This window comes from Actinoplanes sp. NPDC019969, assembly GCF_055562375.1.
Genome location: NZ_JBVHFK010000013.1, coordinates 1 through 54,518, shown reverse-complemented (window position 1 = coordinate 54,518; position 54,518 = coordinate 1). Strand labels below are relative to the sequence as shown.

At 71.3% G+C, this 54,518-nt stretch carries 59 protein-coding genes and 1 pseudogene (1 of these 60 running past the window's edge); 39 read left to right on the top strand and 21 right to left on the bottom strand.

Features of this window, described 5'->3' with window-relative positions; all coding sequences use genetic code 11:
• From ACZ3II_RS33180 to ACZ3II_RS33155, 6 genes are all read left to right on the top strand, one after another.
• Positions 1-240, top strand: partial view of an ABC transporter ATP-binding protein gene (locus tag ACZ3II_RS33180; RefSeq protein WP_465522755.1) — the 3' end only. 675 nt of this gene lie to the left of the window's left edge; 240 of the gene's 915 nt are visible here — the last part of the coding sequence; the start codon falls outside the window, past its left edge; the stop codon is at positions 238-240.
• On the top strand, positions 237-1,076 hold the full coding sequence (locus ACZ3II_RS33175) for an ABC transporter permease (RefSeq protein ID WP_465522753.1): 840 nt from the start codon (positions 237-239) through the stop codon (positions 1,074-1,076). Before ACZ3II_RS33180 ends, ACZ3II_RS33175 begins: the two co-directional genes overlap by 4 nt.
• 64 nt (positions 1,077-1,140) lie before the next feature.
• Complete coding sequence (locus ACZ3II_RS33170; protein WP_465522751.1) at positions 1,141-1,896, top strand: hypothetical protein; 756 nt, start codon at positions 1,141-1,143, stop codon at positions 1,894-1,896.
• A gap of 273 nt (positions 1,897-2,169) precedes the next feature.
• On the top strand, positions 2,170-3,009 hold the full coding sequence (locus ACZ3II_RS33165; RefSeq protein ID WP_465522749.1) for a VOC family protein: 840 nt from the start codon (positions 2,170-2,172) through the stop codon (positions 3,007-3,009).
• Between the two features lie 222 nt (positions 3,010-3,231).
• Positions 3,232-4,317 (top strand): multiple monosaccharide ABC transporter substrate-binding protein, encoded by a 1,086-nt coding sequence (chvE, locus tag ACZ3II_RS33160; RefSeq protein WP_465522747.1) that lies wholly within the window; start codon positions 3,232-3,234, stop codon positions 4,315-4,317.
• A 32-nt stretch (positions 4,318-4,349) separates the two neighbouring features.
• Positions 4,350-5,927 carry a methyl-accepting chemotaxis protein gene (locus ACZ3II_RS33155; protein WP_465522745.1) on the top strand — a complete coding sequence of 526 codons (1,578 nt, stop codon included), beginning with the start codon at positions 4,350-4,352 and terminating at the stop codon, positions 5,925-5,927.
• A gap of 5 nt (positions 5,928-5,932) precedes the next feature.
• Here the strand turns inward: ACZ3II_RS33155 and ACZ3II_RS33150 are convergent, their stop codons facing one another.
• On the bottom strand, positions 5,933-7,795 hold the full coding sequence (locus ACZ3II_RS33150; protein ID WP_465522743.1) for a glycoside hydrolase family 15 protein: 1,863 nt from the start codon (positions 7,793-7,795) through the stop codon (positions 5,933-5,935).
• Between the two features lie 109 nt (positions 7,796-7,904).
• Between ACZ3II_RS33150 and ACZ3II_RS33145 the strand changes: the two genes are divergently transcribed.
• The 4 genes from ACZ3II_RS33145 to ACZ3II_RS33130 are packed head-to-tail and all read left to right on the top strand — an operon-like array spanning position 7,905 to position 12,154.
• On the top strand, positions 7,905-9,197 hold the full coding sequence (locus ACZ3II_RS33145) for an extracellular solute-binding protein (RefSeq protein WP_465522741.1): 1,293 nt from the start codon (positions 7,905-7,907) through the stop codon (positions 9,195-9,197).
• Entirely contained in the window at positions 9,194-10,108 is a 915-nt protein-coding gene (locus tag ACZ3II_RS33140) for a carbohydrate ABC transporter permease (protein ID WP_465522739.1), read from the top strand. Before ACZ3II_RS33145 ends, ACZ3II_RS33140 begins: the two co-directional genes overlap by 4 nt.
• Entirely contained in the window at positions 10,108-10,941 is an 834-nt protein-coding gene (locus tag ACZ3II_RS33135) for a carbohydrate ABC transporter permease (RefSeq protein WP_465522737.1), read from the top strand. The genes ACZ3II_RS33140 and ACZ3II_RS33135 overlap by 1 nt, the downstream gene beginning before the upstream one ends.
• Before the next feature lie 19 nt (positions 10,942-10,960).
• On the top strand, positions 10,961-12,154 hold the full coding sequence (locus tag ACZ3II_RS33130; protein ID WP_465522735.1) for an ABC transporter ATP-binding protein: 1,194 nt from the start codon (positions 10,961-10,963) through the stop codon (positions 12,152-12,154).
• Here ACZ3II_RS33130 and ACZ3II_RS33125 read toward each other — a convergent pair.
• From ACZ3II_RS33125 to ACZ3II_RS33115, 3 genes are read right to left on the bottom strand one after another with little or no spacing between them, the layout of a single operon-like run.
• On the bottom strand, positions 12,142-13,044 hold the full coding sequence (locus tag ACZ3II_RS33125; RefSeq protein WP_465522733.1) for a hypothetical protein: 903 nt from the start codon (positions 13,042-13,044) through the stop codon (positions 12,142-12,144). The two genes, ACZ3II_RS33130 and ACZ3II_RS33125, sit on opposite strands and share 13 nt — an antisense overlap.
• Before the next feature lie 17 nt (positions 13,045-13,061).
• Positions 13,062-14,183, bottom strand: a complete 1,122-nt coding sequence (locus ACZ3II_RS33120) for an aminopeptidase P family protein (RefSeq protein WP_465522731.1) — start codon at positions 14,181-14,183, stop codon at positions 13,062-13,064.
• A complete protein-coding gene (locus tag ACZ3II_RS33115; protein ID WP_465522729.1) occupies positions 14,180-15,688 on the bottom strand; it encodes an MFS transporter in 1,509 nt (502 codons plus the stop codon). Before ACZ3II_RS33115 ends, ACZ3II_RS33120 begins: the two co-directional genes overlap by 4 nt.
• A gap of 117 nt (positions 15,689-15,805) precedes the next feature.
• On the opposite strand from ACZ3II_RS33115, the gene ACZ3II_RS33110 reads away from it, so the two are divergent.
• From ACZ3II_RS33110 to ACZ3II_RS33090, 5 genes are all read left to right on the top strand, one after another.
• Positions 15,806-17,062, top strand: a complete 1,257-nt coding sequence (locus ACZ3II_RS33110; protein WP_465522727.1) for a threonine/serine exporter family protein — start codon at positions 15,806-15,808, stop codon at positions 17,060-17,062.
• Positions 17,063-17,153: 91 nt separating this feature from the next.
• Entirely contained in the window at positions 17,154-18,578 is a 1,425-nt protein-coding gene (locus ACZ3II_RS33105) for an APC family permease (protein ID WP_465522725.1), read from the top strand.
• Positions 18,575-18,991, top strand: a complete 417-nt coding sequence (locus ACZ3II_RS33100; protein WP_465522723.1) for a hypothetical protein — start codon at positions 18,575-18,577, stop codon at positions 18,989-18,991. The genes ACZ3II_RS33105 and ACZ3II_RS33100 overlap by 4 nt, the downstream gene beginning before the upstream one ends.
• Positions 18,988-20,322 (top strand): M20/M25/M40 family metallo-hydrolase, encoded by a 1,335-nt coding sequence (locus ACZ3II_RS33095; protein WP_465522721.1) that lies wholly within the window; start codon positions 18,988-18,990, stop codon positions 20,320-20,322. Before ACZ3II_RS33100 ends, ACZ3II_RS33095 begins: the two co-directional genes overlap by 4 nt.
• Positions 20,323-20,336: 14 nt before the next feature.
• Entirely contained in the window at positions 20,337-20,543 is a 207-nt protein-coding gene (locus ACZ3II_RS33090; protein WP_465522719.1) for a hypothetical protein, read from the top strand.
• Positions 20,544-20,558: 15 nt separating this feature from the next.
• Here ACZ3II_RS33090 and ACZ3II_RS33085 read toward each other — a convergent pair whose 3' ends face one another.
• A complete protein-coding gene (locus ACZ3II_RS33085; RefSeq protein ID WP_465522717.1) occupies positions 20,559-22,265 on the bottom strand; it encodes a SulP family inorganic anion transporter in 1,707 nt (568 codons plus the stop codon).
• Positions 22,266-22,400: 135 nt separating this feature from the next.
• On the opposite strand from ACZ3II_RS33085, the gene ppk2 (ACZ3II_RS33080) reads away from it, so the two are divergent.
• Positions 22,401-23,237, top strand: a complete 837-nt coding sequence (gene ppk2, locus ACZ3II_RS33080) for a polyphosphate kinase 2 (RefSeq protein WP_465522715.1) — start codon at positions 22,401-22,403, stop codon at positions 23,235-23,237.
• Here the strand turns inward: ppk2 (ACZ3II_RS33080) and ACZ3II_RS33075 are convergent.
• Positions 23,227-24,393, bottom strand: coding sequence for a cation:proton antiporter domain-containing protein (locus tag ACZ3II_RS33075; RefSeq protein WP_465522713.1), 1,167 nt, complete (start codon positions 24,391-24,393; stop codon positions 23,227-23,229). The two genes, ppk2 (ACZ3II_RS33080) and ACZ3II_RS33075, sit on opposite strands and share 11 nt — an antisense overlap.
• A gap of 127 nt (positions 24,394-24,520) precedes the next feature.
• On the opposite strand from ACZ3II_RS33075, the gene ppk2 (ACZ3II_RS33070) reads away from it, so the two are divergent.
• The 3 genes from ppk2 (ACZ3II_RS33070) to ACZ3II_RS33060 all read left to right on the top strand — a co-directional run bounded on the left by ppk2 (ACZ3II_RS33070) (position 24,521) and on the right by ACZ3II_RS33060 (position 27,365).
• Positions 24,521-25,345 carry a polyphosphate kinase 2 gene (gene ppk2, locus ACZ3II_RS33070; RefSeq protein ID WP_465522711.1) on the top strand — a complete coding sequence of 275 codons (825 nt, stop codon included), beginning with the start codon at positions 24,521-24,523 and terminating at the stop codon, positions 25,343-25,345.
• A 20-nt stretch (positions 25,346-25,365) separates the two neighbouring features.
• Entirely contained in the window at positions 25,366-26,577 is a 1,212-nt protein-coding gene (locus ACZ3II_RS33065; RefSeq protein ID WP_465522709.1) for an MFS transporter, read from the top strand.
• 203 nt (positions 26,578-26,780) lie between these two features.
• Positions 26,781-27,365, top strand: coding sequence for a DoxX family membrane protein (locus ACZ3II_RS33060; RefSeq protein ID WP_465522707.1), 585 nt, complete (start codon positions 26,781-26,783; stop codon positions 27,363-27,365).
• 64 nt (positions 27,366-27,429) lie between these two features.
• On the opposite strand, the gene ACZ3II_RS33055 is transcribed toward ACZ3II_RS33060, so the two are convergent.
• Both ACZ3II_RS33055 and ACZ3II_RS33050 read right to left on the bottom strand, forming a co-directional pair.
• Positions 27,430-28,287, bottom strand: a complete 858-nt coding sequence (locus ACZ3II_RS33055) for a response regulator (RefSeq protein ID WP_465522705.1) — start codon at positions 28,285-28,287, stop codon at positions 27,430-27,432.
• Entirely contained in the window at positions 28,287-29,423 is a 1,137-nt protein-coding gene (locus ACZ3II_RS33050; RefSeq protein ID WP_465522703.1) for a sensor histidine kinase, read from the bottom strand. The genes ACZ3II_RS33055 and ACZ3II_RS33050 overlap by 1 nt, the downstream gene beginning before the upstream one ends.
• Positions 29,424-29,548: 125 nt before the next feature.
• Here ACZ3II_RS33050 and ACZ3II_RS33045 point away from each other — a divergent pair, with 125 nt between their 5' ends.
• Positions 29,549-30,652 (top strand): alpha/beta hydrolase, encoded by a 1,104-nt coding sequence (locus ACZ3II_RS33045; protein WP_465522701.1) that lies wholly within the window; start codon positions 29,549-29,551, stop codon positions 30,650-30,652.
• A complete protein-coding gene (locus ACZ3II_RS33040) occupies positions 30,649-31,752 on the top strand; it encodes an acyltransferase family protein (RefSeq protein WP_465522699.1) in 1,104 nt (367 codons plus the stop codon). The genes ACZ3II_RS33045 and ACZ3II_RS33040 overlap by 4 nt, the downstream gene beginning before the upstream one ends.
• Before the next feature lie 199 nt (positions 31,753-31,951).
• On the opposite strand, the gene ACZ3II_RS33035 is transcribed toward ACZ3II_RS33040, so the two are convergent.
• The gene (locus ACZ3II_RS33035; protein ID WP_465522697.1) at positions 31,952-32,836 is read right to left on the bottom strand and encodes an alpha/beta fold hydrolase; all 885 of its coding nucleotides are present in this window, start codon (positions 32,834-32,836) and stop codon (positions 31,952-31,954) included.
• Positions 32,837-32,857: 21 nt separating this feature from the next.
• Between ACZ3II_RS33035 and ACZ3II_RS33030 the strand changes: the two genes are divergently transcribed.
• From ACZ3II_RS33030 to ACZ3II_RS33015, 4 genes and pseudogenes are all read left to right on the top strand, one after another.
• A complete protein-coding gene (locus ACZ3II_RS33030; RefSeq protein WP_465522695.1) occupies positions 32,858-33,253 on the top strand; it encodes a hypothetical protein in 396 nt (131 codons plus the stop codon).
• 102 nt (positions 33,254-33,355) lie between these two features.
• Positions 33,356-33,856 (top strand): DUF6624 domain-containing protein, encoded by a 501-nt coding sequence (locus ACZ3II_RS33025; RefSeq protein WP_465522693.1) that lies wholly within the window; start codon positions 33,356-33,358, stop codon positions 33,854-33,856.
• A gap of 81 nt (positions 33,857-33,937) precedes the next feature.
• Positions 33,938-34,819, top strand: coding sequence for a ferritin-like domain-containing protein (locus ACZ3II_RS33020; protein WP_465522691.1), 882 nt, complete (start codon positions 33,938-33,940; stop codon positions 34,817-34,819).
• Positions 34,791-34,982 (top strand): annotated as a pseudogene (locus tag ACZ3II_RS33015) (GNAT family N-acetyltransferase); the annotation flags it as partial. The gene ACZ3II_RS33020 and the pseudogene ACZ3II_RS33015, both read left to right, overlap by 29 nt.
• Positions 34,983-35,060: 78 nt before the next feature.
• Here ACZ3II_RS33015 and ACZ3II_RS33010 read toward each other — a convergent pair.
• From ACZ3II_RS33010 to ACZ3II_RS32985, 6 genes are all read right to left on the bottom strand, one after another.
• Entirely contained in the window at positions 35,061-35,192 is a 132-nt protein-coding gene (locus tag ACZ3II_RS33010; protein ID WP_465523382.1) for a hypothetical protein, read from the bottom strand.
• Entirely contained in the window at positions 35,189-35,458 is a 270-nt protein-coding gene (locus tag ACZ3II_RS33005) for a hypothetical protein (RefSeq protein ID WP_465523380.1), read from the bottom strand. The genes ACZ3II_RS33010 and ACZ3II_RS33005 overlap by 4 nt, the downstream gene beginning before the upstream one ends.
• 91 nt (positions 35,459-35,549) lie before the next feature.
• A complete protein-coding gene (locus ACZ3II_RS33000) occupies positions 35,550-35,990 on the bottom strand; it encodes a phosphotransferase family protein (protein ID WP_465522689.1) in 441 nt (146 codons plus the stop codon).
• Between the two features lie 123 nt (positions 35,991-36,113).
• The gene (locus tag ACZ3II_RS32995) at positions 36,114-36,596 is read right to left on the bottom strand and encodes a DUF6114 domain-containing protein (RefSeq protein ID WP_465522687.1); all 483 of its coding nucleotides are present in this window, start codon (positions 36,594-36,596) and stop codon (positions 36,114-36,116) included.
• A gap of 1 nt (position 36,597) precedes the next feature.
• On the bottom strand, positions 36,598-37,200 hold the full coding sequence (locus tag ACZ3II_RS32990; RefSeq protein WP_465522685.1) for a DUF6230 family protein: 603 nt from the start codon (positions 37,198-37,200) through the stop codon (positions 36,598-36,600).
• 155 nt (positions 37,201-37,355) lie between these two features.
• A complete protein-coding gene (locus ACZ3II_RS32985; RefSeq protein WP_465522683.1) occupies positions 37,356-38,087 on the bottom strand; it encodes a TetR/AcrR family transcriptional regulator in 732 nt (243 codons plus the stop codon).
• A 150-nt stretch (positions 38,088-38,237) separates the two neighbouring features.
• Here ACZ3II_RS32985 and ACZ3II_RS32980 point away from each other — a divergent pair, with 150 nt between their 5' ends.
• Together ACZ3II_RS32980 and ACZ3II_RS32975 are read left to right on the top strand one after the other, a co-directional pair.
• Entirely contained in the window at positions 38,238-39,134 is an 897-nt protein-coding gene (locus ACZ3II_RS32980; protein WP_465522681.1) for a hypothetical protein, read from the top strand.
• Positions 39,135-39,151: 17 nt separating this feature from the next.
• Positions 39,152-39,808, top strand: a complete 657-nt coding sequence (locus tag ACZ3II_RS32975) for a Tat pathway signal sequence domain protein (protein WP_465522679.1) — start codon at positions 39,152-39,154, stop codon at positions 39,806-39,808.
• A 163-nt stretch (positions 39,809-39,971) separates the two neighbouring features.
• Here the strand turns inward: ACZ3II_RS32975 and ACZ3II_RS32970 are convergent, their stop codons facing one another.
• The gene (locus tag ACZ3II_RS32970) at positions 39,972-40,748 is read right to left on the bottom strand and encodes a hypothetical protein (protein WP_465522677.1); all 777 of its coding nucleotides are present in this window, start codon (positions 40,746-40,748) and stop codon (positions 39,972-39,974) included.
• On the bottom strand, positions 40,748-41,092 hold the full coding sequence (locus ACZ3II_RS32965) for a PadR family transcriptional regulator (RefSeq protein ID WP_465522675.1): 345 nt from the start codon (positions 41,090-41,092) through the stop codon (positions 40,748-40,750). The genes ACZ3II_RS32970 and ACZ3II_RS32965 overlap by 1 nt, the downstream gene beginning before the upstream one ends.
• 56 nt (positions 41,093-41,148) lie before the next feature.
• On the opposite strand from ACZ3II_RS32965, the gene ACZ3II_RS32960 reads away from it, so the two are divergent.
• A complete protein-coding gene (locus tag ACZ3II_RS32960; protein ID WP_465522673.1) occupies positions 41,149-42,003 on the top strand; it encodes a hypothetical protein in 855 nt (284 codons plus the stop codon).
• 201 nt (positions 42,004-42,204) lie between these two features.
• Positions 42,205-43,812 carry a methyl-accepting chemotaxis protein gene (locus ACZ3II_RS32955; protein WP_465522671.1) on the top strand — a complete coding sequence of 536 codons (1,608 nt, stop codon included), beginning with the start codon at positions 42,205-42,207 and terminating at the stop codon, positions 43,810-43,812.
• 4 nt (positions 43,813-43,816) lie between these two features.
• Here the strand turns inward: ACZ3II_RS32955 and ACZ3II_RS32950 are convergent, their stop codons facing one another.
• Positions 43,817-44,200 carry a tyrosinase family oxidase copper chaperone gene (locus tag ACZ3II_RS32950; protein ID WP_465522669.1) on the bottom strand — a complete coding sequence of 128 codons (384 nt, stop codon included), beginning with the start codon at positions 44,198-44,200 and terminating at the stop codon, positions 43,817-43,819.
• A 186-nt stretch (positions 44,201-44,386) separates the two neighbouring features.
• On the opposite strand from ACZ3II_RS32950, the gene ACZ3II_RS32945 reads away from it, so the two are divergent.
• The 5 genes from ACZ3II_RS32945 to ACZ3II_RS32925 all read left to right on the top strand — a co-directional run bounded on the left by ACZ3II_RS32945 (position 44,387) and on the right by ACZ3II_RS32925 (position 48,464).
• Complete coding sequence (locus tag ACZ3II_RS32945; RefSeq protein WP_465522667.1) at positions 44,387-44,818, top strand: tyrosinase family oxidase copper chaperone; 432 nt, start codon at positions 44,387-44,389, stop codon at positions 44,816-44,818.
• 29 nt (positions 44,819-44,847) lie between these two features.
• Positions 44,848-45,654, top strand: a complete 807-nt coding sequence (locus tag ACZ3II_RS32940) for a tyrosinase family protein (RefSeq protein ID WP_465522665.1) — start codon at positions 44,848-44,850, stop codon at positions 45,652-45,654.
• A gap of 283 nt (positions 45,655-45,937) precedes the next feature.
• Positions 45,938-46,246: a TraR/DksA family transcriptional regulator gene (locus tag ACZ3II_RS32935; RefSeq protein WP_465522663.1), complete on the top strand. Its 309-nt coding sequence runs from the start codon at positions 45,938-45,940 to the stop codon at positions 46,244-46,246.
• A 244-nt stretch (positions 46,247-46,490) separates the two neighbouring features.
• Entirely contained in the window at positions 46,491-47,249 is a 759-nt protein-coding gene (locus ACZ3II_RS32930) for an SIMPL domain-containing protein (RefSeq protein WP_465522661.1), read from the top strand.
• Between the two features lie 132 nt (positions 47,250-47,381).
• Complete coding sequence (locus ACZ3II_RS32925) at positions 47,382-48,464, top strand: peptidoglycan-binding domain-containing protein (RefSeq protein ID WP_465522659.1); 1,083 nt, start codon at positions 47,382-47,384, stop codon at positions 48,462-48,464.
• Here ACZ3II_RS32925 and ACZ3II_RS32920 read toward each other — a convergent pair.
• Both ACZ3II_RS32920 and ACZ3II_RS32915 read right to left on the bottom strand, forming a co-directional pair.
• Positions 48,456-48,956: a gamma carbonic anhydrase family protein gene (locus ACZ3II_RS32920; protein ID WP_465522657.1), complete on the bottom strand. Its 501-nt coding sequence runs from the start codon at positions 48,954-48,956 to the stop codon at positions 48,456-48,458. The genes ACZ3II_RS32925 and ACZ3II_RS32920 overlap by 9 nt on opposite strands.
• A gap of 82 nt (positions 48,957-49,038) precedes the next feature.
• Complete coding sequence (locus ACZ3II_RS32915; protein ID WP_465522655.1) at positions 49,039-49,956, bottom strand: manganese catalase; 918 nt, start codon at positions 49,954-49,956, stop codon at positions 49,039-49,041.
• Here ACZ3II_RS32915 and ACZ3II_RS32910 point away from each other — a divergent pair.
• Positions 49,945-51,312, top strand: a complete 1,368-nt coding sequence (locus tag ACZ3II_RS32910; RefSeq protein WP_465522653.1) for an Nramp family divalent metal transporter — start codon at positions 49,945-49,947, stop codon at positions 51,310-51,312. The genes ACZ3II_RS32915 and ACZ3II_RS32910 overlap by 12 nt on opposite strands.
• Positions 51,313-51,349: 37 nt before the next feature.
• On the opposite strand, the gene ACZ3II_RS32905 is transcribed toward ACZ3II_RS32910, so the two are convergent.
• Positions 51,350-51,994, bottom strand: coding sequence for a response regulator (locus tag ACZ3II_RS32905; RefSeq protein WP_465522651.1), 645 nt, complete (start codon positions 51,992-51,994; stop codon positions 51,350-51,352).
• Between the two features lie 30 nt (positions 51,995-52,024).
• Here ACZ3II_RS32905 and ACZ3II_RS32900 point away from each other — a divergent pair, with 30 nt between their 5' ends.
• The 4 genes from ACZ3II_RS32900 to ACZ3II_RS32885 form a co-directional block, all read left to right on the top strand.
• Positions 52,025-52,672 (top strand): sensor histidine kinase, encoded by a 648-nt coding sequence (locus tag ACZ3II_RS32900; protein ID WP_465522649.1) that lies wholly within the window; start codon positions 52,025-52,027, stop codon positions 52,670-52,672.
• 56 nt (positions 52,673-52,728) lie between these two features.
• Positions 52,729-52,911, top strand: a complete 183-nt coding sequence (locus tag ACZ3II_RS32895) for a hypothetical protein (RefSeq protein ID WP_465522647.1) — start codon at positions 52,729-52,731, stop codon at positions 52,909-52,911.
• Between the two features lie 10 nt (positions 52,912-52,921).
• Positions 52,922-53,659: an STAS domain-containing protein gene (locus tag ACZ3II_RS32890; RefSeq protein ID WP_465522645.1), complete on the top strand. Its 738-nt coding sequence runs from the start codon at positions 52,922-52,924 to the stop codon at positions 53,657-53,659.
• A 53-nt stretch (positions 53,660-53,712) separates the two neighbouring features.
• On the top strand, positions 53,713-54,518 hold an 806-nt coding region (locus ACZ3II_RS32885), incomplete at its 3' end, for an alpha-amylase family glycosyl hydrolase (RefSeq protein WP_465523350.1).

Below are 54,518 nucleotides of genomic sequence, written 5' to 3'. Positions count from 1 at the left end.
ACCCCACGCCCTGCCGAGCTGGTCGCGGTGCTGACCAGGATCGGCGCCACCGTCACCACCACCGCGGACGGGGACCTGGTGGCGGTCGGGATGGACGCCCCCGCCATCGGTGACGCCGCCGCAGCCGCCGGGATCCCGGTTCATGGGCTGACCCCACGCAGCGCCACCCTCGAAGACGTCTACCTGCAGATGACCGACGAAGCCGCCGAGTACCGCGCCACCGAAGGGACCTCCCGATGACCATCATGCAGACCCGCCCGGCCCCGGCACCCGCGGCGAAGAAGACACCGGCCCGGGGCAGCGCGTTCGGGGACGCGGTCGCCGCCGAGTTCCTCAAGGTCCGCACCCTCCGCTCGACCTGGGCGTTCCTGGGTGGCGGGGTGGCCGCGAGCCTGCTCGGCGCGTTCATCCTGTACATGCTGGTGCAGTCCTACGATGCGGCCGGCCCGGCCGACAAACTGAAGTTCGAGACCGCTGACCCGACCGTGGTCACCATGCCGTTCGTGATGTTCTTCATCGGCGCGATCGGCGCCATGCTGATCACCAGCGAGTTCGGCACCCGCTCGATCGGGCCCGCCCTGCTCGCCGTGCCGCAGCGCCGCACCCTGATCGGTGCCAAAGCCACCGTCGCCGGACTGATCGGGCTGGCCTGTGGCGCCGCGTTCGCGCTGCTCGCCTTCGCCGACGCCCGCCTCATGCTGGGCGACCGGCCCGCACCCATCAATCCTTGGCCGCAGTGGACCGACGCCATCCCCACCGTCCTCTGCGCAACTCTGATCGTCGCCGTCACCACGCTGGTCGCGTTGGGTCTGGGCGCCCTGCTGCGCTCCACCGCCGGCACCCTGACCACCCTCGGCTCCCTGGTTCTGGTCGCCCCGATCTTCGCCCACTTCCTGCCGACGGTCTGGCAACTGCGGCTCGCCTCGGTCCTGCTGCCCAACCTCACCCCGCAGCTCGCCGGCAGCAACCACCCATATCTGCTGTCCCAGACCGGCGCCGCCGCCGTCACCGCCGGGTACGTGCTGCTCGCCCTCGGCGCCGGCGCACTCGCCTTCCGCCGCCGCGACACCGCCTGATCGGATTGAGGCCCGCTGTTACGCTCGGGCCACACCGGAGCATCGAGAGAACGCGGGGTCGACGATGACCGGCTGGCTGATTCTCGCCGTGATCGTCTTCCTGGCCGCCGACCTGGTCCTGGTGGCGGTGTGGGCCGGCGCGCACCGGGCCGCGGGGCGGCTCGAGGACGACATGACGACCGATGACGAGTTCCACCTGGCGCTCCTGCTGACACATCAGAAGCCGGGCCGGGATCCGGATCGGCTTCTGGCTCTGGCCGCGGCGCACCGCCGGAGCCCGGACGGCCCGCTGGACGACGACGTCCCGGTGGATCCGGTGGAGTCCCGCCTCACCTCCTGGCTCCAGCAGCGGATCCCCGGTTGGAGCCGCCGGACCGGCATCCGGGCCTGGAAGCTCACGGTGATGGCCTCGTTCGCCGTCTCCGCCGCGGCCTTCTACGGCGGCGCCTGGGTCGTCCTCCTTCAGACGCGCGGCCCGCGCCCCGAGTGGGGCACTCCGGAGGACCCCACCGCCAGCCGTTACGTGATCTACCTTCTCTTCGTCCAGATTCTGACTCACGGCCTGTACTGGCTCCTCCACAACGGCATCGAGAGGCAGTGGAGTCACCGCGTGCTCCGGCGGTGCAGCGACATCGTGCGCGCCGGGCTCGGCGACTCCTATCCGGCCTTCGTCGAGGACCTGAGCAGCGACCGCACCATCCGGCGAACCGCAGACCAGCCGCGGACCGGCGAGCAGCCGATCCTGCTGGACACGAAACAGCGCGGCCGAGCCCGGCAGACCGAGAGCCGAACCCGAGGCGATGAGCAGCCGGTCGGGTGAAGCGGTGACCGGCGAGCAGCTGACCAGGCAGGAAGAGGACGCACGGTACAGCAAGCGGCAGGCCGGGCGGGGCGAGGACCGGGCGCGATGCGACGAGCGGACAGGGTAGGGCGAGCGGGCGCGGTAGGGCGAGCGGGCGCGGTACGGCGAACGGGCGCGGTACGACGAACGGGCGCGGTACGACGAACGGGCGCGGTACGACGAACGGGCGCGGTACGACGAATGGGCGATCAGGTAGAAGAGTGGGAGAGGCGGGAGAGCAGAAGGAAACGTATGGGCTTGCGGTTGGCGCAGTTGAATTTGAAGGCGCGGGATCAGGCCGTGGTCGGCCGGTTCTGGGCGGAGGCGCTCGGGTGGACGGTTTTCGCGGAGAGTGCGGTGGCGACGGCGGTCGGGCCGGCCGGGTTCGTGTGGCCGGATCCGGGGTGTGCCTGTCTCGATGTCATCGGCGTTCCGGATGCGGAGCGGGTCGAGGGGCGGGTGCATCTCGATCTGGCGAGTTCGTCGGTGGCGCATCAGGCGGAATTGGTTTCGCAGTTGCGGGATCTCGGGGCGACGCCCGCCGATGTGGGTCAGGGAGATGTGCCGTGGACGGTTCTGGCCGATCCGGCGGGCAATCTGTTCTGTGTGCTGGAGCCTCGCGAGGTCTACCGGGACACCGGCCCGATCGCGGCGATCGTGGTCGACTGTGCGGATCCCGGTGTGATGGCCCGGTTCTGGGGCGCGGCGATCGGCTGGACGGCGCACGAGGTGACCGGCGATTTCGCGCGGCTTCGGTCGGCCGCGGGCACCGGACCCTACCTGGAGTTCCTCCGAACGTCCGGGGAGCCGGTTGCGGGGAAGCGTCTGCACTTGGACCTGTTGCCGGACACCCGAGCGGCGGAGGACCAACAGACGATGGATCAGCAGACGCAGGATCGGCAGGCGGCCGGCCAAGAGGTGGAGAGACGGCAGGAGGCAGAGAGACGGCAGGAGGTGGAGAGACGGCAGGAGGTGGAGGTAGCGCGGCTGCGAGGGCTCGGGGCCGGCGACCCCGGACGGGGACCGTTTCCGTGGAAGGTGCTGACGGATCCGGAGGGGAATGAATTCTGCGTGCTTCAGCCGTACCACTGAAAGGGTCTTCGGTGTTTCGCACGCGTGGAGAGGAGCCCGACGGGTTGTTTCCGGAGCAGGTGGCGGCGCTGGCGGAGGAGCGCCGGCGGGTGGCGGGAGTAGCCGGGGGGATGCAGTTCGGGAGCGGGTCGGTTCCCGTTCCTCATGATCGGGGGTTCGGCACCGATCTACCGGTCGAGGCCCGGGATGTCCGGACCTCGACCGGGACAGGGGGAACGATCGGTGGCGGCACGATGGTTGGCGTGGGCGACGGCTGCGACCGTACTAGCCGTTTCGGCCGGTTGCAGCGGTGACGAGCCGGAGGCGGCGGCCGCTGCCGGGCAGTCCGTGATCGGGCTGGCCATGCCGACGAAGGCCTCCTCGCGGTGGATCGCCGACGGCGATAACATGGTCAAGCAGTTCCAGCTGCTCGGGTACGGCACCGACATGCAGTACGCCGACGACGACGTGCAGCGGCAGGTCGGCCAGATCGACGACATGGTCGACGCGAAGGTCAGCGCCCTGGTGGTCGGCGCGATCGACGGCACGGCGCTGAAGGGTGTGCTGGCGAAGGCGGCGAAGGCCGGGATCCCGGTGATCGCCTACGACCGGCTGATCCGGGACAGCGGGGACATCGCCTACTACGCGACGTTCGACAACTTCAAGGTCGGCGTCGAGCAGGCCGGTGCGATCGTGGACGCGCTGAAGCTGAAGACCGCGAAGAAGACGTACACCGTCGAGCTGTTCGCGGGGTCGGCGGACGACAACAACGCCACGTTCTTCTTCAACGGGGCGATGAGCGTGCTGAAGCCGTACATCGCCTCCGGCAAGCTGGTGGTGCGCAGTGGCGAGACGAAGTTCGCCCAGGTCGCGACCATGCGCTGGGACGGCGCGGTGGCGCAGAAGCGGATGGCGAAGCTGCTCGCCGGGCCGTACCGGTCGGTTCGGGTGGACGCGGTGCTGTCGCCGTACGACGGCATCACCCGCGGCATCCTCGCCGCCCTGGAGTCCGCCGGGTACGGCGCGAAGAGCCGCCCGCTGCCGGTGCTGACCGGTCAGGACGCCGAGCTGGAGTCGGTGAAGCTGATCGCGGCCGGCAAGCAGACCGAGACGGTGTACAAGGACACCCGGGAGCTGGCCAAGGTCGCGGTGCAGATGACCGACGCGGTGCTGAGCGACGAGGATCCGATGGTCAACGACACGAAGCAGTACCACAACGGGGTCGAGTTCGTGCCGACCTTCCTGTTGCAGCCGGTGAACGTGGACCGGTCGAACTATGAACGCGTCCTCGTCGACGGCGGCTACTACACCGCCGACCAGCTCGCCTGATGGCCGCCCCCACCACCGAAAGGACTCCCGCGGTGTCTGACCGCAACCCGCTCCGGGACGCCCCGGTCTGGGCGAAGCTCACCGGCCTGGTCGGCGCCGGCCTGCTCGCCGTCGGCACCTGTGTCGGTGTCACGCTCTACAACAACCATGTCGCCGACGACACCGCCGAGCGGCTCACCCGCCTCAACACCGCGAGCACGCTGGTGCTGCGGCTGGACCGGGTGGCCAGCGAGCTGAAGGTGAACGGTCTGCAGGCGATCACCCGGGACGACGCGTCCGAGCAGACGGCGCTGCTGAAGGGCCGCCTCGACGAGGCGGAGAAGCTGCTCGACGAACTCGACACGATCGAGCTGAACGGGGACCTGACCGCGGCGGTCGGCCGGATCCGGGCTGTCTACGCCGACTACACCCAGGTGATCGAGAGCTTCGTCGACGGGGCGGTGGCCGACCAGTCGCAGGCGCGCCTGGCGTGGGAGCAGATCGACGTCGACAACTATCTGACGAGCGCGGTGCTGGAGAACGAACGGTCGCTGTTCGCCGCCACGGTCGCCGAGGCGAGCGCGGACGCGGGCGCGAGCCGGGACCGGGCGCAGCTCGTCCTGATCGCCACGGCGCTGGCCGCCGCGCTGGTGCTGTGCCTGCTGGCCCGGGTCATCGTCACCTCGATCACCCGGCCGCTGCTGCGGGTGCGGACGGCGCTGAAGGCGATGGCCGACGGCGACCTGACGGTGACCGCGGACGTCACGGCAGGCGACGAGGTCGGTCAGATGGCGCGGGCTCTGGACGAGGCGCAGGGCAACATGCGTACGGTCGTCGCCCAGGCCGCCTCGTCGGCGCGGGCGCTGGCCACCGCCGCCGAGGAGATGACCTCGACCGCCGGGAACATCGCGGACACCGCGCTGGGCTCGTCGTCGCAGACCCGGGAGGTGTCCGGCACCGCCGCGTCGGTGTCGTCGAACGTGGGCGCGGTCGCCGCCGGCGCGCAGGAGATGGCCGAGTCGATCCGCGAGATCGCGGTGAACACGTCGAAGGCGGCCGAGGTCGCCGGTCAGGCCGTGCACGTGGCCCGGTCCACCAGCGAGCACATCGACAAGCTGGGCGCGTCGTCGGCGGAGATCGCCAGCGTGGTCCAGGCGATCACCGCGATCGCCGAGCAGACGAACCTGCTCGCGCTGAACGCCACCATCGAGGCGGCCCGGGCCGGTGAGATGGGCAAGGGTTTCGCGGTGGTGGCCAGCGAGGTCAAGGACCTGGCGCAGGAGACGGCCCGGGCGACCGAGGACATCACCCGCCGGGTGACGGCGATCCAGTCGGACACGGCGGGCGCGGTCGAGGCGATCAGCCAGATCACCTCGGTGATCGAGCAGATCAACACGTTCCAGGCGACGATCGCCGCGGCCGTGGAGGAGCAGACCGCCACGACCGCGGAGATGAACCGCAGCATCACCGCGGTCGCGGACGGCGCGGAGACGATCGCGAACGGTGTGGAGGGCCTGGCGTCGGCGGCCGAACGGACCACCGAGGGCGCTGCCCAGTCCCGTCAGGCGATCACCGAGCTGAGCTCGATGGCCAACGAGTTGCAGACCCTGGTGGCCCGTTTCCGGACGTGACGCCGTTATGAGATGCGCCGGGCGGTGGACCGGGGGTGCAGGTCGAGCTCCCGGTCCAGGCTGATCGCCGCGTCGATCAGGGCCAGGTGGGTGAAGGCCTGCGGGAAGTTCCCGAGCTGCTCACCGGTCAGGCCGATCTCCTCGGAGTAGAGGCCGACATGGTTCGCGTACGTCAGCATCTTCTCGAAGGTCACCCGGGCCTTGTCGACCTGGCCGGCCCGGGCGAGGGCGTTGACGTACGCGAACGAGCACAGCGAGAACGTGCCCTCGGCGCCCTGCAGCCCGTCCGGGGACGCGGCCGGGTCGTACCGGTAGACGAGGCTGTCGGTGACCAGCTCGGCGTCCATCGCCCGCATCGTGGACAGCCACATCGGGTCGTTCGGGGTGATGAACCCGACGACCGGCATCCGCAGCAGTGACGAGTCGAGCACGTCGGTCTCGTAGTGCTGGCGGAACGCGCGCCGTTCCGGGCTCCAGCCGCGGTCCATGATCTGGTGGTAGACGGCGTCGCGTTCGTGCCGCCAGCGGTCGATCGGGGCGGGCCTGCCGTGTTCGGTGGCGAGCCGGATGCCGCGGTCGAGGGCGACCCAGCACATCAGCCTGCCGTACGTGAAGTCCTGCCGGCCGCCGCGGGTCTCCCAGATGCCCTCCTCCGGCTGGTCCCAGTTCTCGGTGACCCAGTCGAGCAGTTCGCGGATGCGGGTCCAGCCCTGGTGGCCGGCGGCGAGGCCGTGCCGGTCGGCGAACCAGATGCTGTCCATCGCCTCGCCGTAGATGTCGAGCTGGAGCTGCCCGGCCGCGCCGTTGCCGATGTGCACCGGCGCCGAGCCGCGGTAGCCCTCCCAGTGGTCCAGGATCTCCTCGCTGAGGTCGCTGGACCCGTCCACCCGGTACATGATCTTCAGCGGGCCGCCGCCGTTCTTGTCGGCCTGCTCGTCGACCCGGTCGCGCAGCCAGCGGCCGAGCGCCGCGGCCTCCTCGGTGAAGCCCATGCCGAGCAGGGAGTACACCGAGAACGAGGCGTCCCGTACCCAGGTGTAGCGGTAGTCCCAGTTGCGGCCGCCGCCGATCTGTTCCGGCAGGGCGGCGGTGGGCGCGGCGACCAGGGCGCCGGTCGGGGCGTACGTCATCAGTTTGAGCGTGATCGCGGACCGGTTGAGGGTCTCGCGCCAGCGGCCCCGGTAGGTGGACTGCCCGAGCCAGGCCTCCCAGAAGTCCACCGTCTCGTCGAACAGCCGCCACACCTCGGCGATCCGGACCTGCCGGAGTGGGCCGGCGGCGCCGGTGCGCAGCACCACGCCGCGCATCTGCCCGGCGCTGAGGGTGATCTCGGCATGGACGTCGCCGTTCCCGTCGACCCGGGCCTGGGCCAGCCGTTCGTCGTCCGGTTCCCGGATCAGGCAGATCGTCAGCGCGGTCCGGGCGCCCTCGAAGACCACGCCGTCCTCGCTGAGGTGGGTCTGGAAGGGCTCCCGCCCGTAGTCGAAGCGCGGCGCGATGTCGACCGCGAACGTCATCTCGCCGCGCACGCAGCGCACCATCCGGACCAGGCGGTGGTCGGCGGCGGCCGCCGGCCCCTCGGTGACCGGCATGAAGTCGATCACCTCGCCCACGCCGGCCTCGGTCATGAAGCGGGTGACCAGCACCGCGGTGTCCGGGAAGTACAGCTGCCGGCTGGTGACCGCGCCGGCCGCCGGGTGGATCCGGAAGTGGCCGCCGCGTTCGTGGTCGAGCAGCGCCCCGAAGATGCTGGGCGAGTCGAACCGGGGGGCGCAGAACCAGTCGATGGAGCCGTCGGTGGTGACCAGCGCGGCGGTCTGCAGGTCCCCGATGAGGCCGTGGTCGGCGATGGGTGGGTAGTCGGGCATGTGCCCACGATCAGGCGCGGACGGGCCGCGCACATCACTCGCACAGGATGATGTGCGCGCTCCGCGAGCGGTCGAGCGTGAAGGGTCCGACGGACCCTTGGAGGCGGGTGTGCGTTCAGTTCATCGCGGCCCGGCGGCTCTGGCGGCGCTCACGCTGTCGGCGTCGATGCTCGCGGCTTGTGGCGGTGACGGTGGACCGCCGACCATCACGTGGTACATCAATCCGGACAACGGCGGTCAGGGCCGGCTCGCCGCGTCCTGTGCCGCCGCGTCACAGAATACCTATCAGGTCGACGTGCAGGTGCTGCCGACCGACGCGTCCCAGCAGCGCGAACAGCTCGTCCGGCGGCTCGCCGCGCAGGACAGCTCGATCGACGTGATGAGCCTGGACCCGCCGTTCGTGGCCGAGTTCGCCAACGCCGGCTTCCTGCGCCCGTTCGAGGGCGCCGACGCGACGGCGCTCACCGACGGCGTGCTGCGCGGGCCGCTGGCCACCACGACCTGGAAGGACCAGCTGGTCGCGGCGCCGTTCTGGGCCAACACGCAGCTGCTCTGGTACCGCAGGTCGGTCGCCCAGGCGGCCGGGATCGACCCGGCGAAGCAGGGCTTCACCTGGGACGACATGGTCACGACGGCGCAGGGGCAGAACAAGATCATCGGAGTGCAGGGCAAGCGGTACGAGGGCTACATGGTCTGGATCAACGCCCTCGTCATGTCCGCCGGCGGCGAGATCGTCACCAACGTCGAGGCCGGTCAGGACGCCGATCCCACGATCGACGAAGCGGCCGGTGACGAGGCCGCCCGGATCATCGGCGACCTCGCCCGATCGACCGCTGCCCTGCCGGCCATGTCCACCGCCGACGAGGAGGCGGCCCGCTCGGCGTTCCAGGGCCCGAACGGCGGCTTCATGGTCAACTGGCCGTACGTGTACAACGCCGCCAAGGAGGACGTCGCCGGCGGCGGCATCGACCAGTCGGTCCTCGACGACATCGCCTGGGCCCGTTACCCGGCGGTGTCCGCGGACACGCCGAGCCGTCCCCCGCTGGGCGGCATCAACCTGGCGATCGGCAACTTCACGAGGTATCCCGAGCACGCGCTCGACCTGGTCCGTTGCGTGACCTCGCTGGAGAACAACATCGGCTACATGCTGGACTCCGGCAACCCGGCCGCCCGCGGCGCCGCCTACGACGACGCGAAGGTGCGCGAGGCGTTCCCGATGGCCGACGTGATCCGCCAGTCGATCAACGACGCCGGGCCGCGGCCGATCACCCCGTACTACAACGACGTCTCGACGTCCGTCCAGATCACCTGGCATCCGCCCGCGGATGTCCGGGTCCCCGAGAGCCCGGACGAGTCGGCGGTCTTCATGTCCGACGTGCTCCAGGGGAGGCGACTGTTGTGACACTCCTGCAAGCGCCGGAGAAACCCGAGGTCACCGACCGCGCCAGCAAGGAACGCCGGCTGGGGCTGATGCTCTCCGCGCCGGCCTTCCTGGTGATGATCTTCGTGACCGCCTATCCGCTGATCTACGCGGTGGTGCTGTCGCTCTACAACTACCGGCTCACCGACCCGGAGGGCCGGGAGTTCGTCGGGCTCGGCAACTACGCCACGGTGCTCACCGACCCGGTGTGGTGGAGCGACTTCGGCACCACCCTGATCATCACGCTCGCCAGCGTGGCCGTCGAGCTGGTGCTCGGCTTCGTGTTCGCGTTCGTGATGTACCGGATCATCCGCGGGCGCTCGCTGGTCCGTACCGGAATCCTCATCCCGTACGGGATCATCACGGTGGTCTCCGCCTACATCTGGCGGTACGCGTTCCAGCTCGACTCCGGCTTCGTGAACCAGTGGTTCGGTCTGGGCACCTTCGACTTCTTCGGGGAACGCTGGTCGGCCCTGTTCGTGATCATCCTGTCCGAGATCTGGAAGACCACCCCGTTCATCTCGCTGCTGCTGCTGGCCGGGCTGGTGCAGGTGCCCGAGGAGTTCCAGGAGGCGGCCCGGGTCGACGGCGCGACCGCCTGGCAGCGGCTGGTCCGGGTGACGCTGCCGAACATGAAGGCCGCGATCATGGTGGCGCTGCTGTTCCGCACCCTGGACGCGTGGCGGATCTTCGACAACCCGTTCATCATGACGGTCGGCGCGAACGACACCGAGACGCTCTCGTTCCTCGCCTACCGGCAGAACGTCACGCTGGTCAACCTGGGCGCCGGGTCGGCGATCTCGGTGCTGCTGTTCCTGACCGTCGTGATCATCGCGTTCATCTTCGTCAAGGGCTTCAAGACCGACCTCTCTCAGGTACGGGGTGACAAGTGATGGCCGATCGCAGAGTCAGTCCCTGGTGGACCGTGTCCGGGCTGGTCATCCTGCTGTGGGCGCTGTTCCCGCTGCTGTGGATGGTGTCGCTGTCGTTCAAGGATCCGGGCACGTTCCGCAGCGGCACGCCCACGTTCTTCCCCGAGGTCTGGGTGTGGGACAACTACCGGACGGTCTTCACCGACTCGCTGTTCACCAGCGCGCTGCGCAACTCCGTGTTCATCGCCCTGATCGCCACCCTGCTCGCCGTGATCATCGCGATGTTCGCCGCGTACGCCATCGCCCGGATGGATTTCCCGGGCAAGAAGGTGCTGCTCTCGATGGCCCTGGCGATCGCCATGTTCCCGCAGGCGGCGCTGGTCGGCCCGCTCTTCAACATGTGGCGCGGCCTGGGCATCTACGACACCTGGATCGGGCTCATCATCCCGTACCTGACGTTCGCCCTGCCGCTGTCGATCTGGACCATGTCGGCGTTCTTCCGGCAGATCCCGTGGGAGATGGAACAGGCCGCGCAGGTCGACGGCGCGACCGCCTGGCAGGCGTTCCGCAAGGTGATCGTCCCGCTGGGCGCGCCCGGCGTGTTCACCACCGCGATCCTGACGTTCTTCTTCTGCTGGAACGAGTTCCTGCTGGCGATCTCGCTGACCTCCACCGACAAGGCGCGCACGGTGCCGGCCGCCCTGTCGTTCTTCACCGGCGCCTCGCAGTTCCAGTCACCGATCACCTACATCATGGCCGCCTCGGTGGTGGTCACGATCCCCGTGGTGATCCTGGTGCTGATCTTCCAACGCCGCATCATGGCCGGTCTGACCGCCGGCGCCGTCAAGGGTTGAGCAGGAGGGGACACCGGCCATGGCCGCGATCAGCATGCGCAACATCGTCAAGCGTTACGGCGACGGTTACCAGGCCGTCGACAATGTCAGCCTGGACATCGCGGACGGCGAGTTCGTCATCCTCGTCGGACCGTCCGGGTGCGGCAAGTCCACCTTGCTCCGGATGATCGTCGGGCTGGAGGACATCACCTCCGGCGACATGATGATCGGCGACACCCGGGTGAACAAGCTGGCGCCACGGGACCGCAACCTCGCCATGGTGTTCCAGAACTACGCCCTCTACCCGCACCTGACCGTCTTCGAGAACATCGCGTTCCCGCTGCGGCTCAAGCGCACCCCGGACGCCGAGGTCCGCGAGCAGGTCAACAAGGCGGCGGCGCTGCTGCAGCTCACCGAGCACCTGGACCGCCGGCCGGCGAACCTGTCCGGCGGCCAGCGGCAGCGGGTCGCGATGGGCCGGGCGATCGTCCGGCAGGCCGATGCGTTCCTGTTCGACGAGCCGCTGTCCAACCTGGACGCGAAGCTGCGCGGGCAGATGCGCACCGAGATCGCCCGGATGCAGAAGCGCCTCGGCATCACCACCGTCTACGTCACCCACGACCAGACCGAGGCGATGACGCTCGGCGACCGGATCGCGGTGCTGCGCAAGGGCGTGCTGCAACAGGTCGGGAGTGCGAAGCAGCTGTACGAGGAACCGGCGAACCTGTTCGTCGCCGGGTTCATCGGCTCGCCCCCGATGAACTTCGTGCCCGGCCGGATGAAGTCCGGGCAGATCGACACCCCGTTCGGCACGGTGCCGGCGACCGGGCCGCGGCTCAGCAAGGTCGGCGACCGGGAACTGGTGATCATCGGGCTGCGGCCGGAGCACTTCGAGGACCTGACCATGGTCGCGGCGGAACGGCGCGGGCACGGCAGGACGTTCGAGGCCGACGTGGACGTCACCGAGTGGCTGGGCAACGGGCTGTACGCGTACGTCCCGTACGAGGCCCCGGCCGAGGTCACCCAGCAGCTCGAGGAGCTGGAACGGGAGCTGGACAGCGAGCAGATGCGGACCCAGCTGGTCGTCGCTCTGGACGTGTCCAGCCGGATCCGCTCCGGCGCCAAGGCCCGGCTGTGGTTCGACCCGCAGCGCATGCACGTCTTCGACGCCGAGACCGGGGAGAACCTGACCCGCGACCCGAACCGCACGTTCGACTCCGATCAGCCCGCGTAACCCGGGGTGTCCGGGTCCTCGGGAGCCGCCGGCCGCGGGCCGGCCGGCGGCGGGCTCGGCGGACCGGCCATCACCTGCGGGTTCAGGATCGCGTCCAGGTTGTCGAGGATCTCGTCGACGGCAGGGCGCAGCGGGCGCCAGTCGTACCCCGCGGCCACCGCCTGGTTCTCCACGTCGACCGCCTCCACCAGGTCGCGCAGCAACGCCGCGACACCGGTCGCGTTCGCCTGCCGGGCCGGGTCGGAGGTCTCCCCCGCCAGTTCGCCCCAGGCCACCACCAGGCCGGTGAGGTCGGAGCGGACCGGCGGCCAGTTGACGGCGCGTTCGGTGTCGCGCCGGGCGGTCAGCACCGACGTCAGCCGGCCCTCGAGCACGGTCCGGGTCTGCGCGGTCAGTGTCGCCTGGCGGGTCTCCCAGTTGGCCGTCTTGCGACTGCGGCTGACCAGCACGGCCGCGGCCAGCCCGCCGAAGAGCAGGAACAGCAGGATCCAGCCCAGCCACCCGCCGGTGTCGTCCTCCTCCACGGCGACCGGGACGGCTGCCGACTCCGTCGGCTTCGCGGTCGTCTTGGTCGCCTGTACGGTCACCGTCACCTCGACCCGGGTCACCGACGTCTTCTCGGGGGTACGGGTCTCCGCCGGCTCCGTCTTCTCCGGCGTCTTCGCTGTCGTCTTCTCGGCCGTCCTCTCCGGCGTCTTCTCCGTCGTCCGTTCGGTCGTCTTCTCCGGGGTGTTCTCCGTCGTCCGTTCCGGGGTCCGGTCCGTGGATCGCTCGGCGGACGGGCGTGCCGACGGCAGCGACCGGTCGTCCCCCTCGCCACCACCCGTGCAGCCGGGCAGCGCCAGCACCGCGGTCAGCAGGGCCGCGGCCCCGAGTCGTCGTCGTGACATGTCGGTTCTCCCGTCTCTCAGGCGACCACGCGCAGGTCGTGGGCGGTGTTGTTGAGGCGGCGGCCGCCGGTGGCGGTGACCGTGACGATGTCCTCGATCCGGACGCCGAACCGCCCGGGCAGGTAGATCCCGGGTTCGATGGAGAAGCACATGCCCGGGACCAGCGGCCGGCTCTCCCCCTCGACCAGGTACGGCGGCTCGTGCGTGGTCAGCCCGATCCCGTGGCCGGTGCGGTGGATGAAGTGCTCGCCGTAGCCCGCGTCGGCGATCACGGTCCGCGCCACCCGGTCGATGTCCTGGCAGGTCACTCCAGGCCGGACCGCCTCGAACGCGGCCTGCTGCGCCCGGCGTACCACCTCGTGCACCTCGCGTTCGGTGTCGGTGGGCTCGCCGACGTGCACGGTCCGGGTGGTGTCCGAGCCGTACCCGTCCTTCAGCCCGCCGAAGTCCAGCACCACCATGTCGCCGTCCCGGATCACCCGGCTCCCCATCTCGTGGTGCGGGTCGGCGCCGTTGGGCCCGGACCCGACCACGGTGAAGTCGACCTGGCTGTGCCCGTGCGCGCGCAGCAGCCCGGCCAGGTCGGTGCCGATGTCCGATTCGGACCGGCCGGTGAAGCGGGCGTGCACGATCTCGTCGTAAGCGGCGTCGGCGGCCGCGCCCGCCGCCGCGAGCCGGTCCAGCTCGGCCTGGTCCTTGACCGCCCGCAGCATCGGCAGGGTCTCGGTCATCGAGGTGAACCAGGCGGCCGGCAGTCGTTGCCGCAGCGCCAGCAGGTGCATCGCCCACGCGGAATCGGTGATCGCGTACCTGCCGTCCGGGGCCAGCAGCCCGGCGGTGAGCGTGTACGGGTCCGACCCGTCCCGCCAGTCGGTGATGGTGACGGCGTCGACGCCGGCCGTGGCCTCCACGTCGCCGCGTTCCAGGGTCGGCACGATGAGCTGCGGCGACCGGTCGGCGCTGAGCAGCAGCACGGTGATCCGCTCGGTGATCGCCGTCGGCCGGTAGCCGGTGAAGTAGACCAGGTCGGGTCCGGGGGTGACGAGCAACCCGGTGAGGCCGGCGTCGGCGGCCTCGGTCAGGGCCCGCTCGATCCGGTGGGTGTAGTCCTTGACGGTGAACGGTGGGGCGGTGATCACGAGGGGCCTCCTGGGCCGGGAACCGGTCGGATGGGGACGGTGTGGGTGGTGGCGGCCGCCGCCGCGGCCAGATGCACGGCCCCGGGACGCTCGCCGCGGTGCCGGCCCATCAGCACGGCCAGGGCGACACCGGCCAGCGAGGCCACCGTCAGCAGCAGCGCCGCGCCGGCCAGCCCGGCGGCGAGGGCGCCGGCCGGTTGAGCGCCGCCGTCCTGGCGGCTTCCGGTGACCGTGGTGAAGACCGTGGAGGCGGCCGCGACGGCCAGCGAGCCGCCGACGTACCGGGCCATGTTGGAGATGCCGGAGGCCTGCCCTGCCTGGTCGGCGGGGACCGCGGAGGTGGAGGCCGACGAGGCGGGGCCGTTGGCGAAACCGAGCCCGATCGCCAGGACGGCCAGCGGGAGCACGAACGTCGCGTACGACCAGTCGGCCTTGACCAGCATCAGCACCCCCGCCCCGGCCGCGGCCAGCGCGAACCCGAGGGCGACGGCCTGCCGGGAGCCGATGCGTACCGCCACCGGGGTGATCAACGGGGTCACCGCGATCATCGCCGCGGCCGCCGGCAGCGTGGCCAGCCCGGCCTCCAGCGGTGTCATGCCGAACGCGGCCGGATTCTGGAAGTAGAGGCTGAGCAGGTACATCAGCGCGTTGATCACTCCGGCGACCAGCAGGATCGCGATGGTCGCGCCGACCAGCACCCGGTTGCGCAGCAACCGCAGGTCGACCAGCGGGGCCTTCGCGCGGCGTTCGGCGGCCACGAACCCGGCGCCGCCGAGGACCGCGATCAGCAGGCAGCCGAGGGTCCGGGCGGAGAACCAGCCCCAGTCGCCGCCCTCGCTGAGCGCCAGGACCAGCGGCACCAGCGCCACCGCGACCAGCACGGTGCCGAGCATGTCGATGGACCGGGGCCGCTGGGAGTCCCGGGACTCGGCGACGGTGGCCAGGGTGAGCGGGATGCAGGCGGCCGCGATCGCCGCGTCGATCCAGAACAGGCCCTGCCAGCCGGTGCTGCCGGCCAGCAGGCCGCCGGCGAGGGGCCCGATCGCGGCGCCGATCGCCGACGCCGCGCCCCACAGCGTGATCGCCCGCATCTGCCCGGCCCCGGACGAGGCCACCGACAGCAGGCTCATCCCGCACGCCAGGATGGTGGATCCGGCCGCGCCCTGCAGCATCCGGCCGCCGATCACCCCGGCCGCGCCACCGGCCAGGGCGATGATCGCGCAGGAGACGACGAACAGGAGCAGGCCGCCGACGAAGACGCGGCGGCGGCCGAAGACGTCACCGAGCGCGCCGGAGGTAACGATGACCGCGGCGCCGACCAGCATGTAGCCGGTCACCGCCCACTGCAGCACGTCGACGCTCGCGCCGACGTCCTCGCTGATGGCCGGCAGCAGGATGGTGACCGCCGAGGTGTTGGCATTCACCACCAGCGCCGACACGCAGGCGGCGAGCAGCACGCCGAGGCCGGCTTTCGTTCCGGGGGCCTGACGCTCGGTCGCGGACATGGGCGGCTCCTCGGGGTTCGCCGGTCGGTGCGTCCCAGCCTCGCGGCGGCCCCCGGGGCGCGGCATCGCTCGCGCCGGATGAATCAGCGGGCCCGTGCGATGACCTAGATTGCGCCGATGGCGGAGTCCACTGACGAGCGGGAGCTCCAGGAGTTCCTGCTGTATCTCGGCAGCGCGCTGACCGCGGCGGGCGAGGCCGTCAACCGCATCGAGGAGCATCTGCTGCGGGTCGCCGCGGCGTACGGCGCCCCGCAGGCCCGGTTCAGTGTGCTGCCCACCTACCTGGTGATGTCCCTGGAACCGGGCCGCCCGGCCAGCCTGGAGCCGACCCGGCAGCTCAACGGTGGCCTGCGGCTGGACCAGACGGCGGCGATCTACGACCTGCTGCGTCTGGCCGGGCAGCGCCGGATCTCGCCGGCCGAGGGCAGTGCCCGGGTGCGCGAGATCGTGGCGATGCGGCCCCGGTTCCGGGCGGCGTCCCGGATCGGCGGGCACGCCGTGCTGACCGGGGGGATCTGCCTGATCCTGCAGCCGACCGGCGTGGACCTGCTGCTCGCCGTGGTGTTCGGGGCGCTGGTCGGCGCGCTGAAGATGGTGGGGGCGCGTTGGTCGAGCGTACAGATGATCATGCCGGTGTCGGCGGCGTTCGTGGTGTCCGCGCTGACCTTCGTGATCGCCGGCACCGGCTGGGCCGACGCGGACCTGCGGGCGATGGTGGCGCCGCTGGCCACCTTCCTGCCCGGGGCGGTGCTCACCATGGCGGTGGTGGAGGTGTCCGCCGCCGAGATCGTCACCGGCGCGAGCCGGCTGGTCTCCGGCGTCCTGCAACTGCTGCTGCTCGCGTTCGGGATCGTCGGCGCTGCCCAGCTGGTCGGCCTGCCCCGGGCCGAGACGCTGGTCAGCGCCCCGCAGAACTCGATGGGCGGATGGGCGCCGTGGCTGGGCGCGCTGGTCGTCGCGCTCGGCTGCCACCTGGTCTACTCCGGGCCGCGCAACTCCGTGGGCTGGCTGTGCGTGGTGCTGTACGCGGGCTGGGTCGGCCAGTACTTCGGCAACCTGGCGCTCGGCGGCTACCTGAGCGGGTTCGTCGGGGCGGTGGTGCTGACCGTGGTGGCGTACCTGGTGGAGCAGGCCCCGTCCGGGCCGCCCGCGCTGGTCTCCTTCCTGCCCGGGTTCTGGCTGCTGGTGCCGGGCGCGCTGAGCCTGATCGGGGTGACCGAGTACCTGAGCCGGGATGCGGTCCGCGGCGTCGAGGATCTGCTCGGCGCGGCGGGCTCGATGATGGCGGTGGCCCTCGGTGTCCTCTGTGGCCACCCGCTCTACCGGGCGCTGGCCAGGACGCTCGGGGTGCGCGAGCTACGGCGCGAGCGGTGATGAACCGCTCTCCAGGGGTGAGGTGACGGCTGCCACTTCCGGCCGATGATCCGCGGAAGAGACCGCGCAGCGGAAAAGGAACGGAGGCAGCGTGAGTGCGACGGATGTGCCGGCGGCGAAACCGCGTGGGGCACGAACGGTTTCCTACATCTCCTGGGTGGCGCTGGCGCTGATGACCACGAGTTCGGTGGCCAGCCTGCGCCCGGCCCCGACGATGGCCGTCTACGGCCTGGCCAGCATCTTCCTGTACGTCGTCCCGGCCATCGTGTTCCTGCTGCCGACCGCGCTGGTCTCGGCGGAGCTCGCCTCGGGCTGGGAGGGCGGCGTCTACAAGTGGGTCAGCGAGGGCATCTCCAAACCGGCGGGCTTCCTCGCCGTGTGGTGCCAGTTCGCGATGACGATCTTCTACTATCCGAGCCTGCTCGGGTTCGTGGCGAGCACCCTGGCGTACGTCATCAATCCCGACCTGGCGTCCAGCGGCGTCTGGACCGCCCTCGTGATCATGGTCTGTTACTGGACCGGCGTGTGGGTGTCGTCCCGCGGCACCAGCGGCGTCGCCGGCCTCGCCAGCGGCGGTCTGATCATCGGCACGCTGATCCCGGGCGTGCTGCTGGTCCTGCTCGGCGCGGTCTTCCTCGGTCAGGGCAACGAGTCGGCCGCCCCGATGACCGCCGACCACCTGCTGCCGGCCTGGGCGGGCCTGTCCAGCCTGGTGCTGATCGTCAACAACTTCCTGTCGTACTCCGGCATGGAGATGAACGCGGTCCACGTCGGCTCGCTGAAGAACCCGGGCCGCGAGTTCCCACGGGCGATGTTCCTGGCGATGGGCCTGGTGCTGCTGATCTTCATCCTGCCGGCCCTGGCGATCAGCTGGATCGTGCCGGCCGAGCAGCTGTCGCTGACCGCCGGTGTGATGCAGGCGTTCGACGCGGTGTTCGCCGCGTTCGGCTCGCAGTGGCTCACCCCGATCCTCGGCGTCATGCTGGTCGCCGCGTCGCTCGGCGGCATGCTCACCTGGCTGGCCGGCCCGTCGAAGGGCCTGCTGCTGATCTCCCGCCAGGAGGGCTACCTGCCGCCGTACCTGCAGAAGCTCAACAAGCACGGCGTGCAGCAGAACATCCTGGTGGTGCAAGGGCTGGTCACCACACTGATCGCGCTGGCGTACGCGTTCATCCCGGACGTCTCCAGCGCGTACTGGATCTTCTCGGTGATCACCACCCAGGTCTACCTGATCATGTACCTGCTGATGTTCGTCGCCGCGATCCGGCTGCGCCGCAAGCACCCCGGCCACCCGCGCGGTTACCGCGCTCCGATGCTGACCGGCCTGTGCGGGGTCGGGTTCGCCGCCTCCCTCGCCGCCCTGCTGATCGGTTTCGTCCCGCCGTCGCAGTTCGGTTCCGGCAGCGTCGGCACCTACCTCGCGGTCGTCGCCGGCGGCGCGCTCGGCCTCGGCCTGCTCGTGCCGTACCTCTTCTACCGGCTGCGCAAACCGTCCTGGAAGGAGACCGTGGCATGAGCGGCAAGTCCGTGATCGCGACCGTCTCGCTGATCATCCTGGTCATCCTCGCCGGCATCGGCGTGGTCCGGCGGATCGGCGAGAAGGAGACCCGGCAGGCACAGGACAAGGCCACCCAGCTGAGCACCGAGTTCACCGCCGCCGGGCTGCGGGCGCTGAACACCGACCGGGTCGCGAACCTGCTCGGCGACGACGGCGGCCCGGTCTGTCACGACCCGGACGTCGCGCTGCGCCGGGGCATCCTCTTCAACCAGCTCACCAACGGCGCGGCCGGCCCCGGGCAGCGCCCGGTGATCGTCGACAACAAGGTCGTCCAGGGCCAGCTTTTGATCATCAAGGTCTACTGCCCGGAGTACATCGAGATGTACCAGCACCTGATCAACCGGCTGAAGTACGCGGAGGTGGCCTCGTGAGGGAGAAGATCGACGCCCTGATGGGGCGGGCCCGCGCCGACCTGGCCGAGCTGGTGGCCATCCCGTCGGTGGCCGACCCCCGGCAGTACCCCGCCGACGAGTGCCTGCGGGCGGCGAGCTGGGTGGTCGACCGGTTCGCCGCGGAGGGGTTCACCTCCCTCGGGCTGCACGGGACCAGCGACGGCAGCCAGGCGGTCTTCGGGGTACGGCCCACCGCCGTCCCCGGCGCCCCGACCGTCCTGCTCTACGCCCACTACGACGTGCAGCCGCCACTCGACGCCGCGGCCTGGCGCACCCCGCCGTGGGAGCTGACCGAGTCCGGCGGCCGCTGGTACGGCAGGGGCGCCGCCGACTGCAAGGGCAACATCGTCATGCACCTGACCGCGTTACGGGCGCTCGGTGACGCCGGCCTGCCGGTGAACCTGAAACTCATCGTGGAGGGCTCCGAGGAGCAGGGCACCGGCGGCCTCGAGGACTTCGTCGTCCGCAACCCCGGCCTGCTCGAAGCGGACGCGATCCTGGTCTGCGACACCGGCAACGCGGCGGTCGGCGTCCCGGCCACCACGGTCACCCTGCGCGGCCTGGCCAACGTGGTGGTGACCGTCGAGGCGCTGGCGGGCGAGCTGCACTCGGGCATGTTCGGCGGGCCCGCGCCGGACGCGCTCGCCGCCCTGGTGCACATCCTGGCGACCCTGCGCGACCGCCACGGCAACACCACCATCGCCGGGCTGGACAACACCCAGACGTGGACCGGGGCGCCGTACCCGGCCGACCAGTTCCGCAGCGACGCGGGCCTGGTCGGCGGGGCCGGCCTGCTCGGCGACGGCACCGTCTCGGACATGCTGTGGTCGCGGCCCGCCGTCACCGTGCTCGGCGTCGACTGCCCGCCGGTGGTCGGCTCGGCCGCGGCGATCCAGCCGCACGCCCGGGCCCGGCTCAACCTGCGGGTGCCACCGGGCATGGACGCGGCCAAGGCCCAGGACGCGCTGATCGCGCACCTGCAGTCGGCCGCGCCGTGGGGCGTGCGGGTGACGGTCGAGAAGGAGGCGCTCGGGCAGCCGTTCGAGGCCCGGACGGGCGGGCCGGCGTACCGGGCGCTCGGCGCGGCGATGCGGGAGGCGTACGGGCGGGAGATGGTCGCGCTCGGGCAGGGCGGTTCGATCCCGCTGTGCAACGTGTTCGCCGAGACGTACCCGCGCGCCGAGATCATCCTGATGGGGGTGGAGGAGCCGCTCGCGCTGATCCACGCCCCGAACGAGAGCGTCGACCCCGGTGAGATCGCCCGGCTCGCCCTGGCCGAGGCGCTGTTCCTGCGCGATTACGGCCGTTGAGGGGAGAGGAAGTCATGGAGCGATACGAGTTCAGGGTCCGGGGCTTCCTCGGCCCGCTGCTCCGCAAGGCCGTCGGCGAGCTGCGCTTCCGTACCCTTCCGTCGCAGAGCACGATCAGCGGGCGGCTCTCCGAGGACGACCTGGAGAAGCTGCTGGCCCGGCTGGCCGGCTCCGGCGTCCAGGTCCTCTGCCTGCGGACCTCGAGTTCCGATCGGGGCTGAGTCACGACACGCGGGTCAATCCGGCGCGGACCACTCCGCGCCGGTTCGCGTGCGGTACGCGGCGACCGCGTCCTCGATCGTCGGGAAGAAGTGCTCCGGATCGATCGTGTGGGTCAGCTGATAGCGGTCGATCTTGCGGCGGACCGGGTCCTTCAGCTCGGCCAGCACCAGCGACGTCCCCTGGGCGTTGAGTTCGTTGTCCAGGCTCTCCAGCATGTCCGCCGCGGTGATGTCGACGTCGGTGATCGGCTCCGCGGCGATGACGATCCACTCCGGCCTCGGCTCGCTCGCCGCGAGCTGCCGGATCTGGTCACGGAACACCCGCGCGTTCGCGAAGATCAGCGGCGCGTCGAACCGGAACATCACCAGCCCCGGCAGCCGCTCGGCGTCCGGATAGGACGTCACGTCGTGATAGCCCGGCATCCCCCGGGTGCGCCCGAGAACCGCCTGGTAGGGCCACCACACCCGGCGGAACACGTTCAGCACCGACAGGCCGACCGCGGCGACGATGCCCGGCAGCACGCCCAGCAGCGCCACCCCGAGGAACGCGGCGATCGACACCAGGAACTCCATCCGGCGGCGCCTCCACAGCAGCACCGTGCCGGGGATGTCGGCCAGCGAGAGCGAGGCGGCGATCACCACGGCGCCCAGCGCGGGTTGCGGCAGGTTGCGCAACAGGCCCGGCACGAAGACCAGCATCAGTACGATCACCGCCGCGCCCACCACCCCGGTGAGCTGCGACTTCGACCCGGACTGCTCGGCCACCGCGGTCCGCGAGCCGCTGGTGCTCACCGGGAAACCCTGGAACAGCGAGGCGGCGATGTTGGCGGCGCCGATCCCGGTCATCTCCTGGTTCCCGCGGACCTGCTGACCGGTGCGGGCGGCGAACGACGACGCGGTGGAGATGGTGTCGGTCAGCGAGACCAGGGTGATGCCGATCGCCCCGGCCAGCAGCAGCCCGAACTGTTCCCAGGAGGCGTGCGGCCACGCGAGCGGCGGCAGTCCCTGCGGCAGCGGGCCGACCAGTTTCACCCCGTGCGCGCCGAGGTCGAAGATCGACGACACGGCGATCGCGCCGACCACGGCGACCAGCACCGCCGGGATCTTCGGCAGCCATCGTTGCAGTACCAGGATGAGCAGCAGCGCGAACAGGCCGACGCCCAGGGCCGCCGGGTTGACCTCGCCCGCGGCGATCCCCCGTACGAAAGCCCGGGTCTCCTCGATCAGCCCTTCCCCGTCGACGGAGAACCCGCAGAGCTTCGGCAGCTGGCTGATCAGGATGGTCAGGGCCAGGCCGTTCATGTAGCCGATCTGGGTCGGCTTGGACAGCAGGTCGGCCAGGAAACCGAGCTTCGCGATCCCGGCCGCCGTCATGATCAGGCCGACCATCAGGCCCAGCATCGACGCCAGCGCGACCGCCGCGGCCGGATCGCCGCCGGCCACCACCAGCGGCAGCACCACCGCGGCGATCATCGGGCCGAGCGAGGAGTCCGGGCCGAGCACCAGGATCCGGGACGGGCCGAAGACGGCGTAACCGAGCAGGCACAGCACCGTCGTGTAGAGGCCGTTGATCGCGGGCAGGCCGGCCAGTTCCGCGTACGCCATTCCCTGCGGCACCAGCAACGTGGTCAGGACCAGGCCCGCGACCACGTCCTTGACCAGCCACTGCCGGCGGTACGTGCGTACCGCCGCGATGCCGGGCACCCAGTCTGCCGCTCTCATGCCGCCCCCCTGTTCCGGTTCTCCGACAAGCAAGCCATGACGAGCGCCCGGCTACGTCATTCCGTGCGGATGACGTAGGTCAAATGAACCGCGGGGATCCTGGACGTGTCAGGCTGATGCCGGAAGGGGTCCACCATGGCCGATCTCGCTGAGAAGTACGACCAGGCGCTGCGCGAGATCGCCCGGCTCCGGCGGCGGGACGACGCCGAGGGGATGCTACGCCCCTGGCAGGTCGAGCTGCTGAAGCTGCAACGCCATCTGGAGGCGGAGAACCTGCGGATGATCGTGCTGTTCGAGGGCCGGGACGCGTCCGGCAAGGGCGGCACCATCCGCCGCGTCTCGCGGTTCATGAACGAGCGGCACTACCGGGTCGTCGCGCTCGGCCGGCCCACCGACGAGCAGCGTTCCCAGTGGTACTTCCAGCGGTACGTGGCCGAGTTCCCGACCGGCGGCGAGATGGTGCTGTTCGACCGCAGCTGGTACAACCGCGCCATGGTCGAGCGGGTCTTCGGCTTCTGCACACCCAAGGAGTACAAGGACTTCCTGCGCGGCGTCACCGGCTTCGAGAAGGACCTCACCCGGCAGGGCACGGTGCTGATCAAGCTGTACTTCAGCGTCACCCGGCAGGAACAGGCGCGGCGTTTCGAGCGGCGCCGCACCGACCCGCTGCGGCAGTGGAAACTCAGCGAGATCGATCTGCAGGCCCAGGACCGGTGGGACGACTTCACCGAGCGGAAATTCGAGATGCTGCGGCGTACGGACACCAGGGCCGCCCCGTGGCTCATCGTGCGTTCCAACGACAAGCACGCCGCCCGGCTGAACACCATGAAGGTCATCCTCGGCGCGATCGACTACAAGGACCGCTCAGGCGACCTGGACTTCACCCCCGACCCCGGGATAGTGGTCAGCGGTGCGGACGAGCTGGCCCTCATGCGGGCGTCGCGCCGCCGGATCGGCCGGTTCACCGAGTAGGCCTGTCGTACCGGACCGCCAGCGGGCTCGCGCTGAAACCGTGGGCCAGCACGCTGAGCAGCACGGTCAGCGTGATCACGGCGACCGCCGGCTCCGCGCCCGGGCCCAGCTCCTCCACGGCGATCAGGGCGAACACCACCGACGCCAGGCCGCGCGGCCCGAACCAGCCGATGAACAGGGTCGCGCGGCGGCCGAGACCCGAACCGGCCAGGCCCAGCGCGACCGGGACCATCCGGATCGCGGTGAGGCTCAGCACCGCGTACAGCACGACCCACCCGTCCAGGCGCCCGTCGAGCAGCGGCAGCGCGATCGCGCCGAACAGCACCCAGACCAGCAGGGAGGCCAGGTCGGCGGTCTGCTCCACGTAGAACACCTCGCGGGGGCCACGACGGCCGGCGACGTGCCCGAACGCCATCCCGGCGGCGAACGCGGCGGCGAAACCGTTGGCGTGTACGGCGGTCGACAGGCCGTACGCCGCCAGGGCCAGAGCCAGCACCGCCGGGCCCGCGAAGCTGTCCTCCGCCCAGCCCCGCCGGCCGGCCACCCGCAGCAGCGCGCCGCCCGCCGCACCCACCGCCACCCCGGCCGCCGCTCCCCCGGCCAGCTGGAGGACCGCGCCGAGCACGCCGCCGCCGGCGTGGCCCTCGGCCGACGCCACCCCGGCCAGGGCCAGCATCACGACCGGCGTGACGATCCCGTCGTTCAGGCCGCTCTCCACGTTGAGGATGCGCCGGATCCGCTCCGGCACCGCCGGATGGGTGATCACCACCGCGCCCAGCGCCGCGTCGGTAGGGGCCAGCGCCGCCCCGATCAGCAGCGCCATCCACGGGGTGTCCACCCCGGGCAGCAGCCAGGCGGCCAGGGTGCCGGCCGCCACCGTGATCGGCAGCGCCACCCCGAACAACCGGGCGTAGACCCCGGCGTCGGTACGCAGCTCGCGCACCCCGACCCGGGCCGCGTCGGAGAACAGCACCCACACCAGGGTGGCCTCGGTCAGCGCCATCACCCCGGCGGTGTCGGTGTCCGCCTCCAGGCCGAACCCGAAGGCGAGCAGCGCGCCGATGCCGACGAACACCATGGGGGCGGTCAGATCGGCCCGTTCCAGCCGGGCCGACATCGCGCCCCAGACGACGACGGCCACCAGGATCACCAGCACGCCTGCGGTCACACCTCATGGCAGCGCATCGGCGGGCGCGCCGGATCATCCGTAGCGGAGGGGGCGCGCGGCGTCCGTGGGAGGGACGGTGACTACGACAGGCCCTGTCGCGCTTTCGGAGGAGAACATGGCCAAGCACAAGAAACGGTCGGCCGCCACGGACGATGACGGCGCGGCCCCGCCCCGGATGAAGGAGAAGGAGTACCAGAAGGAGCTCCGCCGGCTGCACGGTGAGCTGGTCACCATGCAGGAGTGGGTGAAGGCGAACGGCGCGAAGGTGTGCATCGTCTTCGAGGGACGCGACACCGCCGGCAAGGGCGGCGCGATCAAGGCGATCACCGAGCGGGTGAGCCCCCGGGTGTTCCGGGTCGTCGCGTTGCCGGCGCCCACCGAGCGGGAGCGGTCGCAGATGTACCTGCAGCGGTACGTGCCGCATCTGCCCGCCGCCGGTGAGGTCGTCATCTTCGACCGCAGCTGGTACAACCGGGCCGGCGTGGAACGGGTGATGGGATTCTGCAGCAAAGGTCAGGCGCGGCAGTTCCTGCAGGCCACGCCGAGCATGGAGCACCAGATCGTGGACTCCGGCGTGATCCTGGTCAAGTACTGGCTCGAGGTCAGCCCGCAGGAGCAGACCCGCCGCCTGGAGGGCCGGATCAACGATCCGCGCAAGACGTGGAAGCTGTCCGAGCTCGATCTGCTGTCGTACACCCGCTGGGACGACTACTCCCGGGCCCGTGACGACATGTTCCGGGCCACCGACACCGAGTGGGCGCCGTGGTACCTCGCGGTGACCGACGACAAGAAGCGCGGCCGGCTCAACATCATCAGTCACCTGCTCAGCGTGGTGCCGTACGAGGCGCTGAAACGCGACGCGGTGAAGCTGCCCAAGCGCCCGGACCCGGACGAGCAGGTGAAGCACGTCGCGGTGAGGCACATCCCGACCCTATTCTGAAGAAACCTTAATATTGCCGGATGTGGACGGCTGACTTCCTCCGGTACTTCGTGGCCCGCACCATCTCGATGTTCGGCGACGCGATGCTCACCGTCGCGGCCGCCCTGGCCATCGGGCAGGTGTACGGGGCCACCGGCGTCGGCCTGGTCCTCGCCGCGTGGATGCTGCCGATGCTCGGGTTCATCCTGTTCGGCGGGGTGTTCGCGGACCGCTTCGGGGCCCGCCCGCTGATGCTCGGCGCCGACCTGGTCCGCCTCGTCGCGCAGATCGTGGTGGCGGTCGCGTTCTTCACCGGCACCCCGTCGCTGGCGCTGCTGATCGTCTGCTCGGCGGTCAGCGGCGCCGCGGCGGCCATGTTCCAGCCCGGCGTCAACGGCCTGGTCCCGCTGGTCAGCAACGATCCGCAGCGGGCCAACGCGACCATCCGCACCGCCGTCGCGTTCGCCGAGATGCTCGGCCCGGCGGCGGCCGGTGTGCTGTTCGCGCTGTTCGGGGCCGGCCCGGTGTACGCCGTCGACGCCGCCACCTTCGCGATCAGCGCCCTCTGCCTCGCCACTCTGCGCACCGGCCCGGTCCCACGGCGGAAGTCCTCGACGGTCCGGGACCTGATCGAGGGCTGGCACGAGTTCCGCGCCCGCACCTGGATCTGGAGCGTCATCCTGGTCTGGGTCGCGTACGGGATCTTCCTGTTCGGCCCGCTCATCCCGCTCGGCGCGGTGCTGGTCAGCGAGGATCTGGGCGCGTCGGCGTACGGCTGGATGCAGTCCGCCCTCGGCGCCGGAACCGTGTGCGGCGGCATCGCCGCGCTGCGCTTGCGGCCGCAGCGCCCGCTCGCCACCGGCGCCGTCGCGATGTTCGGGTTCGTGCTGCTGCCGCTGGCCATCGCCACCCACGTCAGCCTGCCGTGGCTGCTCGCCGCCGCCGGGGTCAACGGCCTGGTCTGGGCGTTCTGGTCGATCCAGTGGCAGACCAGCGTGCAGACCCAGGTGCCGCCGGCGATGCTGAACCGGATGACCTCGTACGAGGTCCTCGGCTCCACCGGCAGCCTCCCGATCGGTCAGGCCCTGGCCGGGCCGGTCGCCGTCGCGGTCGGCGCCGAGCGGGTGCTCGGCGCCTCCGTCGTCGTCGGCGTGCTGGGCTGCGCCGCCCTGCTGCTCATCCCCGCGGTCCGCGGCCTGCGCCGCGTCGCCGAGCCCGCGTCTCCAGCACTGCCTCGGCCAGCCGAGCGGTGAGCAGGTCCTCCCCCGGGTGCGAGAGGGCGAGGCACCGGTTGCCCCCGACAGCGTGTGGATTTCGGGCGCGTATGACGGCCGTACTCCACACGCTCTCGGTCGTTGGGGTCCTTCCGCCCGCACGGTCCGGCCCTCGGCCCCGGGTCACCGCTGCCGGGGCGGCGAATAGTCGGAGACAGACCGATGTCAGCGAGGAGGACACCATGACAGCCATCGGCCGCGACGCGGCCAGCACCCTCGGACACGCTCCGGCGCCGGGTTCGGCGCTCACCCCCGTGGCTGCCCGTACGCTCGCCGTCCTGCGGATCTCGCTCGGTGTCGTCTTCCTGTGGGCGTTCCTCGACAAGATGTTCGGCTGGAACTACGCCACCCCCGCCGAACGCGCCTGGATCAACGGCGGCTCCCCCACCAAGGGTTTCCTCTCCGGTGCCGACGTCGGCCCGTTCTCCGGCTTCTTCAACGACATCGCCGGCCAGGCCTGGGCGGACTGGCTGTTCATGCTCGGCCTGCTCGGCGTCGGGCTCGCCCTGATCCTCGGCATCGGCCTGCGGATCGCCGCCGGCGCCGCCGCCGCGATGATGCTGCTGATGTGGCTGGCCGAGTTCCCGCCCGCGCAGACCGACCACGCCGGCGAGGCCACCCACTCCACCAACCCGGTCGTCGACTACCACGTCGTCTACGGGCTGGGCGCGATCGTCGCCGCTCTCACCTATGCCGGTCACACCTGGGGCCTGGGCCGCCAGTGGGCCGGGCTCCCGTTCGTCCAGCGCAACCGCTGGCTGATCTGAACCCCGTCCGGCTGGTCGTCAGGGCTGTCTCAGCGTCGCCGAGACAGCCCTGAGGCCCAGCCCGTCAATCGGCCGCGACGACCAGACCGCTCTGGTACGCGAGGATCACCAGGTGCACCCGATCGCGGGCGTCGAGCTTGGTGAACAGCCGGGCCACGTGGGCTTTCGCGGTGGCCGGGCTGATGTGCAGGGCCTCGGCGATCTCCGCGTTCGACCGGCCCTGCCCGACGAGCGTCAGCACCTCCCGTTCCCGGTCGGTGATGCCGTCCAGGGTGCGGCGGACGGACGTGGAAGCCGGCGCGGCCGTGCCACCGGCTCCCGTTCCGGCGCCCTGTCCCGCTCCGGTTCCCTGTCCCGTCCCGGCTCCCCCTCTGGCTACCGCCCTCTGTCCCGCCCCGGTTCCCTCTCTGGCTCCCGTTCCGGCTCCCGGGCCCGCTCCTGTTCCAGTTCCAGTTCCTGCTCCGGCTCCGGCTCGGGCGAAATGCTCGATCAGGCGGCGGGTGACGCTCGGCGCGATCAGCGCGTCCCCGGCGGCCACCACCCGGATCGCGCCCAGGATGTCCTCCAGGGCCATGTCCTTGACGAGGAAACCGCTGGCCCCGGCACGCAGGGCGGCGTACACGTACTCGTCGTCGTCGAACGTCGTCAGCACGAGAACCCGCGCCGGCTCCGGCCCGGCAGCGACGTGCCGGGTGGCCTCGATACCGTCCATCACCGGCATCCGGATGTCCATCACCACCACGTCCGGCCGGTGCTCGCGGACCAGCCGGACCGCCTCGGCGCCGGTGGCCGCCTCGCCGATCACCTCGATGTCGGGGGCGTCGTTGATGAGCACCCGTAACCCGCTGCGAATCAGTGGCTGGTCGTCGGCCAGCACCACCCGGATCCTCGCCGGTGTCCCGGCCTCGAAAGGCTCGCCCATCACGCCGCTCCGGGCAGGGGGATGCGGGCCATCACCCGGAAGCCGCCGCCGGGTGGCTCGCTCGCCTCGAACTCGCCGCCGAGCAGACTGACCCGCTCCCGCATGCCGGTGATGCCGTTCCCCGGGCCCGCGGCGGGACCCCGCCCGCCGTCGGCGACCTCGATGGTGAGGGTGCCGGCGTCCTGGCGGATGTCGACGTCGCAGCCGTCCGTGCCGGCGTGCCGGATCACGTTGGTCACCGCCTCCTGAACGATGCGGAACGCGGACAGGTCGATGTCCGGTGGCAGTGGCGCCGTCTCACCGTGCCGCCGCAGGCGCACCGCCACCCCGGCCTGGGCGCTGCGCGCCACCAGGTTCTCCAGGTCGGCCAGCCCGGGCGCCGGGTCCCGGGGCGCCGGGCCGGACCCCGCATCGGTACGCCGGAGCGTGCCCAGCATCCGGCGCAGCGCCGCCGCGGTGTCCCGGCTGGTGTCCTCGATGTTGGCAAGCGCGTTCCGGGCCTCGGCCGGCTGGGTGTCGATGACCCGGCGGCCCACCCCGGCCTGCACGGCGATGACGGCGATGCTGTGCGCGACCATGTCGTGCAGCTCACGGGCGATCCGCAGCCGTTCCGCCTCCACCGCCCGGGCCTCGGCCTGCTCCCGCTGGGCGGTCGCGTACCGCCGGCGCTGCCCGACCGAGTCGCCGACCACCCCGGCGGTGATGGCCGCCAGGGACACGACGGTCAGCAGGGTCGGCACGTCGTCGAGATAGCTCAGGGCGACGGCCACCGCCGCTTGGACGACGGCGACCGTGACCACCACCGGGATCGCGACCCGCCGCGACCGGACGGCGGCCACGTTGCCGGCCAGCACGTCGGTGACGATGAGCAGGATCACCGCGAGGATCTTGCCGTAGATCTCATCGGGGACCGCGAACAGCACCAGGACGCCGCCGACGACCACGACCGCGAGCGCCGACAGCGGCGACCGGCGGGCCAGTTTCACCGGCAGGAGCAGGGCCAGGCCCATGCCCGCCAGCCACTGCAGCGCGCCCGGGTCACCCGGCAGGGTCACGGCCACGAACAGGACGAACGGGAACAGGAGCGCGCCGATCCAGGCCGGCACGGCACCTGACCGGGAGTGTGCGGCAGGCATGCGACAGATCGTAATGAGGCGGGGCCGGTCGGGGCATCGGCCCGTGGTAGTAAGCCCGTGGGCTACCCCCGGTACCGACCACGGGCCGATGTGCCGGCCCACCCCGGCCCGGCACGGTGTGCGCCATGACATTGATCAGACGCCTGCGGATGGTACTGGTGATCACCACGGTCCTGGTGGCGCCCGCGACGGGTTCGGTGCTGGCCGCGCCGGCCACGACCGCCGCCCCGCCCCCGGCCGGCATGGCCGCCTGGGAGGCCGACCAGCGGCAGCTGCCGGACCCGGTGACGGCTGCCCCGGCCCGGATCCGCGCCTGGTTCGCCACCCTGCCCGCGGTCCGGCAGGCCGAGCTCGCCACCACGTACCCCGATGTCGTGGGCAATCTGGACGGCGCTCCGATCGCGCTGCGGTACGCCGCGAACCGCCGGTCCATGCTGGCCGCCGGCGTGCACCACCCCGACGGCGACTACCTGATCTTCGACCCGCGCGGGCGGGGCCGGGTCGCCCAGGTGTTCGGCGACCTGTCCACCGCCTTGCGGGTCGCGATTATCGTGCCCGGCATGCGAAACCGGCTGGCGAACTTCTGGCGTGGCGTGGGCGGCGAGGCGTACCGATCTCCCGCCCTTCACGCCGCCGACCTGCAGAGAGCCGGATCGGGGCCGGGTGGGCTGGCCGTGATCGCCTGGCTGGGCTACGACACTCCGCAAGGTTTCGACGAAGCGGGCCGGCCGCGGCTCGCCGAGTCCGGCGCGGCCGCGCTGACCCGGTTCGTGGACGGTCTCGCCGCGGTCCGGCCGGACGCCACGATCGCGCTGCTCGGCCACAGTTACGGATCCACGGTGATCGGGCACGCCGCGTCCCGGCTCGGGCCCCAGGTCACCGACATCGCCGTGTTCGGCAGTCCCGGCATGGGTGTGGACACCGCTGCGGCGCTCGGCACCGGGGCCCGGGTCTGGGCCGGGCAGAGCAGCGCAGACTTCGTCGGGTGGCTTCCGTCGGGCCGGGTGTTCGGCGTCGGCCACGGGGCGAAGCCGGTCGATCCGGGGTTCGGTGCCCGGGTGTTCCCGACGGCCGACGTCCACGATCACGACCACTACCTGACGCCCGGCACCGATTCCTTCACGGCGCTGGCCGAGATCACCGAGAGCGGCGGGCTTACCGAGGGCGACCGACCAACCGAGGACGATCGGCTCGCCGAGAGCGGCAGGCTCGGCGGGGGTCCGCGGTGAGCCTCGCGGTGCGGCTGGACGCCGCCACCCCGGCCCACCGCGACCGTACGGTGGACGCCCTGCGCGCCGTCGCGATCCTCGGCGTGGTTCTCGGGCACTGGCTGGTGTCCGCGGTGGTGAGCGACCCGGCGCGGGCCACCGCCTGGCACGGCGCGAGCCCGCTGGCGGAACATCCGGCGCTGATCCCGGTGACCTGGGTGCTGCAGACGCTCGGCCTGTTCTTCTTCGCCGGTGGCTATTCGGCCGCCCGGGGCATCCGTGGGCGCTATCTGCCGTGGCTGGCCGCCCGGTTCGCCCGGCTGGCCCGGCCGGTCGCGGTGCTCGCCGCGGTCTGGGTGCCGGCGTGGCTGTTGTTGCAGGCCACGGGCGCGCCGGAGAGCACGTTGCATCTGGTGCGCTCGCTGCTCGTACACCCGATGTGGTTCCTGCTGGTCTATCTGGTCCTGACCGCGTGCGCCCCGGCGCTGCGGGCGGCCGTGACCCGGTACGGCCTGTGGCCGCTGCTGCCGTTGCTGCCGTTGCTGACGCTGGTGGTGGCCTCGGACGTCGGCCGGCATCTCGGCGTGGCGGGCTGGTCGCGGCCGCTGGCGACGGTGGCCGGCTGGGCCGTGCCGTACCTGCTCGGCATCGCGCTGGCCGAGGGCATCCTCCCGCGCCGGGCCGGGCTCGTGCTGCTGCCGGCCGGTGTCGCGGCGGGCGCCGCGCTGGTGCTGCTGGCCGGCTATCCGGCGAGCGCGGTCGGGGTGCCCGGCGACGGATGGTCCAACCTGGACCCGCCGTCCCTGTTCGCCATGGCGCTGGCCGCCGCCCAGATCGGCGTCTACCTGCTGCTCCGCGACCGGCTGGCCGGTTGGCTGCGGCATCCGGCCCGCTGGACGCCGGTCGCCGTGCTGAACCTGGCCGCGATGACCGTGTTCTGCTGGCACCAGAGCGCCCTGCTGCTGGTCAGCTTCGCCGGGCTGCTCGCCGGCCGGCTGCCGGGCCTGCTGGACGAGCCGACCGGGATCTGGCCCGTGCACCGGCTGCTGTGGCTGCCGGTGTTCGCGCTCACCCTGGCGGTCCTCTGTTCCGCCTTCCACCGCTGGGAGAAGACCCGCTGACCAGCAGCTGCTCGCTCTTCCACCGCGGAGAGGACGACTGCTGACCAGCGGCTGCTCGCCGTTGGTCCCGGGCCCGGTGGCCAGCACGCTCGGGTGCGGCCGCGAGATCACGTTCCGGTGTTGCAAATCCTGACCGGGTTCGCGGTGGCGACGGTCTTCCGGCGGCAGGCCGGCGCCCTCGACGAGCGGGACCGGCTGATCAGAGGGTCATGCGGCGGACGGCCAGGACGGCGTCGGCGAACGCCTCGGGCGCCTCCTGCGGAAGGTTGTGACCGGAATCGATCACCCGATGCTCGTGGGCGGCGCGGAACATCGGAGCGTGTCCGGCGGTCCCGTCCGGTTTGAGCGTGTCGTCCGCCCCGTCCAGGGTCACCGCCGGGACGATGATCGCCGGGCGCGCGGCGAGGCGTACCTCGAGATCGTCGTGGGCGGGATCGCCCGCGGCCTGCCCCAGCGCGTGCCGGTAGGCGTGGACGACGACGTCGACGAAGTCCGGGTTGTCGAACGACGGCGCGGTCCGGTCGAAGGTCCCGTCGTCGAACGCCCACCGCGGCGACCACTGCCGCCACAGCATCCGGCACAGTTCGCGCCGGTGGGCGGCCAGAGTCTCGCGGCCACGCTCGGTCTGGAGGAGATGCTGGTACCACATGGCGTGCTCGACGCCCGGATCGTGCCCGTGGCGTTGCCGTTCGATGTCGATGATGTCGTAACCGGCCAGCGACACCAGCCCGGAGACCCGTTCCGGCCACAGCGCCGCCGCGACGCAGGACGCCAGGCCACCCCAGTCGTACCCGGCCACGATCGGCCGGTCGAGCCGCAAGGCGCCGGCCATGGCGATCAGGTCCGATCCGAGGGCGGCCTGCTGACCGCTGCGCGGGGTCCCGGCCGACCGGAAACGCGTGGCCCCGAAACCCCGCAGGTACGGGCGGATCACCCGGGAGCCCTGCCCGGTCAGCACCGGAACGACCTGGTCGTAGGCGTGCACGTCGTACGGGAAGCCGTGCGACAGGACGACCGGCCACCCGTCCGGCGGGCCGTCCTCGAGATAGGCGACGGACAGGGCGCCGGCGTCCACCTGCTCCATCGCACCACCATAGTGGCCGGCGTGCGGATCATCGGGGACAGCAGCGCGGACGAGATGATCGCCTGCTTCCTGGCGGGTGAGATCAACAGCCCGAGATTCGGTACGGGTATCCGGCAGGCGCTGGCCACGGCAGGCATGCCCGAACTCCTGCTGACCGATATTGATGTCACCGATCCGGCTGCCAACCGGGCCGGCGTGCAGCCCTTCGGCGTCCTGAACGACAGGTTCCACGCCGCCGCGAACGCGGTCCGCCGGGGCGAGCGCTTCGCCCCGCTGATCCTGACCGGCCCGCATCCCGGCGCGCTGGTGTTCCTGGAGGGCCACCTGCGGCTGACGGCCCACGCGCTGGCAGGCTTTCCCGCCGACGTGGAATGCCTGGTCGGCATCGCCCCGCACATGGGCGGTCGGACACAATGACCCGCCGGCCCGGCCTCTTCGTCAATGCTGTCAAATCGATCCACATTGATATCGATGTGGGTCCACGCCGCCGGCACGGGACGGGGGTTTAGCGTCGGCGCCATGACCGATGAGACGCTGGCCCGGGAACTGATCGAGATGACGGAGCGGGACCGGGAGCTGCAGAGCGGCGCCCTCGGCGAGGACTTCGGCGCGCAGCTGGCGCATCGCCGCGTCACCGTGGCCAACGCTGATCGGCTCGCCGGGATCCTGGACCGGCAGGGATGGCCGGCGATCAGTTCCGTGGGGTCCGAGGCCGCCCGCCGCGCCTGGCTGATCGCCCAGCACGCCGACCGGCAGCTGGACCTGCAGCGGCGAGCGTTGACGCTGATGACCGAGGCCGTACGAGCGGGCGAAGCCGACCCCCGGCATCTCGCGATGCTGCAGGATCGGGTGCTGGTCAACGAGGGGCGGCAGCAGATCTACGGCACACAGATCGCCGGGGTCGTCGCGGGCGCGCCGGTGCCGTGGCCCTGCGAGGATCCGGAGCGCATGGATCAGCTGCGGGCAGAGGTGGGGCTGGAGCCGTTCCTCGACCACGTGACCAGGCACGCACCGTCCTGATCAGGTGGATGCCGGGAGATCGTGTGGAGGTTCCGTGACGGGTCTTCCGCGTGGTGACGGCGGCAGGCCAGGGTTTCGGCCATGGACTTCACGGGGCATCTTGCGACGTTCGAAAGACACGCCCGGCTGCGGGCCGCGGAGGACGAGCCGCGACCGCTCGGTGGGCGGCTGCCGCCGGCGCTGATTCGCAGCGTGCAGCGGTTCCAGGCCGGGGAGGACGGCGACGGGACCTGCCTGATCGCGGCGGCGGAGCGGGCCGGCGACCCGGTCTACCTGGCGGCGGTGCGGCTCTTCGTGGCGGAGGAGCAGAGCCATGCGGTACGGCTGGCGACCGTGTTGCGCTACGCCGGGGCGGGGACGATCGGCGGTCACTGGACCGACACGATCTTCGTTCTGGTACGCCGTGGCGGCGGCCTGCGACGCGAGCTGATGACGTTGATGCTGGCCGAGGTGGTGGCGCTGCGGTATTACCGGGCGCTGCGTGACGGTTCCGGCGACCCGTACGTCTCACGCGTCGCCGCCCGGATCCTCGCCGACGAGGAGCGGCACGTGCCGTTCCACCTGGACCGCCTGCGTCAGGGTTTCGCCGCGACCCCGCCGGCCGGCCGTCTCGCCGCGGCCGCCGCCTGGTGGGTGCTCATGGTGGGCGCGGCGCTCGTGGTGGCCGCCGACCACGGTGGCGCGCTGCGCGCGCTGGGCCTGACCCGCCGCCGGTTCGTGCTCGACGTGCTGCGCCTGTTCCGCCCGATGGCCGCCTCGGTCTTCAGCCGCCGGGCCACCGCGGGGCAGGATGGTGACGATGCGGGTACGGATGGCACGAGCGGACGACGCGGGCGCGGTGGCCGGGGTGCACGTGGACACCACACGGGAGACGTATCGAGGATTGTTCCCGCAGGAGCACCTCGACCGGATCGACCGGGAGCATCGGCGGCGGATGTGGGACCAGCACCTTCGTACCGATGAAGCCCCGACCGGAACGCTCGTCGCGGAGGACCCGGACGACGGTGTGGTCGGGTTCGTGTACGTCTCGCCGAGCCGGGACGCCGACACCGATCCCCGGACGGTGGGTGAGATCCAGGCCGTCTACGTCCGGCCGGAGTGCTGGGGGCGCGGCGCCGGCCGCCTCCTGATGACGGCCGGACGGCACGTCCCGCACGGACGGCTCCCGCGGCTGTCACGGTGCCCGAGGTCCGCTACCGACGGCTCACCTCAGACCGCTGACCAGCCACGCCACCGCCACTGCTCCATGTCGGGCCAGATCCGGGGCGGAGGTCAGGACCAGCACCTCCGGGGGCACCGGGCCGGCCAGCATGGGATGCCACAGGCCGCCCGTCACGCCCCACCGGCTCGCCACCTCGGCACGCCAGGTCTGCGACTCGCCGCCGGTGAGCACCCGCCGGTAGCCGAGCGGAGCGCCGAGGGGTCCGGATCCGCGAGGATGGCCGTCACCGCCGAGCGATAGAGGTTCCGTTCGTCGTGGACGGCATCGTCCTCGGTACGTTGTTCCACTTCCGCAGCCTGCAACAGGAGCTGCCGAAGCCGGTCCGGATCGGGAAGATCGTCGGGGTCGAGCCGTTCCACCCGCACCAGGATGTCGTCCACGAGGTTGTACCGGAGAGGAGGCGGCCGCCCTCCCGAGTGAGGTCGTCGCCCCGGTCGATCAGACAGCGCCGCACCGCATCGTGCGCGGGTCTCATGTCCACCCCGAGATTCTGCCGGAGGACTCCAGGGCGGCGAATCGTGCGTGCGGGTCGTCGACCCATCGCGGCGGCGTACGGTGGTCCGGCAGCGCGACGCCGGACTCCGCCCGCCACAACGCGTCGTCCAGGACGGTGCGCTGGTGCCAGGCCAGGACACGGTCCATGTCCACGGTGGTTCCGGACATCCGCTCGTAGGCGGCCACCGTCGCGGTGAACAGATCGGGGCCGCAGTCGCCGGGCAGGCAGCGCATGTCGAACTCCGGCTCGCCCGGGCCGGCCGTCTCCCAGTCGATCACCAGGGTCAGCCGCAGCGACCCGGGATCCCAGAGGTGGTTGTCGCCGTGCACCAGAACGGTCCCGCCGGGTGACGCGAGCGCCCCGCCGGCGCGGTCGCGCCAGGACCGTACCCGGTCTCGCTGGTCTGCCCTGATCAAGGCCCCGAACCGGAGGGCATCCGCCGAGGTGGGGACCACCGGCGCGGGCCGGGGGGCCCACCGCCGCGAGCACACCGGGTTCACAGCCGGATCTGATGGCGGATCCGCACCGAGCCAGAATGCCTATCGGCTCGGCTCCGGGGAAGACGGGCCGGCTGCGGACGGATCGGCGGGCGCGGCGGGTGGGTCGGTGACCGGGGCCCAGGCGAAGGCGAGAGCGCCGCCGACCAGCGCGAGCAGCAGGCCGATGACGAAACCGCCCATGTTGGAGGTCAGCCAGGAGGCCAGCGCGCACAGGATCACGATGAGCGAGTAGAACAGCCGCTGCGCCGGGTTGAACCAGAGCAGCAGGCCGCAGATGACGATCACGACCGGGACCAGGTAGCCGATGAAGCCCTGCATGCCGACGTGCAGCACCACACCGAGCGGCGCCCACACCGTCAGCAGGATCTCCACGCCGCCGAGCAGCACGAACAGGCCGGCCCAGAAGGGGCGGCTGCGGCGCCATTCGCGCCACCCCCGCCGGGTGCGGTGACCCCGCGGGGGTGCGGCGGTGCGGGCTGGCTCCGGTTCGGGACCTTCTTCCAGTACGCCGTCGAAGAACATCTCAGCAGCCGTCCTCGGTGAACGCCATCCGCAGGTTCGGCAGGTAGAAGGTGGCGGCGGTGGTGGCGTAGTTGTTCTGCCGCAGGTTGGTGAGGGTCACCTCTTCGGCCTGCTGACCGAACACGCCGATCGCGCCGCTCTTGCCGGGCACCCGGTTGAGGGTGCTGGCGTCCTGGCCGATGTCGATGGCCTTGAAGGTGGCGTTGGCGGTGATCACGTCGGAGTCGACGACCAGGGTGTCGGCGGTGACCTTGTTCTGCGCGCTGCCGGCGGTGATCTTCAGGTTGATGCCGCCGAGGGCGATGCTCTGGCACAGGCCGTCGAGTTCGGCGTCGTGGATGGCCGAGACGATGACCAGGACCTGGCCGCCGGTGTCACCCTCGTTGGGGCTGCCCTCGACCATGTTGTCCATCTCGGCGTACTGCGCGAAGCCGTACCCGTGCAGTTTGGGCGAGGTGACGGCGAAGGGCATGCCGGAGATGGAGAACGAGGCGGCGAGCACGCCCTGGCCGGTGAGCAGGACCAGACCGGCGGTGGCGGCGAGACCACCGACCAGGACGGCGGTGAACCGGCGCCAGCGGGTCCGGCCGTGTGTGGAGGACATGCACTCTCCTGACGTGTCTGGCGGCGGAGCGATCGTCGCCGGCGCGGCACTGCGGATACCGCCCGGCATCGATCGCCATCGGCGTGCCTCAATGGATTTCCGGGAAGTTACGCCGGAGTAACCAAGGCCGTCAAGAGCTTCCGCCCGCACTTCAGTCAGTGAAAAACCTCGCCGGTATCTGATGGCGCGCACGGGGCCACCACCCGTTCGCCGCCGGTCGGCGCGGCCAGCTCGGCGGCCGCGGCGTCCCGGCCCACGAACGGCGCCATCGTGTAATAGCTCAGCATCGGCAGCAGCTCCGGCAGCGACGCCACCCGGCCGGCCGAGACATGGCCGTAGATGGTCGCGTACACCCCGCCGACCAGGGTCTCGATCAGGCCGTCGGGCACCGGCGGGGCGTCGGCGAAGAACCGGGCGAACCGGGTCAGCAGCTCGGTGCGCTCCCGGCGGGCCACCGGGCCGGCCGCGTCGATCTCGACGATCGCCATGGTCGCGAAGGCCGGCACGCTGGCCAGCACGTCGAGCAGCACCTTCAGCGCGGACCGGGTGCCGGCGCGCCAGCCGGGGGCCTGCGCGTACGCCTCGTCCATCATCCGCAGCACGACCGCCGTACCGTGCCGGTAGGTGTCCAGGAAGGCGTCCTCCTTGCCGCCGAACAGCGCGTAGAACGCCGGCCGGGTCACCCCGGCCGCGGCGCAGATGTCGCTGACCCGCGCGTTCGCGTACCCCTTCTCGGCGACCGTGTGCACGAGCGCGTCGTAGAGCCGCTCGCGCTGGGTGGCCGCCACCGCCTCGGGGGTCATCGAACGCGGGCCACGTTTGATCGCGCGGGCCGGATCGCGACCGGCCCGGGCGCCCGGAAGCGGGCTGATCACCTGATTTGCCATCGCCATCCTTCAATGTCTTGACATGACATACCGCCGGGGTTTCTCATACCGGGAGAGCGGCACCCCCAGTATCGCCGCTCCGGACCATCCCCGGAACGCTGCGGAAACGGCCGGGCCACCTCGTCCTCACCACAAAGGATGGTGGCGCCCATGCGCCCGTCACGCCTCGTCTCCGCCCTCACCATGATCAGCACGGTGCTGGCCGTCACCGCGACGCCCGCCCAGGCCGCCCCCGGCGGCGCCTACACCGGGCTGGACCAGTGCCCGCTCACCGCCACCGCGATGAAGGACCCGGCGAACCTGCAGGTCGGCTGCGTCCACTCGGTCACCCGGGGTGGCAGCATCACGATCGGATCCACCACCGTGCCGTTCAAGGATCCGATCACCGTCCAGTTCGGCGTCTACTGGCCGGCGAGCGCGCCGGTCCGGGAGTTCCCGGACGGTTCCGTCGCCAACGTGTACTCGACCGTCCCGGCCGCCGCCGGCAAGACCCTGGTGGCCAAGCCGCTCCAGGTCACCCTGCCCGGCATCGCCAACATCATCCCCGGGGTGACCAGCGTGTTCGCGCAGGTCGAACTGGCCGGTCCGATCACCGAGTTCATCCCGCTCGCCACCGGATCGAACGCGCCGGTGTTCGTGCTGCCGGTCAAACTGCGGCTCCGGAACGCGCTGTTCGGGTCCCGCTGCTACATCGGCTCGGACACCACGCCGATCCGGTTCCAGCCGACCACCGGCACCACCAGCCCGCCGCCGCCGAACCAGCCGGCCACCGGCGACCCGGGCACCCTCGACGTGGTCCCCGACCCGAACGGCTTCCAGACCCTCGGAGTCGGTTTCACCGGCGCGACACTCGTCGACAACGCGTACGCCGTACCGAAGGCCCACGGTTGCGGCCTGATTCCCGGCAGCCTGGACCCGCTCATCAACCTCGCCTTCGGCCTGCCCTCGGCGGCCGGCCGCAACGCGGTCGCCTTCGCCGACAACGACACCGCCTTCGCCGTGTCCCCCAGCCTCGACGACCTCACCCAGGCGCTCGCCGCCTCCTAGAAAGAAGGTGCACCCCCATGCACAGCAAGCGCATCGCCGCCGCCCTGACGATCGGCGCTCTCGTCCCCCTGCTCCTGGCCGCTCCGGCACTCGCCGACGACGACACCGTGCTGACCAGCGGCAGCCCCGCCGGAACCGCGGTACCGGCCGGTGACACCATCGCCGCCGGCATCGCCACCGGCAGCCAGGCGGTCTTCGCCACCGCCCCGGGCGGCGCCAACGGCATGAAATGCAACACGTCCAGCCTCAGCGCCGCCGTCGTGGACAACCCGGTCGCGCCGGGCGCCGCCACGCTCAGCGCCACACTCGGGCTGGCCGCCTGCACGGTCTCCGGGGTCCCCGGGGTGATCGGGGTCAACAGCGTGACGATCAACAATCAGCCGTACGCCACCACGGTCGCCAGCGATGGCACGGTCACGGTGACCGGCACCGACACCGCACCGATCAAGGCGACCCTGGTGCTGCGGTCCCTGCTCGGCTCGGTGACATGCGTCTTCGTCGCGAACGGCAACACCATCAGCGGCGTCGCCGACAACACCGACAACTCGATCACCTTCACCGACCAGCAGTTCAACAAGAGCACCGGTCCGGCGGCATGCGTCCCCAACGGCTACTTCACGGCGAAGTACACGCCGGTGGTGGACTCGGCCGCCGCCCCGGTCTTCGTCAACTGACGACCACTCCGGCCCCGTCGCCCACCGAACCAGCGGGCGGCGGGGCCGGCGGATGGCCGGGCCGGCAGGTGGCCAGGACGGCGCACGCCGAGCAGCACCAGCGCGCCACCGAGCGACGGGCCCGCCCTCACCACCGGCCGGCTCCGCCCGCGTGCTGCCGCAATCAGGCGAGCTGGCCGGCCCGGCCGCTGAGCAGGCGTGAACCCGTCCACGCCGACCAGATCAGAAGGCAGGGGATCAGCAGCACGATCGACACCACGTTGGCCGCCGCCACCACCGCGAAGGCGGCCGGGACGTGCGACACCAGCGCCACCCCGAACAGGACCGTCGTCAGGCCCATCCCGCCGGCCACCCCGAACAGCGCCAGCGCCCGGGGACAGTCGCGCCGGGCCACGCTGATCGCGCTGATCACGGTCAGCCACACCCCGGGCACCAGGCCACCGGCGATGGTGATCCACGAGGTGCCGGCAGCCACCGACAGCAGGCCGGACGCGATCGGGCCGGTGCCTGCGAAGACCGAGACGAGCGTGGCGCCCGCATAACGCGCCGGGCCGCCGCCGTGATGCCGGGCGCGGCGGAACGCGTGGGCGGCGACGAACCCGAACATGCCGAAGGGCGAGACCAGGAAGGCGAACTCGGCGGTCCGCTCCCCCAGCGACGACGCGAACAGGATCGCGGATCCGGCCAGCAGTGGCATGGCCAGGAGGCCCGCCCCCGTCACGGCGGTCACCGCCCGGCCGGGCCGGGGCAGAGGCGGCTCGGCGACCCGGTGACACCAGGCCAGCACCGGCGCCTTCAGCACGATGTCCGCGGCGAACCACCAGCGGCGCCGGCCGTGCACCTCGAGCAGCAGGCCGGCCGCTTCCTCCCGCCAGCGGGCCCGGTGCGGCTCCGGCAGGATCAGCGCGGCCATGGCGAGCACGGCGCTCAAGAATCTCATCAGAACGCACCTCCGGGCCGCACCCGCCGGGCCGGGGCGGAGATCGGGCGGCCGGGGACGGCGGCGGAGCTTGGCCGGACACGAGCCGCGGCGGCACGTGCCTCGGCCACGCCGGTCGCGGTCAACAGGTAGTAGCGCCGTCGGGGGCGGCCGGCATCGTGCGGGTCGACGTCCTCCCAGCGACTGGTGAGCCAGCCGCTGTGCTCGAGACGGGCCAGGATCGGATAGATCGTGCCGGGTGGCAGGCCGGTGCCGTCGACGATCTCGAGGCCGAACCGCTCCTCGCCGGGCGCGGCGAGCAGCAGGTCGAGAACAAATCGCACTTGGAGGGTCAGGCGAGGCATACTCGTACTCTACATAGGGTCGCGTCCACTTGCGACACTCTCGGAGAGGAGGGTTGATGATCCTGGTTTCACGACACCGGCGGTGGACGGCGATCGGCGTGGCGCTGGCCCTGCTGATCGCGGCCGCCGCAGCCGTCTACTGGCGGGAGACCCGATTCGGCGCCCGGTGGGAGGCGATGACGGACGCGCCGTTCGACCTGCTGATCCAGCCGGGGGTCAGCGACGCCGAGGTGGCCGCGGTCCGTGACGGGCTGCGGGCCGCCGATGGCCATCTGCGTTCGGTTCTCGGCGCCGGGGTCACCACCCGGGTGGAGGTGCGCCTGGCCCGGTCGCAGGGCTGTCAGCCCTTCACGTCCCCGGCGGGCCCACCGACCGGCTGGGCCGACGGGCGGACGCTGTGTCTCAACACCCGCGCGCCGGCCTGGCGTCACCAGTTCGCCGAGGATCCAGCACTGATCGCGGCGACCGCCGCCCATGAGCACGTGCACAACGTGCAGGCTCAACTCGGCTGCCTGCGATCCCGGGACGAGCACGAGTGGCTGTGGCTGTTCGAGGGCATGGCGGTGCATCTCGGGTTCCAGTCGATGGTCGCGGCGGGCCGGTGGGCGGACAGCGCGGCGGTGACACAGATGCGGGACTGGGGTCTGGCAAGCCCCAACCTGCGGCCGTTGCCCGACTACGAACGGTCCGGTGCCGGTGTCGGCGATCCCGCATACGCGCTGTTCCACCTGGCCACCCGGGAACTCGACGCCCTGGCGCCACGACCATCGGCGCTGATGGACTTCTGCCGCGCGGTGGGCGCGGGCCACCCCTGGCACGACGCGTTCAGCGAAGCCTTCGGCTTGTCCGCGGACACCTTCTACGCTCGGTTCGAGGGAACCCGGCCCGATTTGATCCGTCTGTCCGCTTGACTGTCCGCGCGCCGAAGGGAGGGCTGCCCGCTCACGGAAGGGAGGGCTGTCCACGCGCGGGAGGGAGGGCTGTCCATCCCGGTGCTGAACGGGGAGGCGTCGACCGGGGGTGGGCACTGAGCTGCGGTGGGACCTTTCGGTCCGGTTGCTGATACGGCGGAACGGGCCGTACGGCGAGTGGCAACGGCCTAGGTTGAGGGCGTGATCTCGGAGGTGCGGAGGCGACCGTCGCTCGCCGATCTCAGCGTGCGGATCAAGATTCTCGGTGCTGTCGCGGTGGCTGCTCTGGTGGCCCTGATCGTCGGCGTCACCGGGCTGACCGCGCTCAGTGACAGCAGCGCCAAGGCTCAGCTGATCTACGTCAGCAACGTGGCGAGCATCAAGGCCGTCGGGCAGGTCAAGGCCGCCGTGGCGCAGGCCCGGGTGGACACCGCCAACCAGGCGCTCTCCCCCGACCAGGCCAACATCACCAAGTTCACCGAGGCGTTCTCCACCGACCTGGAGGCGTTCGACGCCGCGATGGCCGCGTACCGGGGCAGTCAGCCGTCCGGCGACCCCGCCGTCATCGACGACCTCGCCGCCAAGTGGCAGACGTACACGACGCTCGCGCAGGACAAGCTGCTGCGGCTCGGCGCGCAGAGCCGGCTTCACGAGTGGTCGCAGGTGCGCGACAACGAGGTTCTGCCGATCATGCAGAAGGTCTACGAGGACGTGAAGACGCTCGACGCGAGCGAGACGGCGGACGCGGCCAGGAACGCGGAGGCGGCGAAGTCGGGGTACGAGTCCAGCCGTACCACCTCAATCCTGATCTTGATCGTGGGCCTGGTCGCGGCCGCCGCGATGGCGTTCTATGTGGCCGACCGGATCCTGCGGTCACTGTCCGCGGTGGAGGGTGTCTGCACCGCCCTGGCCGGCGGCGATCTCACCCGCACCACCGGCTTGACCAGCAACGACGAGACCGGCCGGATGGGCCGCGCCCTGGACACCGCGACCGCGTCGCTGCGCGAGACGGTCCGCACGATCGAGGGTTCGGCGACGTCGCTGGCCGGCGCGAGCGAGGAGATGACCAGCACCGCCGCGCAGATCGCCGGGTCGGCCGCGGAGGCGTCGCAGCAGTCGCAGGCCGTGTCCAGCGCCGCGGAGGAGATCTCCCGCAGCGTCGACACGGTGTCGGCCGGCAGTGAGGAGATGGGCGCCTCGATCCGGGAGATCTCGCAGAACGCCAGCGAGGCGGCCCAGGTGGCGGCCGAGGCGGTCACGCTCGCCGCGACCACGTCGGCGACCATGAACAAGCTCGGCGAGTCGTCCGCCGAGATCGGCAACGTGATCAAGACGATCACGGCGATCGCCGAGCAGACCAACCTTCTCGCCCTGAACGCGACCATCGAGGCGGCCCGGGCCGGGGACGCCGGCAAGGGTTTCGCGGTGGTGGCGTCCGAGGTCAAGGATCTGGCTCAGGAGACCGCCCGGGCCACCGAGGACATCTCGCGCCGGGTGGAGGCGATCCAGGCCGACACCGGCGGCGCGGTCGAGGCGATCGGCCGGATCTCCGACGTGATCGCCCGGATCAGCGACTTCCAGACCACGATCGCCTCCGCGGTGGAGGAGCAGACCGCCACCACCGCGGAGATGAACCGCAGCGTCTCCGAGGCGGCCACCGGCACCGGTGACATCTCGCGGAGCATCACCGGTGTCGCGCAGGCCGCCCAGAACACCAGCCTCGGTGTCGCCGAGACGCAACAGGCGATCGGCGAGCTGGCCCGGATGTCGACCGAGCTCAGCACGCTGGTCTCCCGCTTCCGGGTCTGACCGGTCAGGGCAGGGTCGCGAACTCCGGGCACTTCGGGTTCGGCTCGGCGGTGGCGGACAGCTTCATGTCGCCGAGCTGCTTGGCCGACGCCTTGGTGATCGCCTTCAGGCTGCGTTCCGGCTTGAAGCCCTGCACCGCGCTGGTGTAGTTGCCGTCCGGCGCCGGGTAGACGACGAGCCGCTTGCCGTCGATGTAGGCGCAGGCCGCGTCGCCGTCTCCCCAGCCCATGATCTGGTGGCCGTGGTAGGTCTCGTAGAAGCCGGGCTTCTTGCCGTCCCCCGCCTCGCCGGTCTCACCGGCCATGGCGCTGCCGGCGGCGGCCAGAGCCGCGACGGCGGCGACGATGAGAGTCGCCGCGCGTTTCGGAAACCTTTTCTTCTGCTGCATCGAAATCATCACCCAACACGTGGCGCTACAAATCGGAGGAGCCCGGACCATATTCGACGGGACGCAATAAGGGAAACTGCGACACGCACGCCACGCCGAGCATTACCACGGCCGGTGGACATGATTTCACCGAACGCTCGGCGGTCTGCTTCCATGAGGCGAAACGTCCGAAATGACGGGGTTCCCATGACTGACATCAAACGCCGTGACGTCCTTCGTTACAGCGCGGCCGGAACTGCCATCGCCGCATCCGCCCTGGTCGGAGCAAAGGCGATGGCCGCTCCCGAGCCGGCGGCAGGCCAGCAGAAGATCGATCCGCGCGACTTCGACGAGATCTACAAGGGAAAACGGATCCGCGGGCGTTATCTGCTCGGCGGCAAGAAGGAGCTGCTGATCAATGGAAAAGCGCTGGCGCTCACCGCGATCCCGACCCTCTTCATCCCCGAGGACGGCCGGAAGCCGTACGTCGGAATCGGTCTGATCAGCGCCGTCAACCACTACGACCCGGTGGAGATCGAGCTCAGCCTCGACGGCCTCAAGAAGCTGACCAAGAAGATCGTCGACATTCTCGGCGACCTCGAACTCAGCGACGAGGCCGCCCAGGCACACGTGCACTGACCCGTACCTCGAAAGGCGACTGACCTCCCATGGCCGTACGCAGAAGCATCGCCACCATGACGAGCGCGGAGAAGACCGCGTTCGCCGCCGCCATGCGCCAGCTCAAGACCACGTCCGTCAACGGGCGCAACTACAACTGGTACATCGACCAGCACATCACCTTCTTCGCCCGGACCTCCGACAACATCAGTCACGCCCACCAGTCGCCGTCGTTCTTCCCGTGGCACCGCGAATATCTGCGGCTGCTGGAACTCGACCTGCAGACGGTCAGCGGCAACCCGGACATGTTCCTGCCGTACTGGGACTGGACCGGCGCGGCCTCGCCGTTCACCGCCGACTTCTGCGGCAGCATCACCAACGGCAGCGTGTCCAGCGGCAACTTCAGCCCGAACTGGGGCTGGTCGGTGTACCGCAGCAGCATCGCCACCAGCTTCCTGCAGCGGCGCCTCGGCCAGAACGCCACCCGGCCCACCGCGACGACGGTGAACAACGTGCAGAGCTTCTCGGTGTACGACCAGTCGCCGTGGAACTCGACGGTGTCCAACAGCTACCGCAACCGCAACGAGATCGAGCTGCACAACCGGGTGCACAACTACGTCGGCGGGCACATGGGCACCCGGGAAGCCCCGAACGACCCGGTGTTCTGGCTGCACCACTGCAATATCGACCGGCTGTGGTGGCTGTGGCAGCAGAGCCGCGGCATCGACACGTACCAGCCGCGGACCGGGTTCACCGGTGGCGTCATCGACAACAACGAGACGATGCGGCCGTTCGCGGCCGGGCGCACCCCGTCGGCGGTCCGGGACATCACCGCCCTCGGCTACAGCTACGTCTGAACGATCACTGCGTGGGGGTACGGGCGGTGGCCCGTACCCCCGCAATGTTTCCGGTTGGCTTCTGCCACACGATCAACCTATGGTGGTCCGATGCCGTTCGTGGGTCCGCGCTCGCTCACCGTCACCGTCGTGACGGCGCTGCACGCCGCCCACCGGCTGTCGTCCTACCGGCGGCTGATCCCCGCGCGGACCGGTCGCGGCCCGCCGGCGGACTCGCATCCACGGTCCACCGCACAGGGCGAAGCTGATCAGCTTCGGCCCTTTTTCTTTTGAGGAGACTTTCATGACCATCGACACCTTCCGTTCCGTGCGAACGTCGCTGAGCGAGCAGTTCGAGATCCAGACGGCGCGGCTCAAGGACTTGACCGAGATCAACGCCGACACCGGCGACCCGGCGCAGGCCCACGACCGGGCGGCGATGCTGGCCGCCACCCGGCAGAGCCTGGAGCTGATCAGCGGGGCGCTGCGGCGGCTCGCCGAAGGCACCTACGGCAGGTGCGAACGTTGCGCCTCGACGATCCCGGCGGAACGCCTCGAGGTGCTGCCGCACGCCCGCTTCTGCGTCCCCTGCCAGCGGAAAAACAACGGCTAGGGGTACGGGCCCGGCTGGCGCTCAGTGCTGTCTCGACCCCCGTGGGACAGCACTGACGACCAGCCGGGGGTAACCGCAGCCCCGGCAGCGGCGAGGCCGAACAGGTTGCAGAAGTCGGTGTACGCGCCGACCCGCGCGTTCACCCCGGCCGGATCCGCCTGCTCACCTGAAACCGCGGCCCCCTAGATGGTCGACTCGCACCGAAATGCCGGAATAGTCGGCTCGGAGCGCAGAAGGTGGGGGCATGAACAAATCAGTGCCCGCACTCGTCGCCCTCGCGGCACTCGCCGTGCCCGCCTCCACCCTGCTCGCCGGGCGACCGGCCAGCGCCTCCCCCGCCCTCACCGCGGCCTCCGCTCCCGCCTCCGATGAGAAGCCCTGGGAGAGCATCGTGGTCAGCGGCAAGGGCGAGGTGTCCGGAACGCCCGACACGGTCACCGCGACGTTCGGGGTGGAGACCAGCGCCGCCACCGTCGGCGACGCCCTCGGGCGGGCCAACACGGCGGCCACCCGGATGCGGGACGCGCTCGTCGCCGCCGGGCTGGCCAAAGCCGACCTGCAGACGTCGAACGTCGACATCAACGCCACCCGCAACGACGACCAGAAGATCACCGGCTACACCGTGAACCAGGGTCTCACCGCGAAGTCCCGGGACCTGGCCCGCGTCGGGGCCGTCATCTCGGCGGCGATCGCGGCGGGCGGCGACGCGGCCCGGCTGAACGGGGTGGCGTTCGCGATCGAGGACGACACCGCGCTGCTCACCGAGGCCCGGAAGAAGGCGTTCGCGGACGCCCGGGCCAAGGCCGAGCTGTACGCCCGGGAGGCGGGCCGCCCGCTGGGCCGGGTCGTGCGCGTGAGCGAGTCCTCGGACGGCAACGGCATGCCGGTCTACAAGCAGCACCACTACAGCGGCATGGCCGCGGCCGACTCGGCGACCGTGCCGATCGAGCCGGGCCGCCAGTCGGTGACCGTGACGGTCACCGTGGAGTGGACGCTCGGGTGAGCCGGCCGGGCGGCCCCCCGCTGAGCTCGCCACGCGGGGGCCGCCCATTCACCCGGCCCGGATGAGCCGTGGTGGGCCGCGGGTCGGCCATCCTGCTGTTCGGGCCGACGTCACCGACAGGGGGCCGCGCGGATGAGGAAATGGCTGGTGTGGGGCATCGTGGCGGCTCTCGCGGCGGGTGGTTGCGGCGGCGGGGACGGCGACGCCCGGGTACGGATGGCCGAACGGAACCTCGCCGCCAAGCAGGACGCGCTCGCCGCGGCGTACACGAACCTGACCACGCGGGCCGGCACGTTCTGCCGCAGCAGCGCCGGGTACGTCACCGCCCTGGACCGCTACGGCGACCTCATCATCTCGACCGCGCCGACCGTGGGCGACGTGACGGAGGCCGGCGCCGACCTGACCGACCCGCGGGCCGAGGTCGTCGCGGCCGCCGAGCAGGTCGCCGCCGCCCGCGAGCAGGTGGCGACCGCCGAGAAGGAGCTGGCCGAGGCGACGGCGGACCTGGCCGGGGCCCGCGCCGCGGCGGCGATGCCGACCGCCGCGCCGGAGCCGTCGGCGGCGACGGTCTCGCCGCCGGCCGCGCCACCGGTGGAACCCGCGACCCTGAGCCGGGTGAAGCAGGCGGACGCCGACTTCACCGCGGCCCGGAAGGGCATCACCGATCAGACCCCGCTGCGGCAGGCCGCGGAGCGGTTCAACGCGGCCGCCGTCGCGCTGGAGATGTCCTGGCTGCGCCTGCTCGGCGAGGTCGGCTGCCTGACCGACGAGCAGAAGTCGCGCGCCGCCGGGTACACCACGGCGGTCCAGAAGTCGCTCACCGAAGCGGGGTACTACGCGGAGAAGGTCGACGGCGTCTACGGTCCGGCCACCGTCGCCGCCGTGCGGGCTCTGCAGAAGGCACACGAGCTGCCGGAGACCGGAGCCGTCGACAAGGCCACCGACGCCGCGCTCCAGGAGGATCTGCGTGCCAAGGGCGGCGCGGCAGCCGAGGACGCCATCGCGACCACGGCCGCCGTGCAGCAGACCCTGAAGCTCGCCGGGTACTGGACCGGCCCGGTCGACGGCGCCTGGACCCCGGCCCTGACCGGCGCCCTCACGTCCTTCCAGACCGCGATGGGTGTCGAGCCCACCGGAACCGTGGACGCCGCCACGGTCGCGGCCGTCGAGAACGCGCTGCGCCGGCCCTCGCCGTCGCCCTCGATCTCACGCTGAGTGGTGTTTCGCCAGGGTGACGTAGTGGGTGGCGTTGAGGGTGATCCCGGCGCGCTCGTCGGCGGTGGTCTCCCGGCGCACCTTGCCGGGCATGCCGAGCACCAGCGACCCCGCTGGGATCACCGCGCCCTCCGGGATGAGCGCGCCCGCCCCGACGATCGTGCCGGACCCGACGCGGGCGCCGTTCATCACGATCGCGCCCATGCCGATCAGCACCTCGTCCTCGATGGCGCAGCCGTGCAGGACGGCCCGGTGGCCGACGCTGACGTTCGCGCCGACACGGACCGGGAAGCCGGGGTCGGCGTGCACGACCACGCCGTCCTGCAGGTTGCTGCCGGCGCCGATGTCGATGGTGTCCAGGTCGGCGCGGACCACCACCTGGTACCAGACGCTGACGTCCGCGCCGAGCGTGACGCGTCCCGCCACCACCGCGCCGGGCGCGATCCAGGCGGTGGCGGCGGCGTGCGGGCGATGCCCACCGATCTCGATCACGGGAAGACCTTTCCGGAGTACGGCTGGGGCAACAGGATATGCAGCTCCCGGCGGCCCCAGCCCTCTCGTACGCTCCCGGCGTCTACTCCAGGGCGCCCTTGATCTTGTTGACGACGTTGGCGACGCCCTGGCCGGTGGCGCCGGCCGCGGTTCCGGGCTTGCCCTTGCCCATCTGGCCGTCGTACGTGACGAACAGTTTCGGGTCCGGGGCCGGCCCGAGCGGCTTGTCGTCGGTCAGCGGCTGCGCGTCCGGCACGTACACGATCTCGTCCTTGCCGTTGAGGGTCGGGCCCTGCGCCCAGCGGCCCTCGCCGGCCCGGCTGGCCGGGTCGAAGCTGTAGAACGTGTGGTTGGCGTCCGGGTGCTCGAACTCGGCGTTGGAGTCCTCGATGCCGCTCTCGGTGAACCCGTCCTGGATCAGCTGTTCGATGCCGAGCAGCCACTGCTGCTGATGGTAGGTGTCGCGGGCCAGGTTGAACTGGAGCATCTCCTTGACGCCGCGGTCGTCGGTCATGTTGTGGACCCGGCTGGTCATCAGCCGGCTCTGTGCCTCGGCGGCCACGTTGGAGCGGAAGTCGGACAGCAGGTTGCCGCTGGCGACGATGTAGCCGGCGTTCCACGGCACGCCGGCCGCGTCCCGGGGCAGGGCGCCGCCGCCGGTGACGATGGCGTGCTGGAAGTTCATGCCGCCCATCACCGCGCCGAGCATCGGGTTGGCCGCCGCGGCCTTCTCCTGTGCCTCGTTCGGCGCGCCTTCGAGCAGCCGGGCGAGCATGGTGGTGAGCATCTCGACGTGACCGATCTCCTCGGTCGCGATGTCCATGATCATGTCTTTGTACTTGCCGGGCACCCGGCACGACCAGCCCTGCCACAGGTACTGCATCATCACGGTCATCTCACCGAACTGGCCACCGACGAGCTCCTGCATCTTCGCCGCGAGAACCGCGTCCGGCTTCTCCGGCTTGGCCTGGAACTGCAGGTAGTCGACGTGCTTGAACATCAACTTCTCCTCTCGTACGGGTGGAGTGGCGCATCGATCGGCTACCCGCTGCGCTGGCCCGCACAGGTCGTCCGGGGCCCGGCCGGGCCGCGTGGCCGGGGCACTCCGGCGGCCATGGTGATACTCGACGTCGCAGTGCCGTTGAAGAACCGGGTGGTCCGGCTGGCGCCGTGGTTCGGCCCGGCGTTCGTGGCCGCGATCGCGTACGCCGACCCGGGGAACTTCGCCACCAACTTCACCGCCGGCGCGACGTCCGGCTATCTGCTGGTGTGGGTGATCGTGGCGGCGAACCTGATGGCGATGCTGATCCAGTCGCTGTCGGCGAAGCTGGGCCTGGTCACCGGCCGGGACCTGCCCGAGCTGTGCCGCGAGCACCTGCCCCGCCCGGTCGCCCGTGGCCTGTGGGTGCAGGCCGAGCTGGTGGCGATGGCCACCGACCTGGCCGAGATCGTCGGCGGGGCGCTCGCGCTGTACCTGCTGTTCGGCATGCCCCTGCCACTCGGCGGGCTGGTCACCTGTGTGGCCGCGTTCGCGCTGCTGGAGCTGCACCGGCGCGGTGTCCGCCGGTTCGAGACGGTGATCGGCGCCCTGCTCGGGGTGATCCTGCTCGGCTTCCTCTACACCGGCCTGCGCTCCGGCGCCGATCCGGCCGCGTTCGCCGCCGGGCTGGTGCCGTCGTTCCAGGGCACCGACACGCTGCTGCTGGCCACCGGCATCCTCGGGGCCACCGTGATGCCGCACGTGATCTACCTGCATTCGGCGCTGACCAAGTCCCGGGCGGCGGCCGCCGCCGATCCGGTGGCCCGCCGGCGGGCGCTGCGCTGCCAGCGCGCCGACACCCTGGTCGCGCTGGGCGCGGCCGGGCTGGTGAACCTGGCGATGCTGGTGGTGGCCGCCCAGCTGTTCTTCGGGACCCCGATCGGCGGGACCGACTCCCTGGAGGGGATTCACGCCGGGCTCGCGACGGTGCTGGACGGGCATGCCGCGCTGGCGTTCGCGATCGCGCTGCTCGCCTCCGGCCTGGCGTCGTCGGGGGTGGGCACCTACGCCGGCCAGGTGGTGATGCAGGGGTTCATCGGCCGCAGCATCCCGTTGCTGCTGCGCCGGCTGGTCACGATGGCCCCGGCGATGGCGGTGCTGCTGATCGGCGCCGATCCGACGAGCGCGCTGGTCTGGTCGCAGGTCGTGCTGTCGTTCGGGGTGCCGTTCGCGCTGGTGCCGCTGATCTGGCTGACCCGGCGCCGGGACATCCTCGGCGACCAGGTCAATCGACCGGTGACGACGGCGGTCGCGTCGGCCGCCGCCGCCCTGATCATCGGCCTCAACGCGTTTCTGCTGGTCAGAATGCTGGGTTGAGCCGTTCCGGAGAGGGAAGCCGGTCGCGCATGGCGACCTACAGCAGACCGGCGCTGCCGGCCAGGGCGGCGGCCTCGGCCCGGGTGGAGACGTGCAGCCGGCGCAGCAGCGCCGCGGTCAGGCGTTTCACCGTCCGTTCGGACACGTGCATCCGCTCGGCGATCTCCACTGTCGAGGTGCCGGCCGCGATCAGCCGCAGCAGGTCCCGGTCGGCGTCGCTGAGCGCCGCGGTGGCCGCCGGTGAGACGTGGCGGCGTTTCTGCTCGATCAGCACACCGAGCAGGTGCCCCGGCAGCACCGCCCAGCCGTCGATCGCGGCGAGCAGCGGCTGCAGCAGGCTCGCCGGGTCGCTGCTCTTCGGCAGGAAGCCACCGGCGCCGGCGAGCAGCGCGCGGACCGCGACGTCCGGGTCGTCGTCGCCGGACATGGCCAGCACCCGGGCCCGGGGCGCGGCCCGGCGCACCTCCTCGATCGCCCGGATCCCGCCGGGCGGCGGCATGTGCAGGTCGACCAGCACGAGATCGGGCACCGCGTGGCGGACCACACCTGCCGCGTACGCCGCGTCACCGGTCGCGGCGACCACGGTGGCCCGGCCCCCGCTGACCTCGGGCAGCAACAGTTGCAGCCCTCGTACGAAGAGATGGTGATCGTCGATGACGACAATGCGGATCCCGGCGCTCATGGCGCCCCGATTCCCCGCCCGGAGCGAGTCATGCGCGTGAATCGGCGCCGCGCCCCGCACGATACGGATCTGCTGGTCCGTACCGTCTGTCATGAGCTGCGCCCGCCGATGGCGACGCTGGCCGGGCTGCTGCGGGCGCTGGAGCATCAGCCGCCGGAGCCGCGCCGTAGTGAGCTCACCCGGCTGGCCACCGAGCACGCCGTCCACGCCGAGGCGGTGCTGGCCCAGGTCGCGGCGACGGTCCGGGGCGAGCCGGGCCCGCCGGTCGAGGCCACCCCGCTCGGCGCGGTCCTGCCTGCCGTCGCGGCGACCGCGCCGCCCGGAACCCTGGAGATCACCGCCGGCCCGGACGCGCTGCGCTGGCCGGTGCACCCCGGGCACACCCGGCAGATCCTGATCAACCTGGTCAGCAACGCCGTCCGGCACGCGTCCGGGCCGGTCCGGCTCCACTCGCGGATCCGCGCCCGCCGGCTGCGGATCACCGTCGTCGACCGGGGCGGCCCCACTCCGGACCTGCGGACCGCGCTGCGCCGCCGCACTCCCCCGCCCGGCGAGAACGGTCTCGGCCTGTGGGTGGTCCGGCAGCGGCTCGCCGACCTCGGCGGCACGGTGCGGGCCCGGCGGCTGTTCCCGGCCGGGCTGGCGATGGAGACGGTCCTGCCGCGGTACGGGCGGTGACCCCGGGAGGACCGGGCGGGCCCGGGCAGGCCATCGGGTGCGGGCAATCGGCCGGCATGAGAACAGAGCACATCCTCCGTACGGCCATCCTGGCCGCCTGGCTGGTGGCGCTGCTCGTGCACGCCCCGCTGACCGCCCGTACCGCTCTGCTCGGTGTCGCCGTCGCGCTGATCGGAGCCGTGCCGCTGTTGCGGCAGCGGGTGACGCCGACGACTCGCCACAACGGATACGGCGAGTAACAATCGGAGGGTGGTGGAGTTCCAGTGCGACATCGAGCCGGTAGGCACCTCCCTCCTGGTCCGGGTCCAGGGTGAGCTGACCGTGGCGTCGGCGCCCACCGTGCGGGCGGCGCTGCTCAAATGCCTGGTCGAGCAGCCGGACGCGGTGGTCGTCGACCTGTCCGGCATCACCGCCGCCCGGCCCGCGGCGGTCACGGTGCTGCTGGCCGCGTCCCGGCAGGCGGCACTGTGGCCGGGCATTCCGCTGCTGCTGGCGGCGCCCGGCCCCGAGTTGGACGGCCTGGTCGGCCGGAGCTACGGCGGGCTCACCGTGCACGCGTCGGTGGACGAGGCGCTGGCCGCCCCGCCCCACCGCCGCAGCCCTTCGGTCCGGGACACCCTGCTGCCGGCGTCCGGGGCGGCCCGGCACGCCCGGGATCTGGCCACCGAGGCGTGCATCCGCTGGGATCTGCCGGATCTGATCGGCCCGGCGGCGCTGATCGCGGGCGAGCTGGTCACCAACGCTGTCGTGCACGCCCAGACCATGATCGACCTCCAGGTGACCCTGGGCCGCCGCTACCTGATCGTCGCTGTCCGTGACGGCAGCACGGAGGCCCCGGTTCTGCCGTCTGACGCCTCCCCCGACCCGGCGGCGCCGCGGGGCCTGCTGCTGGTGAACGCGGCAGCGTACCGTTGGGGGTTCCTCCCGGCGTACGGCGGCAAGGTCGTCTGGGCGACCCTGCGCCGTTCACCCGATGGGGAGGCTTGATCGGCCTCGAAGGGGGTAGCCAGCGTCGTCCGCAACGAAGGAGTCACGTGACGATGCTGGTCTGGCCTGGTTCGCCCTATCCGCTGGGGGCGACGTTCGACGGTGGTGGCACGAATTTCGCGCTCTACTCCGAGGTCGCCGAGCGGGTGGAGTTGTGCCTGTTCGGCGACGACGGCACGGAGACGTGCGTGGACCTGCCGGAACGGGAGGCGCTGGTCTGGCACGGCTATCTGCCGCGGGTGGTTCCGGGGCAGCGGTACGGCTATCGGGTGCACGGCCCGTACGACCCGGCGCGGGGGTTGCGGTGCAATCCGGCGAAGCTGCTGCTGGACCCGTACGCGAAGGCGATCGACGGCGACTACCGGTGGGAGCAGCCGCTGTTCTCGTACCAACTCGGCGACCCGGAGTCGTTCAACGGCGACGACTCGGCGCCGTTCACACCGCGCTCGGTCGTGGTCAACCCGTACTTCGACTGGGGCAACGACCGGCCGCTGAGGATCCCCTTCCATCAGACCGTCGTGTACGAGGCCCACGTCAAGGGCATGACCATCCAGCACCCGGACATTCCCGAGGACGTCCGCGGCACCTACTCCGGCCTGGCCCACCCGGTGATGATCAGGTACCTCAAGAGCCTCGGGGTGACCGCTGTCGAGTTGATGCCGGTGCACCAGTTCGTCCACGACAACGACACGGCGAACTACTGGGGCTACAACACGATCGGCTTCTTCGCCCCGCACAACGGGTACTCCTCGTTCGGCTGCCGGGGCGGGCAGGTGCAGGAGTTCAAGGCCATGGTGAAGGCCCTGCATCAGGCCGGGATCGAGGTGATCCTGGACGTGGTCTACAACCACACCGCCGA

What these genes read in the sequence shown, in the direction of transcription:
- ACZ3II_RS32940 (WP_465522665.1), top strand. Translation starts at nt 44,848, where the DNA reads ATGGCCGTACGCAGAAGCATCGCCACCATGACGAGCGCGGAGAAGACC.
- ACZ3II_RS33100 (WP_465522723.1), top strand. Translation starts at nt 18,575, where the DNA reads ATGAGCGGCAAGTCCGTGATCGCGACCGTCTCGCTGATCATCCTGGTC.
- ACZ3II_RS33175 (WP_465522753.1), top strand. Translation starts at nt 237, where the DNA reads ATGACCATCATGCAGACCCGCCCGGCCCCGGCACCCGCGGCGAAGAAG.
- ACZ3II_RS33065 (WP_465522709.1), top strand. Translation starts at nt 25,366, where the DNA reads ATGTGGACGGCTGACTTCCTCCGGTACTTCGTGGCCCGCACCATCTCG.
- ACZ3II_RS33135 (WP_465522737.1), top strand. Translation starts at nt 10,108, where the DNA reads ATGGCCGATCGCAGAGTCAGTCCCTGGTGGACCGTGTCCGGGCTGGTC.
- ACZ3II_RS32980 (WP_465522681.1), top strand. Translation starts at nt 38,238, where the DNA reads ATGCGCCCGTCACGCCTCGTCTCCGCCCTCACCATGATCAGCACGGTG.
- ACZ3II_RS32915 (WP_465522655.1), bottom strand. Translation starts at nt 49,956, where the DNA reads ATGTTCAAGCACGTCGACTACCTGCAGTTCCAGGCCAAGCCGGAGAAG.
- ACZ3II_RS32895 (WP_465522647.1), top strand. Translation starts at nt 52,729, where the DNA reads ATGAGAACAGAGCACATCCTCCGTACGGCCATCCTGGCCGCCTGGCTG.
- ACZ3II_RS33055 (WP_465522705.1), bottom strand. Translation starts at nt 28,287, where the DNA reads ATGGGCGAGCCTTTCGAGGCCGGGACACCGGCGAGGATCCGGGTGGTG.
- ACZ3II_RS33025 (WP_465522693.1), top strand. Translation starts at nt 33,356, where the DNA reads ATGACCGATGAGACGCTGGCCCGGGAACTGATCGAGATGACGGAGCGG.
- ACZ3II_RS33150 (WP_465522743.1), bottom strand. Translation starts at nt 7,795, where the DNA reads ATGCCCGACTACCCACCCATCGCCGACCACGGCCTCATCGGGGACCTG.
- ACZ3II_RS32965 (WP_465522675.1), bottom strand. Translation starts at nt 41,092, where the DNA reads ATGCCTCGCCTGACCCTCCAAGTGCGATTTGTTCTCGACCTGCTGCTC.
- ppk2 (WP_465522711.1), top strand. Translation starts at nt 24,521, where the DNA reads ATGGCCAAGCACAAGAAACGGTCGGCCGCCACGGACGATGACGGCGCG.
- ACZ3II_RS33130 (WP_465522735.1), top strand. Translation starts at nt 10,961, where the DNA reads ATGGCCGCGATCAGCATGCGCAACATCGTCAAGCGTTACGGCGACGGT.
- ACZ3II_RS33020 (WP_465522691.1), top strand. Translation starts at nt 33,938, where the DNA reads ATGGACTTCACGGGGCATCTTGCGACGTTCGAAAGACACGCCCGGCTG.
- ACZ3II_RS32995 (WP_465522687.1), bottom strand. Translation starts at nt 36,596, where the DNA reads ATGTTCTTCGACGGCGTACTGGAAGAAGGTCCCGAACCGGAGCCAGCC.
- ACZ3II_RS32900 (WP_465522649.1), top strand. Translation starts at nt 52,025, where the DNA reads ATGCGCGTGAATCGGCGCCGCGCCCCGCACGATACGGATCTGCTGGTC.
- ACZ3II_RS32970 (WP_465522677.1), bottom strand. Translation starts at nt 40,748, where the DNA reads ATGAGATTCTTGAGCGCCGTGCTCGCCATGGCCGCGCTGATCCTGCCG.
- ACZ3II_RS33090 (WP_465522719.1), top strand. Translation starts at nt 20,337, where the DNA reads ATGGAGCGATACGAGTTCAGGGTCCGGGGCTTCCTCGGCCCGCTGCTC.
- ACZ3II_RS33125 (WP_465522733.1), bottom strand. Translation starts at nt 13,044, where the DNA reads ATGTCACGACGACGACTCGGGGCCGCGGCCCTGCTGACCGCGGTGCTG.
- ACZ3II_RS33165 (WP_465522749.1), top strand. Translation starts at nt 2,170, where the DNA reads ATGGGCTTGCGGTTGGCGCAGTTGAATTTGAAGGCGCGGGATCAGGCC.
- ACZ3II_RS32975 (WP_465522679.1), top strand. Translation starts at nt 39,152, where the DNA reads ATGCACAGCAAGCGCATCGCCGCCGCCCTGACGATCGGCGCTCTCGTC.
- ACZ3II_RS32985 (WP_465522683.1), bottom strand. Translation starts at nt 38,087, where the DNA reads ATGGCAAATCAGGTGATCAGCCCGCTTCCGGGCGCCCGGGCCGGTCGC.
- ACZ3II_RS32930 (WP_465522661.1), top strand. Translation starts at nt 46,491, where the DNA reads ATGAACAAATCAGTGCCCGCACTCGTCGCCCTCGCGGCACTCGCCGTG.
- ACZ3II_RS33050 (WP_465522703.1), bottom strand. Translation starts at nt 29,423, where the DNA reads ATGCCTGCCGCACACTCCCGGTCAGGTGCCGTGCCGGCCTGGATCGGC.
- ACZ3II_RS32960 (WP_465522673.1), top strand. Translation starts at nt 41,149, where the DNA reads ATGATCCTGGTTTCACGACACCGGCGGTGGACGGCGATCGGCGTGGCG.
- ppk2 (WP_465522715.1), top strand. Translation starts at nt 22,401, where the DNA reads ATGGCCGATCTCGCTGAGAAGTACGACCAGGCGCTGCGCGAGATCGCC.
- ACZ3II_RS32935 (WP_465522663.1), top strand. Translation starts at nt 45,938, where the DNA reads ATGACCATCGACACCTTCCGTTCCGTGCGAACGTCGCTGAGCGAGCAG.
- ACZ3II_RS33035 (WP_465522697.1), bottom strand. Translation starts at nt 32,836, where the DNA reads ATGGAGCAGGTGGACGCCGGCGCCCTGTCCGTCGCCTATCTCGAGGAC.
- ACZ3II_RS32945 (WP_465522667.1), top strand. Translation starts at nt 44,387, where the DNA reads ATGACTGACATCAAACGCCGTGACGTCCTTCGTTACAGCGCGGCCGGA.
- ACZ3II_RS32905 (WP_465522651.1), bottom strand. Translation starts at nt 51,994, where the DNA reads ATGAGCGCCGGGATCCGCATTGTCGTCATCGACGATCACCATCTCTTC.
- ACZ3II_RS32990 (WP_465522685.1), bottom strand. Translation starts at nt 37,200, where the DNA reads ATGTCCTCCACACACGGCCGGACCCGCTGGCGCCGGTTCACCGCCGTC.
- ACZ3II_RS33045 (WP_465522701.1), top strand. Translation starts at nt 29,549, where the DNA reads ATGACATTGATCAGACGCCTGCGGATGGTACTGGTGATCACCACGGTC.
- ACZ3II_RS33060 (WP_465522707.1), top strand. Translation starts at nt 26,781, where the DNA reads ATGACAGCCATCGGCCGCGACGCGGCCAGCACCCTCGGACACGCTCCG.
- ACZ3II_RS33115 (WP_465522729.1), bottom strand. Translation starts at nt 15,688, where the DNA reads ATGTCCGCGACCGAGCGTCAGGCCCCCGGAACGAAAGCCGGCCTCGGC.
- ACZ3II_RS32925 (WP_465522659.1), top strand. Translation starts at nt 47,382, where the DNA reads ATGAGGAAATGGCTGGTGTGGGGCATCGTGGCGGCTCTCGCGGCGGGT.
- ACZ3II_RS33170 (WP_465522751.1), top strand. Translation starts at nt 1,141, where the DNA reads ATGACCGGCTGGCTGATTCTCGCCGTGATCGTCTTCCTGGCCGCCGAC.
- ACZ3II_RS33085 (WP_465522717.1), bottom strand. Translation starts at nt 22,265, where the DNA reads ATGAGAGCGGCAGACTGGGTGCCCGGCATCGCGGCGGTACGCACGTAC.
- ACZ3II_RS32950 (WP_465522669.1), bottom strand. Translation starts at nt 44,200, where the DNA reads ATGCAGCAGAAGAAAAGGTTTCCGAAACGCGCGGCGACTCTCATCGTC.
- ACZ3II_RS33110 (WP_465522727.1), top strand. Translation starts at nt 15,806, where the DNA reads ATGGCGGAGTCCACTGACGAGCGGGAGCTCCAGGAGTTCCTGCTGTAT.